This window comes from Flavobacterium sp. GW821-FHT12A05 (assembly GCF_058807735.1).
Genome location: NZ_JBXAQY010000005.1, coordinates 114066 through 171736 on the forward strand (window position 1 = coordinate 114066; position 57671 = coordinate 171736).

Sequence of the window (57671 nt, forward strand, 5' to 3'; positions counted from 1 at the left end):
TATTACAGGAACTTTATCTTTTAACGGTCAGCGTTGTACAGCTTTAAAAGTATTATATGTTCACGAATCTATTGCTGAGGAATTCAACAAAAGATTCTCTGAAAAAGTAGATGCTTTACAATTTGGAAATCCGTGGGAAAAAGGAGTTTCTTTAACACCGCTTCCGGAAACAGAAAAACCAAGTTACATTCAGGGATTAATTGACGATGCAACCAGTAAAGGCGCAAAAATCCTGAATGAAAAAGGAGGAAAACATACAGATAATTATATTTTTCCGGCAGTTTTATATCCGGTAAACAGCAAAATGCGTGTGTATCACGAAGAACAATTTGGACCAGTAGTGCCAATTATTTCGTTTAAAGATATTCAGGAACCATTAGAAGATATGGCCGAATCTAATTACGGACAGCAGGTTAGTTTATTTGGTAAAGACATTAAAACCCTTGCTCCGCTTATCGATGCTTTGGTTAACTTAGTTTGTCGTGTAAACTTAAACAGTTCTTGCCAGAGAGGTCCGGATGCTTTCCCGTTTACAGGCCGTAAAGATTCTGCAGTAGGAACGCTGAGTATTCCAGACGCTTTGCGCTCTTTCTCCATTCGTACATTTGTCGCTTCAAAAGATATCGCTTATAACAATGAAATTCTGCAGGAATTGCTAAACAGCAAAGAATCAAATTTTATAAATACCGATTATATTTTGTAGTATCAAGGTTATATATTAATTGTAGGTGCCGTCCTTTTCTTTTTGAAATGGACGGTTTTTTCTTTTTAAGATCCTTTTTAATTGTAATTTTATAAAGTTTTGTAACATTATTTTAAAAAACGGGTCATATATAAATCAGTTAAAATTATCAAACCAAAAACCAGCTTATGAAAAAAAGAGTATTTCATTTTGCATTTATTGCTTTTTTGTTTCTGACGCAGACAGGCTTTGCGCAAGAACTTTATATGCCTAGAAATATAAAAGAGGCTTACCAAAAAGGAACTCGTTCTATGGACGGAAAACCGGGAAAAAACTATTGGCAGAATCACGGAAAATATACAATGGATATTACCGTAGATGCCAAAACAAAAATAGTAAGCGGAACTGAAACTATTGTTTACGAAAACAACAGTAACAATTCATTAGATAATCTTGTTATTCGATTTGTAAATAATCTGCATAAACCTTCCTCGCCAAGAAGCGGAGAGGTAAGCGATGATTTTTTAAGCAGCGGATTAACCATTACAACACTAAAAGTTGATAATGAAGTTTATAAAGAAGATGCCAAAGGCTGGGGAACAGTAGGAACTGTAAAACTAAAAAAAGCAATTGCACCTCATTCTAAAGTAACGATTAACATCGATTGGAATTATCCATTATCTAAAGAAAGCGGCAGAGAAGGACAAATAGACGAAACTACTTTTTTCGTAGCCTACAGTTATCCTCGTGTTTCTGTTTTTGATGATTATAACGGATGGGATAAATTGCCTCACACAGATCGTCAGGAATTTTACAATGACTTTAACGACTATACTTATTCGGTAAAAGCACCAAAAAACTATGTAGTTTACGCAACGGGAGATTTCTTAAATCCAGATGAGGTTTTACAGCCGGAGTTTGCTGCACGTCTTAAAAAGTCATATATAACAGATGAAATTCTGCATATTGCAAACGAGCAGGAAATGAAAAGCGGTATTGTAACCAAACAAAATGATTGGAATATCTGGAAATTTGAAGCCAATAATATTTCTGATGTTTGTTTTGGTTTAAGCGATCATTATTTATGGGATGCAAGCAGTGTTTTAGTCGATAAAAAAACAAACCGTCGCGCGAGTATTCAGGCTGCTTATGATATTAAAGGAACTGATTTTGTAAACTCGGTTAAAAACAATCAGTTTGCTTTAGACTATTTCTCTAATAACTGGCCGGGAATTCCATATCCGTTTTCTAAAATGACAGCTTTTCAGGGTTTTGCAGATATGGAGTACCCAATGATGTGTAACGATTCGCAAATTGGAGATCCAGTATTGACACAATTAATTCAGGATCACGAAGTAGCACATACTTATTTTCCGTTTTTTATGGGAATCAACGAAACCCGTTATGCCTTTATGGATGAAGGCTGGGCCACTACTTTTGAATATTTAATTGGAATTGCCGAACACGGAAAAGAAGCCGCCGACAAATTTTATAAAAAATTTAGAGTAGAACATTACATCAACGATTTATCTACAGAAGAAGATCAGCCTATTATTTCGATGTCTACACAAGTTTCGGGTGCAGGTTACGGAAACAACTCTTACGGAAAAGCTTCTCTTTCTTATTTAGCTTTAAAAGATATGCTTGGAGATGATTTGTTCAAAAAATCGCTTCATCATTATATGGATACCTGGAACGGAAAACACCCAATTCCGTGGGATTATTTTAACTCGATGAATACAGGTTCAGGAAAAAACCTGAACTGGTTTTTTAATAACTGGTTCTTTACCAATAACTACATTGATATTTCGGTAAAAGAAGTTTCAAAAAACATTGTTTCTGTAGCAAATACGGGAGGTTTTGCGATTCCGTTTGATGTAAATGTGGTCTATGCAGATAACTCAACAGAAACGCTTCATCAAACTCCGGCAGTTTGGGAGAAAAACCAAAAAACAGCAAGAGTAGCAATTAATACCAAAAAACAAATTAAAAAAGTTACACTTGACGGCGGTATTTTTCTGGATGCAACGCCAAACAACAATACGTGGTCAACTAATTAAAGAAAGATAAAATGTCAGGAGAAAAAGATTTACAGATATTGCTCAAAAGCATGAAACCTCAACACAAATCTGGTGATTATGTTTTTTGCAAAGTAGAAAAATTAGAAAATCTGGATTTAGATAATATCGACATGATTTTTAGAGAAGAAGAGGCCGTAACGTTGATTCTTAAAAAAGAAATTGCCGAAAAATTAGATCTGGAATATACTATTGTAATGTCCTGGATAACACTTTCGGTACATTCTTCGCTCGAGGCAGTAGGATTAACGGCAGCTTTTTCAAAAGCACTTTCAGATCATGAAATAAGCTGTAATGTGGTAGCTGCGTTTTATCACGATCATATTTTTGTAAATAAAAATGATACCGAAAAAGCCCTGCAGATTCTAAATTCATTCTCAAGATAATAATGATTTTTCCGATAATGAATTGTTTTAAAAACCGCTTTTAATAGGCGGTTTCTTTTTTTAACTATGGGTGAAATAGCTTTTGTAAGAAAATTTTAATACGTTTGTAAAAATAAAAAAACACCCACAAATCGATGAAAAATTATTTAATTCTTATCATTTTGCTGTTTTCGCTGAATATTGCAGCACAAAATGATTCCAAGACCAAATTCCAAAAAAACAAATACGACTTGGCTGTTTCCTACTACAAGAAGTCAGATTTTGTAAACGCACTGGATCAATTTTCAATTGCTTCGAGAATTAAGCCAGATAATGAAATAGGACAGGAGTCTATGAAAAAGCTAGATACCCTGAAAGAAATTTTAAGAAAAGAAATTTTAGAAAAAGTAAACGGATCCTGGCTAATGACCGGCGATAAGCCAAGCTGGACACTTAATGCAAGTGAAAATTTTAAAAACAAAGATTTTGACGAAGTACTAGAAGTAAACGATAATAAAATTTTGTTTTATGAGCAGGATCGAAAAACCAAAGTAAAAAAATTGATAAAAACAGAAGATTTAGTTTACTACAATATAGACAAATCTGATGCATTGTATTCTGCTATTATTTTATCAGACGGTTCTGTATGGAACTGTACCATTGATGATAAATCTAAAGTTTTGCACTTAATTAATATTGCCAAACAAGGACAAAATGGAGTCGAAAAAATTACACAGGATAATCAGGAAGTTTATTATAAAAAAGAATTATAAACTTGCTTTTGAAATTAATGAAAAAGGAATCTAAAAAAATTAGATTCCTTTTTTATATCCGTTTTACAAGAATTTAAATCCGAGAGAAATATTGGTAACCCCGGTTTTTATTTCACCGCTGGAACTGTCAATATCAGTTAGCCCGGCAAGATATCTTACATCAAGAGTAAATCTCCAGACATCTACGCCAACGCCTCCCAGTATACTGTGATTATTTTTTTCTAATGCAATATAATTGAGATTATTACTGGTTTTAATATCCGAATAATTTTTCCAGTTATATCCCACAAACAATCGTACATTTCCAAGTTTGCCCAGCGGCAGTAATTTATATCCTGCAATTAAAGAAGCATCTGTTCCTGCCAGTTCAAATTCGGTTTCGCCAATTCCGTTTTGGTAAACACTAAAATTTGACTTTGCATAACCAAATTCACCCTGTGCATAAAAAAGTAAAAGATTAACACGTGCAAATCCTGCAAAACCAATTCCTGTATTGGTATGATCCGAGCTGAAATTTTTTGCATTGACAGAAGTAATATTAGAAGAAAATTGAGGGCCAATTTGAATTAATTGTGCAAATCCGTTCATACAAATGCACAAAAAAGAGGCAAGGAAGAGTTTTTTCATAATGCAGTTATTTGTTTTTAGATGATATAAAAATAGATATAAAAGCTTTAAAATGAAAGATTTATCTGTATTTATTTTTTGTAAATAAATACAAGTAAGTATTTTAGGTTTTTTAATTGAAAATGAAATGCATTACTTTTGAGGTAACTAGAAAGATAGTAAAAATGGAGATTAAAGAAATTAATGCCTCAGATACATGGAAGATAAGACACGAAGTAATGTGGCCGGACCAGCCTTTTGAATTTGTACAGTTAGAAGAAGACAATTCCGGATTTCATTTTGGTGTTTTCGAAAACGATACTTTAGTTTCGATAGTTTCCTGCTTTATTGAAGGAAAAGAAATGCAGTTTCGAAAACTGGCAACTTTAGAAAAGTTTCAGGGAAAAGGAATTGCTTCGCATCTTTTAAACCACATTTTACAATTTGCAAAAGAAAAACATTTAGAAAAAGTCTGGTGCAATGCACGAGCAAATAAGAAGTCTTTTTATGAAAAATTTGGAATGAAAGACACTTTTAAGACTTTTAACAAAGCTGGACAAGAATTTACGATCATGGAAATTATATTTTTGTAAATAAATTAACCTATTGGTTTTTAAGTGTATACATTTTCAAGCGTCGAAAAAAGTAAGTTTTTTAATAAAAAAAATGAATATTAAATGGATGAAAACGTTTTCGTTTTATATAACTGTTAAACCTTGTTAAAAATTCTTTTTTTGTTTTAATACTTTTACTACTTTCGCACCCAAATGAGAAAGTTAATAGTATTTCTAGTATTTATGAATTTGCTTCTGCTGGGCGGAGGCCAATATCTCAATGCGAATACTTTTTCTCATAATCATCATCTTGCACAGAAACACAGAGTTAAATTTACAAGTCAGGATCGCGGAAGCTCAATTATTGAAGATGCCGATGTTGATTTAGAAGAAGATCTTCTGGGCAGTGATGATAACGGTTTACTTACGAATAAGTTTTTTGCTGCTTCGTATAGTTTGGTAGACACTTTGTATCTGGCACTTTCAGATCAGTCTGCAGCGAATGATTCCAATCGTTTAAAAATTTCTACGCCTTTCTTTGGGCATTCAAATCCTATCTATATTACTCAGAGAGTATTAAGAATTTGATTTTATAATATACATCGGTTACCTGAGTTTTGATCTCTGCGTATCTTGCTGTTGTATATTTTTTCTACTTCTGCTTATATGAAAGTTAGGTCTGGGCAAAGGCTGACTGATGCATTTTAACATCCAAAAGGAATTTTAATTCCAAAAGCATTCAATCGCTTAATTTCCAAACTAAATCATGAAAAAAATCATTGTGTTCACAGGCTTAATGGCCTTGGTGTGCTTAACGAGCTGTACATCAAAAAAAGAAGAAAAAGAAGAAGTTGAAAAATTTACGGTTACGAATCCGATAAAAATCGATACTTCATTTACAAAAGAATACGTTTCACAAATAAAATCGGTTCGAAATATCGAATTGCGCGCCCAGGAAAAAGGGTTTTTACAAAATATATATGTTGACGAAGGACAATTTGTAAAAAAAGGACAGCTGTTATTCAAAATCATGCCTAATATGTATCAGTCTGAATTGCTTAAAGCACAGGCAGAGCAAAAATCAGTAGAAATTGAATTACAAAATTCAAAATTACTGGCTGATAAAAATATCGTTTCTAAAAACGAATTAAGTGTAGCTCAGGCAAAATTGCAATCTGCAAAAGCTGAGGTTGCACTGGCAAAACTTCATTTATCTTTTACCGAAATCAGAGCTCCGTTTGACGGAACAATCGACAGAATTCCTTTAAAATTAGGAAGTCTTATCGATGAAGGCGAATTATTGACAAGTCTTTCAGACAACAGTCAAATGTTTGCTTACTTCAATGTTTCTGAACCTGAATATATTAGTTATGAAACGCATATTAAAGACCGTGCAGATAACAAAGTGAATTTAGTTTTGGCTAACGGTGAGCTTTTTAAAGAAAAAGGAAATGTTGAGGTTATAGAAAGTGAATTTAACAATGAAACCGGAAATATTGCCTTTAGAGCAAGATTCCCAAATTCAGGGAAATTGCTTAGAAATGGTGAAACAGGGCAGGTTCAAATGATGGTGCCGCTTAAAAATGCTATTGTAATTCCACAGAAAGCGACTTACGAAATTCAGGATAAAAAATATGTTTTTATAGTTGATAAAAATGATAAAGTAAGCTCTAGAGAAATCACAATTACAGGAGAAATCCCTGATTTGTATGTAATCAAAAGCGGACTTAGTGAAGGTGATAAAATCTTACTTGAAGGTGTTCAGAAAGTAAAAGAAAACGACAAAATTAAATACGAATTTGAATCTCCTAAAAAGGTAATCAATAACCTGCGCTTAAAAGCAGAGTAAATTTTAGTGTTCAGTCGCTCCCGATAGCTATCGGGATTAGTATTCAGTTTATTTTGAAACTGTAAAATGTGCAAGAACATATTGATTTTCTTTTGGTTTAATCATTAAAAAAATATAAAAATGTTTAATAAATTTATACAAAGACCTGTATTGTCGATAGTAATATCGCTGATAATTGTCTTTTTAGGGGTTTTGTCGGTATTAAATTTACCAATTACTCAGTTCCCTACCATTTCACCTCCAATGGTGAATGTTACCGCAGATTATCCTGGATCTAACGGTGAGTTGATGATTAAGGCGGTTGTTATTCCTTTGGAAAGAGCCTTAAACGGAGTACCGGGAATGAAATATATGGCTTCTGATGCTGGTAACGATGGTGAGGCTACTATTAAAGTGGTGTTCAACTTAGGAACAGATCCAAATCAGGCAGCAATTAACGTTCAGAACCGTGTGGCTTCGGTTACTAATAAACTACCTCCTTTAGTAATTAGAGAGGGTATTAAAATTACCCGAGAAGTGCCGAGTATGTTGATGTACGTGAATCTTTACAGTACAGACAAAAATACCGACATGAAGTTCTTATATAACTATGCTGATATCAACGTACTTTCTGAATTGAAAAGGGTAAATGGTATTGGTTCTGGAGATATCTTAGGAACACGTGAATATGCAATGCGTATTTGGTTGAAACCAGATCGTATGTTAGCTTATAAAATTTCTGCTGATGAAATAATGGAAGCATTATCTAGTCAGAGTTTGGAGGCTTCTCCAGGTAAAACGGGAGAAAGTTCTGGTAAACGTTCACAAGCATTTGAATATGTATTGAAATATTCTGGACGTTTTACAACAAAAGAACAATACGAGAATATTGTAGTAAAAGCAAATCCAAACGGAGAACTTTTACGTTTGAAAGATGTTGCTAAAGTTGAATTTGGAAGCTCGATGTACGATATCTATTCTAATTTGAATGGAAGACCATCTGCCGCTATTGTATTAAAACAATCATTTGGTAGTAACGCGAATCAGGTTATTGAAGAGGTTAAAGCCAAACTTGAAAAAATCAAACAGAGATTTCCAAAAGGAATGGATTATGAAATTTCGTATGACGTTTCTAAATTCCTTGACGCTTCTATCGAAAAAGTAATTCATACGCTTGTTGAAGCCTTTATCTTAGTTGGTTTAGTAGTATTCCTTTTCTTAGGAGACTGGCGTTCTACAGTTATTCCGGCAATTGCGGTACCAGTATCGCTGGTAGGAACCTTTGTGTTCATGACATTCTTTGATATTTCATTGAACTTAATTACATTATTCGCTTTAGTATTAGCAATTGGGGTCGTCGTCGATGATGCGATTGTGGTTATCGAAGCCGTTCACGCCAAGATGGAAGAGGAACATCTCTCGCCATTTAAAGCGACTAAAAAAGCGATGCACGAAATTGCGGGGGCAATTATTGCAATTACTTTCTTGATGGCGGCGGTATTTATTCCGGTTGCATTTATGTCAGGTCCTGTGGGAGTTTTCTACAGACAGTTCTCTGTAACTATGGCAACTGCGATTATCCTTTCGGGTATTGTGGCTTTAACATTAACGCCGGCACTTTGTGCGATGATGTTAAAAAACAATCATAATCAGCCTAAAAAGAAAACACCTGCAAATAGATTTATAGATGCTTTCAACGAAAAGTTCAACTTAGCACAAGGTAAATATCAAAATCTATTAGGTAAAATTGTAAACAGAAGAGTCGTTACTATTGTGGCACTTTTAGGTTTCTGTGCCGGAACATGGTTAATAAGCAGTACTGTTCCTTCAGGATTTATCCCGAATGAGGATCAAGGAATGTTTTATGCAGTAATTCAAACACCTCCAGGTTCATCTTTAGAGAGAACTAACAATATTGCCGAGAGAGTTCAGAAAATTGCAGAAGATATCGACGGAGTAAAATCAGTTTCTTCATTAGCTGGTTACGAAATCCTTTCTGAAGGTACAGGAGCCAACTCGGGAACTTGTTTGGTTAACTTGAAAGACTGGAGTGACAGAAAAGAATCTGTTGTCGAGATTATGCATGATATGGAGGAAAAATGTAAAGATATTACGGGAGCGAATATCGAGTTTTTCCAACCGCCTGCTGTACCTGGATATGGTGCTGCCGGAGGATTTGAGCTTCGTTTGTTAGACAAAACCGGTTCTGTTGATTATAAGAGAATGGAACAGGTAAATAACGATTTTGTTGCTGAATTGAACAAACAACCGGAATTATCAAACGTATTTAGTTTCTATAGTTCTAGTTTCCCTCAGTACATGATGAAAGTCGACAATGACTTGGCACAGCAAAAAGGAGTTTCTATCGAAAATGCGATGAATACTTTGTCAACTCTTGTAGGAAGTAACTATGAGATCAGTTTTATCAAATTCGGTATCAACTATAAAGTAATCGTTCAGGCTTCGCCGGAATATCGTGCACAGCCGGATGATATCTTGAAATTGTATGTGAAAAACGATCGTGATGAAATGGTGCCTTTTTCTGCTTTTATGAAATTAGAAAAAGTATACGGACTTTCAGAAATTACGCGTCATAATATGTATACCTCAACTCAAATTAGTGGTTCACCGGCTGCGGGTTATAGTTCTGGTACAGCGATTAAAGTAATTCAGAAAATTGCTGCTGAAAAATTACCAAGAGGATATGACATTGACTGGGCAGGTATTTCTGCCGATGAGGTTGCTCAGGGTAATCAGGCTATTTGGGTATTCTTAATCTGTTTAGGATTCGTTTATCTGGTATTAGCAGCACAGTATGAAAGTTTTATTCTGCCATTATCAGTTATTCTTTCATTACCTGCAGGTATTTTTGGAGCATTCCTTTTATTAAAACTAACAGGATTAGAAAACAATATTTACGCTCAGGTTGCCATGGTAATGCTTATTGGTTTACTAGGTAAAAATGCCGTATTGATTGTAGAGTTTGCGATACAAAGACACGCAGCCGGTAAGTCAGTTTTAGATGCCGCAATGGAAGGTGCAAAAGCAAGGTTCCGTCCAATTTTGATGACTTCGTTTGCCTTTATCGCGGGATTATTGCCGCTTACATTTGCAACAGGTCCGGGTAAAATTGGAAACAGAACTATTGGTACAGCAGCTGCCGGAGGTATGCTTATAGGAACTATTTGCGGTGTATTTGTAATTCCTGGCTTGTATTTCATTTTTGCCAAAATTGCCGAAAAACACAAATTGGTAAAACATGAAGAAGAAAATCCATTAACAGAAGAAATTGATAACAATCATGTATAAAGTTAAAACATATCAATACAGTATTGCATTGGGCTTATGTCTTGCCGTGGCAGGATGTAAAGCTCCTGCAGCTGAAACAGCAAGTACAAGTGCTCCGGTTCCTGAAGCATTTGGAAGCGTAAAATCCCAGGACACAAACAATACTTCTGCTTTAAAATGGAAAGATTTCTTTAAAGATCAAAACCTGGTAGAACTTATAGATATTGCCCTGAAAAACAATCAGGAATTAAATATGACTTTGCAGGAAATTGAAATTGCAAAGAATGATATTAGAGTTCGTAAAGGAGCTTTACTGCCAACAGTTGGAGTTCGCGCTGGTGCGGGAATCGAAAAAGTAGGCCGTTACACCAGCCAAGGTGCGGGTGATGCGACGACAGAAATTAAACCGGGAGTTGAAACTCCGGATCCGTTACCGGATTACACGATTGCAGCTTATGCAAACTGGGAAGTCGATATCTGGAAAAAACTGCGTAATTCTAAAAAAGCCGCTGTAAACCGTTATTTAGCTACAGTAGAAGGTAAAAACTTTGTAATTACAAACCTTATTGCCGAAATCGCTGATAATTATTACGAGTTATTGGCTTTAGACAGTCAGCTGGATATTGTAAAACAAACTATTACATTACAATCTAATGCTTTAGAAATTGTAAAAATTCAAAAACAAGCAGCAAGAGCAACAGAACTTGGAGTTCAGAAATTCCAGGCTGAGGTTTTAACTTCTAAAAGCTTAGAGTTTGATATTTTACAGAAAATTAAAGAGAACGAAAACAAAATCAACTTTTTGTTAGGACGTTATCCGCAGGATATCAAAAGAGATAAAACCAATTTTACAGATTTGCTTCCTGCAGTTGTAAACTCTGGAATTCCATCTCAATTATTAACAAATCGTCCTGATGTTAAACAAGCAGAATTAGAATTAGTTGCTGCAAAATTAGATGTTAAGGTTGCTCGTGCAGAATTTTATCCTTCATTGGATATTTCGGCTGCTTTTGGAGTTCAGGCTTTTAAACCATCTTATTTGTTTACATTTCCTGAATCTCTTTTATATTCATTAGCCGGAGATCTTGCTGCACCTCTTATTAATAGAAATGCAATTAAAGCAGAATTTTCTAGTGCCAATGCAAGACAGCTTCAGGCATTGTACAATTATGATAAAACGATTTTAAATGCCTATTTAGAAGTTTCAACACAGCTTTCTAAAATAGATAACCTGCAAAAAGGGTACGATTTAAAATCGCAGCAAGTTGACGCCTTAAATAAATCAATTGACGTTTCGAATGACTTGTTTAAATCGGCTAGAGTAGACTATTTTGAAGTTTTAATGACACAACGTGATGCATTAGAAGCTAAATTGGAATTAATAGATACTAAAAAAGAACAATTAAATGCTGCAGTTCATGTCTATAGAGACCTGGGAGGCGGATGGAAATAATATTGCCTGTTAATTTGTAGCGAAAAAGCCTTTTGAGAGTAATCTTAAAAGGCTTTTTCAGTTTAGATTGAAAAGGTTTTACTTCAGTATATTTGTATTTCAAAAGTTATTTTATGAAGACCCTTATTAAACCAAAGGCATTAAAACGAGGTGATAAAGTTGCGGTAATATCACTTTCTTGGGGAGGCGCCGGAGAATTACCGCACCGATATGAATTTGGAAAAAAACAACTTCAGAAAGTGTTTGGACTAGAGGTTGCAGCAACTAAAAATGCTTTAAAATCCGCAGAATGGATTTATAACAATCCAAAAGCACGTGCAGAAGATTTAATGGGCGCCTTTTTAGATCAATCTATTAAAGCGATTATTACCAATATTGGAGGAGAAGACAGCGTTAGGATTCTGCCTTTTTTAGATTTAAATGTAATAGCACAAAACCCGAAAATATTTTTAGGTTTCTCCGATTCAACAATCACTCATTTTGCTTGTTTAAAAGCAGGACTGACTTCTTTTTATGGTACGTCGCTTTTGGTAGGATTTGCCGAAAATTGCGGCATGCACGATTATCAAATTCAGGATATTAAAAGAACATTGTTTTCTGCAGAACCTGTAAGAGAAATTATGCCGAATAAAGAAGGCTGGACAACAGAATATCTGGATTGGTTTGATACTTCATTATCCAATACAAAAAGAAAACTGACAGAATCTCACGGTTGGAATTTTTTGCAGGGAAAAGAAAAAGTAGAAGGAAGATTAATAGGAGGCTGTTTAGACGTTTTAGAATTTTTAAAAGGAACAGAATTTTGGCCTTCTGCAGAAGAATGGAATGATTGTATATTGTTTTTAGAGACTTCTGAAAATATGGTCGAACCAAGAGCGCTGCGATATTGGTTAAGAAATTACGCTGCACAAGGTATTTTACATCGTATAAAAGGCATTATTTTAGGTCGTCCGTACGATTTAAAATATGCCAAAGAATATAATGATGAGATTCTTAAAATTATGAAAGAAGAAAACCTCACTGATTTGGCTATTATTACCGAAATGGACTTTGGTCATACCTGTCCAACCTTTACCATCCCGTTTGGTGCATTAGCACAAATAGATTCTGTAAATAAAACGTTTAGTATTTTAGAAAACGGTGTGACAGAATAATATAACACGTTTATAAATATTAAAAAGCCTTTCAGGAGATTACAATTCTGAAAGGCTTTTTTTATTATTCTATTTAACAAAATTTATTTCAGTTTCTAAAATATTAACCTCATTTTTGTAAGAAATACTATAAAGCTAGCCATATGAGAAAAAAATTACTTATTGTTTTTTTATTTTTTTGTTTTGCAGTAACTGCTCAGACAAAAGTTACATTTAATTATGATAGTGCAGGAAATCAGATAAAAAGAGAGTTGTGCCTGAATTGCGCCAGTAAAAAAGTCGATGATTTGCCTAAAGAAATTGCCGCACTGACAGAAGATGATTTGTTGAAATTTTCAACAGAAGATGTTATTTCTTATTATCCAAATCCTGTAAAAGAAGAACTTTATCTGCAATGGCAGTTAACTAATGATAATTATGTATCGAGAGTTCACATATACTCAGTAACAGGTCAGGTTTTAAATACATATCAGGGAAATGAGAGAATTAATAATTTAAATATTCCTTTTCAAAATTACCCTTCTGGAGTCTATTTGGTTTTGCTTTCGTATAAAGACGGAGGAGAAAAATCTATTAAAATCATCAAACAATAAGCTATAGGTATGAAGAATCTTTACTTTGTATTATCTTTTTTCTTTTTTAATTTTTTTGTTAGCGCACAAACTTCTTCTGAGGTTGGTATTACCGAAGGTCAATTATCTGTTTCTTTATCTGGCGCTGCAACTTATACAATTCCAATTGCAGTTCCTCCCGGAATTAATGGGGTTGTGCCACAAATTAGTTTAGCCTATAATAGTCAGGGAGGAAATGGAATGGCAGGTTTTGGCTGGAATGTCTCAGGAATTTCTGCTATTACTCGTATTCCGGCTACTAAATATCATGATAACGTAATAGATCCGGTTGATTTTAATGCTCTAGATCGTTTTGCTTTAGATGGGCAGCGATTGATAGTGAAAAATGGCGCGGTATACGAAACAGAGAATTTTTCAAATGTTAAAATTACTTCTTATGGTGTTCATCCAAGCGGCTCAAATTATGGACCAGCTTATTTTATCGTAGAATATCCCGATGGATCTAAAGCCAATTATGGAAACTCTACAGACTCTCGTTCTATTACAGATTGGGCAATTACTTATTGGGAGAATCCGCAAGGAGTTAGGATTAATTATACTTACTCTTCATCCAATAATATTTTAGAAATAGCTTCGATAAAGTATGGAGGTACTGCAAGTATAGCATCAATAAATGAAATTAAGTTTAATTATGTTGCAAGAAAGAGAGTAGAACATTCTTTTATAGGAGGAGTAACTACGATTAGAAATAGAATACTGAAAGAGATTAATGTTATTGGCAGCGGAGTAGGCTTTAGAAATTATGTTTTAGAGCCTGAGGAAACCTCTTTAGGTTATCAGAGATTAAAAACCCTAACAGAAAAAAGTGGTGATAATACAAAGAGTTATACTCCCACTAAATTTAATTATGATACTACTATTAGTGATGTTCCATTAAAAGTTGGAGTACCTGCTCCGCTTGGAATTTCTGGAATTAATTATTCAAATACAGATTATATATCCGGGGATTTTAATGATGATGGAAAGACAGATATTATATTGTATTCAAAAATAGCGGGTTTAAAAAATAAATATACTTTATTTTCTAATATAAGATCAGGAACAAATAACTCTGGTGCAGTAGATAATGTTGGAACATTTGAGAGTATTTTCCCTGCTTCATTTTTAAGTTCAAATAGTAAACTTTTACCGCAAGGCTGGACAATCTTAAAGAGAACAGATACAAAATGTATATTATCAGTACATGGAGTTGGATCAACATCTGCTACTTTTAAACATTATGAGAAAGAGTATAACTTTAGTAAAACTGTAACAAAAGCTTCTAACTGGTCCTATTGTGATCCTAAGGATTATACTGGAGTAATAGTGGAAAATATTCCAATGGAGTATATCAGCGGAGATTTTAATGGTGATGGGTTAACAGATGTTATAGCAGTAGAAAAAAGTTTTTATTATGATATGAGGGTCTGTAATTTTGGAAATCATACTACCGAATATCAACGACCTCTTTATCAGGGAGGCAAAGCTTATTTGTTCAATTTAGACAGACGCATTACTTCAAATGAGCCTGAGAGTATAGGAAGCGTGGTAATTAATAACATAGCTAGTTCAAAATTATTCGTCGCTGATTTTGATGGAGATGGTAAATCTGATATTTATGTTTTCGAGCCTAATTATATAAAAGTTTATAAGTTAGATAAAGATAACAAACTGGTTTTATTATATCAAAATACATCTAGTGATGCAGGTATTGTTCTTGACAGACCTATCTTATTTGGAGATTATAATGGTGATGGAAAAATAGATTTTGTAATTCCTAATGGTGTCGGTCAGGACAGCTGGAATTTTTATCTGGCTACTGGTACTAATTTTAATAAAATAAACAGCGGAATTGGCTTAACATATGAGCTGGCAAATTTTGGTACTTATGCAGAATTAGACCCACAAGGAGTTACCAGATATCCTTATTGCTTAAATGAAAAGAACTATATTGCTAATGATTACAATGGTGATGGGAAAACAGATATATTGTTTACACAGAACCTTACAGTAGCTCAAAGCAGTAATTATAAAGCAGAAGGTGAGCCGGTATACTCAAGATTAACACTTTTTGAGAATAAATCAGTTACAAATACTGCTGTAACTTTCTCAATGCTTAATACGGCTATTCAAACTACAGGAATTAGAAGAGATCCAATTCCTGTATTTACTAATCATAACCAAATAAACAGGAATTTAGAGTTTAGTTTAATAAATGATAATGCTATACTTACTTTTAATAGTCCAAAAGACAATCGAATAGATGTCTTGGTAAAAGACATTACAAATGGTAATGAAGTAAAAGAGACAATTACATATAAAAATTTACAGCAAGATCCTTACGAACCTATCTACACACCAACGGCTTTAAACGAAACTTTTCCCAATATTGATATTATAGCCGTTCCTGGTTTTAAGATTGTATCGATGCTCGAAAAACAAAATAAAGATAAAAGTGTTTACAAAAAACAACTTTATTTTTATTCTGGAGCAGTTTCAAATACAGAAGGACTTGGATTTCTAGGATTTCGTTCTACTTCAAAAACAAATTGGCATGGCGATAATGGCTCAGATATAATTTCCACCTTATCAAAAAATGATATAAGTTTAAGAGGAGCCAATGTAGAAAATTATACTGTATTAGGACTGCATACTCCGCTACTGCCAAATCCTAATGCAGTAATTATTTCAAGTACAATTGTAAAAGATAACTACACTGTATCAGGTTCGGAGAATCTGGTGGCTACGCAGAGTATTACTCTAAAACCTGACAGCTGGATAAAATCGGGCAGCACATTCTCAGCTAAAATAAATGAAGATGCTAACACAGGTACATCTGTAAACACGCCTACAGATTTTATAACGAAATCATTGTTTTTTTATGATAGTGAATTATCATCTAATAAAGTTTTTAAGATTAAAAACAGCAAGACCAAACAATTCAATGGTCTGGATAATACAAGTTCAGAAACTTCTATAGAGTATGATGCTGATTATAATCCTTCAAAGTCTACAACGCTTTTAAAGGAATCAGGCGGTACGGTTCAAACTACAGTCTCAACTATTAGTTATAACCCGCCAACTGCATCTCCTTATGTAGCAGGCAGACCTTCGGGGAAAAACCAGAGCATTACGATTTCTGGAGATGTTATGACCTCTGAAGAATTGTATTTTTATCAAAATAATCTGCTGACTCAAGTCAAGAAAAAAGGAACAAATACAGATTTTATTGTTGAAGATAATGTATATGATGCTTTTGGGAATATTACTCAAAAAACAATTACAGCATCAGGACTTCCAGCCAGAGTTACCAGTTATGGATATGACTCTTCGGGACGTTTTTTAACAAGCAGTACAGATATTGAAAGTTTATCTACCACTTATGTTTATAATATAGATGGAACATTAAAATCCGAAACAAATCCTTACGGATTAACTACGTCTTATTTATACGATTCATGGTTCAAAAAAACAACAACAACAGACTATTTAGGAAAAAAGAATAGTTATGTATATACACGTTCCGGAACAAAAACAATTGTTACTTCTACCGCTGAAGACGGCAGTGTTAATGAAGAGACATTCGATGATTTAGGAAGAAAAATAAGAGTAGGAAGCAAAAACATAATGGGCACTTTTGCTTATGTAGATTATCAATATGATATTCAGGACAGAAACAATAAGGTAAGCGAACCTTATTTTGGGTCATCGGGAACGCAGTGGAATGAAACTAAGTATGATGTCTATGGCAGAGTTATTCAGAATACGTCCTTTACTGGAAAAATAACAGATATTACTTATTCAGGACTTACCACAACAGTAAGCGATGGCACAAAATCGAAAACTTCTGTCAAAAATGCAATAGGAAATGTAGTGTCTATGACAGATACACCAGGCGGGAATATTAAGTACACTTATTTTGCTAATGGAAATCTAAAAGAATCAGAGTATGGAGGTGTAAAAACAACGATATCACAAGACGGCTGGGGAAGAAAAACAAAATTGGTAGATGCTTCAGCGGGAACCTATACCTACACTTACAATGCATTTGGAGAGACAACAAGCGAAACTACGCCTAACGGAACGACAACGTATATTTTAGATCCTGCTTCTGGTAAAGTCAAGCAAAAAACAATCAATGGAACACTTACAAATTCCGTAACAACCTATACTTATGATTCTTCAAGCAAGTTATTGTCAGGCAGTAAGTTTGATGATTTAAGTAATGGTTCTAATACAATTTTGAATTCGTTTACCTATGATGATTCAAAAAGAATCAGTACTACAGTAGAAACAACACCATACGCAGTGTTTACAAAAGAATTTAAGTATGACGATTTCGGACGAATAAATACTGAAACTTCAACAGCCTCAGCAGGAGGAAAATCTAGTTCAAAAACCATAAAAAACACGTATAAAAACGGTTCTCATTGGCAGATATTAGACAATACGACTAATGCTGTTTTATGGCAGACCAATATTGTAAATGCAAGAGGTCAGCTTAAAGAGGCACTAAATGGTCCAATAACGATAACGAACTTATACGATACTTACGGTTTAGCGTCTCAGTTTAAATACGATAAAACTTCAGGTTCATCCAATATTTTAACTTTAAACACGGTTTTTGATGCTAAAAGAGGTAATCTGACCAGCAGAACAAACAGCCTTTTTAATAGAAACGAAAGCTTTAAGTATGATGCACAAGACCGCTTAACAGAGTTTACCAATGCACAAGGTGTACAGGAAAAACAATTATATGATGATCAGGGCAGGATTACACAAAACAATTTAGGAACATACAGTTATACTATAACAGGTAAACCTTATCAGAACAGTTCTATTACAGTTTCGCCCGAAGCACTATCTTATTATACAGCAAAGCCGCTGCAAAATATAACTTATAATGCATTTAAAAGTCCTGTACAAATTGAAGAAGCTGGAGTTGATAAAATAAGTTTTGATTACAACGATAATAATAGTCGTACGGCAATGTTTTATGGAGGACTTCAGGACGATAAAGTCCAGAGACCCTTACGTAAATACTATTCTGCTGATGGCAGTATGGAAATTAAGGAGAACAGAACAACTAATACTTTTGAGTTTATTACTTATATAGGCGGAGATGGATACTCTGCGCCTATAGTGCTAAAAAGCAACGGCAATGGTACAACACAGGATTATTTATATCTGCAAAGAGATTATCAGGGGTCAATAGTAGCTATTACCGATGCTAACGGAGCCATACTCGAAAAACGATTGTTTGATGCCTGGGGTGCAATTGTAAGTGTACAGGATGGCGCAGGAAATAACCTTGCAGGATTAACGATTTTAGATCGAGGGTACACGGGGCATGAACATTTGCAAAGTGTAGGGCTCATTAACATGAACGGGCGTATTTACGACCCTAAACTGCATCGTTTTTTACAGCCTGATAATTTTGTGCAAGATCCTTTTAATACTCAGAATTTTAATCGTTATGGGTATTGCTGGAATAATCCATTAGTTTATACTGACCAAAGTGGAGAGTTTGTGTGGTTTGTTCCGCTAATATATGCCGCAATAAATGTTGGTGTAGATTTAATTAAAAATAACGGAAAGATGAATATTAGTCAGATTTCAATGTCCGCAGGTATGGGAGCAATAAGTGGCCTTACTAGCGGTGCAACAACTGTGGGTGGAGCTTTTTTAGGTGCAGGAATTGGACAGCTTAATAAATTTATGCCTAGTATGCCTTTATATGAATCAAGTGGATTTAATTTAGGTATTTCTCCTATGATTGGTTTTGGAACTAGTGGTTTCAATGTAGGAGCGAGTTTAAATGCCGACGCGAAAATTGGCGATGTAGCATTAGGTGCAAGCATTGGTTTTGGGTATAATTCCGGGACTAGTAGTTTAGGAGAATCATCTGGTGGTAGTAAGTTTTATAATTATGGTGGGTATTTAGCTTACAATGATGGTCACGCCAATTATGGTATAGGATATTCGTATAATTCTTTTGGTGGAAAAACGGGACAAGGTGTAGCAGCAATCAGTATATTGGCAGGTGATTTTACATTGAGAGTGGATGAAGATTATTTGGGAGATCATGGAGATCGATACAGGACCGGAGGACTATTAGCTACTTATAAAGTCAATAGCGATTTAACACTTGCTTTTGGAGGTAGTATGATGACTGGAGATGCATTTGGTGAGGATGCTATTGGAGGAAATCCTTACGCATTAGATGGACGTGGTATGCATAAAAATGAAATTATGCCACAATTACGAGCTGGGACAATGTATGGTGGAGTTATTTATAAGGGGCAGGCTAGTTTTTATGGGCATAACAGTGAAAAAAGACTTCACAGCATACAAAATTGGATTCATAGACAAAAAGGGTTTATTACACCGTATTTTCCAGATAGAGGTTTATCATCTAAAGCATACAATTATTCAGGAAGCTTTAATTCTAATTACTTATTCTATTAGCATGAAAAATTTTATACTAATATCAAGTTTATTTTTGTTTTGTTGTTGTAATGTAAAATATTACATTACAACTGAGGGAGGGTATCGTTTATATGATTCTACAAAATTTAAATATAATAAATTGGAGTATAAAAAAATGAGTAAATCTGCTATTGATACAAATTGTATATACATAATGGATTCTACTTACAATAAATGGGATGACATAAAAATTAAAAAAGAAAATTACAGGTTTGTAAGATTTTTTTCAAAAGGGCAAGTTTTGTTTATATATAACAATGGAATGCCCAATTTAGAGATGATTAATAATAAGAACATAGGTATTCCAGGTTATTATTATATTGAAGGAAAAAAAATAAAAATCAATATGTTTAAAAATATAAATGGGGGTATTCTTATTGATTATTTTGGAGAGGTTAATTCAGATGGTAATATTATTTTTTATGAACAACCAACAGGAAGATTTTCTTTGGAGGAAACAAAAGATTATAATGGAAAGTCATTCTGGTCTAAGGTAAAAGTTGAAAAGATGGAACATTATAAGCCGGATTGGTAATAATATAAATATTAAAAAGCCTTTCAGAATTATAATTTTCCGAAAGGCTTTTTTGTTGTTTTTAAATAATTGGTTTTACAATTACTGCTAAAGGAATCTCAGAACATTTTCCATCCTTTAGAAGGTTCCATTGCACTAGATGAATGTTAACTCATTGTCTAGATAAAAGTTATAAAATTAAAGAATAGTCAAACCGGTATTTTTATAAACTTTCAGGATTTCATCGTCTGGAGAAACATTAGTAACCAATACATCAATATCTTTTATTGGGCAGACAAAATAAGACTCAGCAGTTTCAACTTTTTCGATAGAACTTAAGGCAATGACAAAATTGGAGTTCTGAATCATATTCTTTTTCAGCATAGAATCGTCGTATAAAATTCCCGTAATACCACGTTCGTGATGAATACTGCAGATTCCTAAAATGAAGACGTCTGCTCTAAAATTTCTAAAGAAATCAATCGTTTCAATACTCGAAGTTGCAAATGAAGTTTTGCACATTTTTCCGCCGGCAAAAATTAAATCAATATTAGGCAAATCTTCGATTAATAACGCCACCGGAAAACTGTTTGTAATAACGGTTATTTTTAAATCATAAGGGAAACTTGCTACTAAAGCCAGCGAAGTTGTTCCTCCGTCAATAAACACAACCTGACCGTCTTTTAAATAGGATATTGCTTTTTGGGCAATAATTTTTTTGCTTTCTATATCGTGTTTTTCTCTTTTTCTGTAATGCAGTGGAATTGGAGAAGGGGCAACCGCACCGCCGCGAACTGCTTTTAAAAGTCCCTGATCTGAAAGTTCTTTCAGATCCCTGCGGATAGTATCTTCAGAAACACTTAAATATTCACTCAATTCTATTGACGTAACACGGTGTTCCTTAGATAAATAATCTAAAATAGTTTTTTGACGTTCTTCCTTTTTCATTTTTACTTGCGGTTTTATATTGCAAAAATAAGTTAAAAATTGCAATATTATGCAATTTTTGCATAATTTTACCGCAAAATAAATGTAGCCATGAAAAAGAAAACCATTGCAGTTGATATGGATGGGGTGCTAGCCGATATAGAAACCCAATTGATTGAACAATTTAATAAAGAATACGGAATGAACCTTTCGAAAGAGGGAATTCAGGGATTAAGCGAAGAAGAAGCTTTTAAAGGAAGAGAGCTTTTGCACGGAATTTTAAATAAAGGCAACTTTTTTAGAAGTCTTCCTGTTATGCCGGATGCAGTTGAAAGTCTGCGGGAGCTTCAAAAGAATTTTGAAATTTTTATCGTTTCAGCCGCTACGGAATTTCCAATTTCGCTTGCCGAAAAAGTGGCTTGGCTTGGCGAACATTTTCCTTTTATTAAATGGGAAAACATTGTTTTATGCGGCAGCAAAAGAATTATCAACACCGATTATTTAATCGATGATCATTGTAAAAACCTGGATTACTGTATGGGGAAACCTATTATGTTTACAGCATTTCATAATATAAACCAGACCCACCATGTAAGGGTAAACAACTGGAAAGAGGCAGTTGCCATTTTAAACGAAACATTATAAGCTGTAGAGGTTATAATATTACTTGTTTTTTGAAGAAAAAAGCCTTTCGAGAATATCTTGAAAGGCTTTTGTATTATTGTTACTTAGGCATAGAAATCCTGGCTTTAAAACCTTTATCAGGTTCCGTGTCAAATACAATATTTCCTTTAATTGCCTGAATACGGCTTTCCATGTTTTGAAGACCGTTTTTTACCATTTCTGTTTTTTCGCAGCCTTTACCGTTATCCGTATAATTTATTAAGATTGATTTAGGATCACTGTCAAATTTTATTACCACAAGATTGGCCTGACTGTGTTTTTTCATATTCACCATTAATTCTTGTAAAATTCGGCTTATGGCGATCTTTTTTACTTCATCAACCGTTTCCCAGTGTATGTTTTCTAAATTGGTAACCATGATATTTCTTTCTCTGGTATTGTAAGTCGAAAGCATGTCTTTTATGCTTTTGGTAAAAGCTGCACCGGTTTCAATTTTATTATTTTCTTTAGAAATCCCTCTCACACGACTGTAAATGTCATCTAACTTTTGGAGTAAATTCTCTTTAGTACTTTCTTTAGATAAAGGTTGAGACTCAGCAAAAGCAATGACATTAAATACATCATTTGCTAATTCATCATGGATTTTTTTAGCAATACGGGTTTCAGTATTATAGGAAGTTTTAAATTCTATGGCCTTATTTTTATTCTTATAATAGCGTATTAAAATTGCTATTAATATCACTAGAAAAATAAAAAGAATAACAAATACAATTCGCGTATAGGTAGCCTTTTGAAGTGCTAAGAGATTTTCTGCTTTTTCTAAACGAAGTTTTGCGTTCTCATCTTTTTCTTTTTTAGCATCATATTTAATCTTAGCAAACTTGTTTTTAAAATTATTTCTGACTTTAATAATACTGTCGTTTAAAGTAAAATACCTTTGCACATATTTACTGTCTTGGGCGCTGTGATTGTTAGAAATTAGAATTTGAAGTGCCTCTAATCTTTCATCGACACTATTTAGTTTGGTAGCAATATTGTAAGCTACCAGAGCATTTTCGTCTGATTTTTGAACGTCTTTTTTTGAATAATAATCAGCAAGATGAAGATAACTTTCAATACTTCCATAAGTATCTTTAATTTCTTGTCTTCGTTGGAGTGCCTCATTCATTAAATGGAATCCTTTTTCGTCCATTCCATTTTTAAAATAAGCATAACCTAAGTTATCTCGAAATGAAGATTTGTGCATTTCTGAAGTTTTCCCATTTAATGTTTTATTGTTTAAAAGGGATTCTAAAATAATGATTGCCGCATTATATTTTTTTTGCTGAATATAAACTGCCGCAATATTGTTTAAAGGGCTTTGCTTCTCGATAGGATCTGCTAAGTCATTAGCAGCTTTTTTATAGTAATAAATAGCATCATCATAAAGGGCGAGTTCTTTATCAGCTATGCCTAATCGATTATTTATAGCAGCAATATAAATGATATTGTTTTTAACGTAAGGTAATGCTTCGGTCATGGTCTCCTTACTGCCATAGTAATCTCCATTGACTTGCTGAATACATGCTATTTGAATAAGTATATACCCAATATTAGCAGTGTCTTTTAAAGTTTCATAAAGTTGTTTAGATTTATTAAACTGGTAAAATGAGGAGTTGAAATTTTGTTTTTCGTAATTTTCAATTGCTTTAGTTCGCAAACTAAGTGCCTCTTCTCGTGTAGAATCACTATTAATATTAACGGTCTTTTTTTCCTGACAAGAAAAAAGAAAAAGAAGTATAATAAAATAAAAAAACGGGGACCGTAACATATAAATTTACTTTCCCCGAAAATAGTAATTAATTAGATACTAAAAATATATATTTATTATCGTTTTGGCGGCGGTGTACCTGTTCCACTATCACCAGGACCATCAGGTTTGTCAGAACCAGCGTGACCATCTATTTTTTCTATTTTCTGTTTTGGTTGAGTTTCGTACTCGTCTGGAGTACAAGAAAATAGTGTGAACAATAATGTGAATGCTATAAATAAGGTTATCTTTTTCATTTTGATTTAGTTTAAAAAATTAGACATGAGTATTGCTGTCCGGATTTGAACCAGAATTTTTCAATCGCAATACCAAATTGATTTTTGGGGAAGTAATCGTGTAGAATCCGCAAGACGTTATTTATACTTCCCGATTAAACTCGGTCTTACGAATTTTTACACTATTTATTTAAACTAGTTTTATGCTTTTGTTTTATGCTGCAGATAAAACGTCAACTAATTCTTTAGCAAAGGAAAGGCGCTTTGAGCCCTTTGTAGGAAAGGGATTCCCAGAATTCCCGCGTTTTCCCGGGATTCCCAAAAATTCCTTCAAACAAAATACAATGCATGGTAAATTTAGGTTAGCTGTAACGTGTTATTTGGATATAAAACCAATCTGAGCTTTATTATAATAGAGGCAAAAAATCGTAAAAAGGTTGTCTCAGATTATAAAAAAAGAGGAGAAATACAGAATTGTAAAAGCATAAAAATGGAGAGCGCCTAGAAGACCAAGGACGTTATGGAAGATGAGAAAATCATATAAATTGAGAATTTAGTCGGAAATGAAAATGAAGAGTCTAAAGAGCATCCCAAAAGGGGAAATCTTTTTTTAGTTTGAGTCTATATTTTCTAAAAGAATGGCTTAGAAAATATATCCGGAATAATAATTATGGATGCAGCAGGAAAGGTAGCTGTAGTTTTTTCTGCGTTTTTATATTTTTTGCAGAAAAGAATTTAGATAGAATATTTTCTAAATGAAGCTGGAAAGCATTTTGAAAAATAAAATGCGATAAGAGGTAAAAAAAATAATTTTTTAGAAGGTAAATAAGGCGTTGAAATAGTTTGTTTTTTGGCATATAATATCTGTTATTTATACTTTAAAGATAAGAAAAAATAACTTATAAACCTAGTAAAAATCAGGAAAATAACGATTTTTTTTTGCTTTTATAACGATTTTTTTTCGGGAATTGTCCTCTTTAACAATTAGTATTTTCTACACCATAAAACTTGCATTTTCTTGCATAGGAATTGAAATAAAATTATCTATATTTATAAAACATTATTATAGATTTTGATTTCTAAAATCAGTTTAAAAAACATCTTTTATGAAAAAGCTTCTACTACTTTTGATCGTTTTATGCACCTTTGGTTGTAAAAAATATGTTGCATCGTTTGAACAGCCGACAGATATGAAACTTGATAACTTAAAACTAGAGGTACTTCTGGATAAAAAGAAAGTTCAGGACATTAACTTAAAAGCAACAAATGCAATGCCGAGTTATGAAACAATAAAACTTCCCGTATCAGATGACGGAAAACACTTGTTTCAGGTTAAAGTAAAGGATACGATCTTTAGTTATGATATAAAATATCCGGAAGAAAAATATATTCTAGTAACGGCTCATTTAAAAGCCAACGGAAAGATTCATATTGGAATCTTAAAACAGCAATACAATTTTAGATTGCGATAGTTGCATTTATTTCAAATAAAAAAGCCTTTCGCTAAATTACGAAAGGCTTTTTTGTATTTCTAAGAATCTGTTTTAAGATAAAAAATCCTTAAACCACAATCCTGAATTTTTAATGGTTCGTTTTTGTGTTTCAAAATCTACGTGGATTAACCCAAAGCGGGCGTTGTAACCTTCGGCCCATTCAAAGTTATCGGTTAAACTCCAGACAAAATAGCCTTCAACATTTAAGCCGTCATTTTTGGCCTTTAAAATCTGTTCTAAATGATCCTGAATATAATGTGTTCGCTTTATATCAAATACTTTTCCGTTTGTAATAGTGTCTGGAAAAGCAGCTCCATTTTCGGTAATTATAATTTTTCGGATTCCTTTGTATTCGTTGAATTTTTTTAGAACGTGATAAAGTGCCGGAGGATAAACTTCCCAGCCCATTTCGGTAGAAATTACATTTCTTTTTTCGGCACTAATTAATTCGGCACCAATATAGGGGGTTAGAATAGAGGATTTTACCACTTCGCGCGTGTAACATTGCAGGCCTATAAAGTCAAAATCGAAAGCGAGATTGTTTAAATCATCTTCCAGAATATAATTATTCAGTTTTTTAAGTACAGGAAGATCTTTCTGCGGATATCCTAATCCTAAAATGGGTTCGATAAAAGTTCTGTTCAATAAAGTATCGACACGTTTTGCAGCTTCAATATCTTTGGCGCTTTCTGTTGCGGGTTCGATATGTGTACAGGAAAAAGTAGTTCCGATATTTGCTTCTGGAATTCTGTTTCGTAATATCTTGGCTCCGGCAGCAGTTGCCAAAGTTACATGATGCATGGCTTTGAGGTAATTGGTAATACCTTTTTTACCGGGTGCATGAATACCAAGGAAATAACCAGCTCCGGTAAATACAGATGGTTCATTGATAACCATCCAGTTTTTTACACGATCACCAAAATACTGCGCGCACACTTCAACATATTCTGAAAACCAGGAAACCGACTCGCGGTTTGTCCAGCCTCCTTTTACTTCGAGAGCGTGCGGTAAATCCCAGTGATAGAGCGTAATCCAGGGTTCGATTCCGGATGCAAGTAATGAATCGATGATTTTATTATAGTAATCAATTCCGGCTTGGTTTACAGGATGAATTCCTGTTGGCATAATTCGGGGCCAGCTGATAGAAAATCTGAAGTTAGGAATATTAAGTTCCCGCATCAAATCGATATCATTTTGGTACGAATTATAAAAATCACAAGCGGTTAGAGCATGATGTCCGTTTTTTATTTTCCCTTTTTGAGAAGTAAAAACATCCCAAATAGAAGAACCTTTTCCGTCTGAATCATGTGCTCCTTCAATTTGGAAAGCGGCGGTAGAAACACCCCACAAGAAATCTTCACCAAATTGGTTTTTGTTCAAAAATGAGTTTTCAACTTTATTCATTCAATAGTACTTTCCTTTATCTTTAAATGCTTTATTAATGTAGGAAAGAAGATTGCATAGCTCTTAAAAAAAGCCATTCTTTGAATGATACCAGGAATTTTAGGTTAAAGAATTTCATAACGATTAGTTTTATATCAAATTAATAAAACTAATGTGAATTTATTGTAAAGTGATTATTATCAAATAATTAAATAAAAAAATGGGAAGATAAATCAATCTTCCCATCCGCATAGTGTTAAACCATAGCCTTGAGCTTTTTTAAGCGATATTTTTACCGTTTCGCTCCTGCAGCTCGATAAACCGCGGCAGGTTTCTTTTAAATGATATTTTTTTGCACCTGTAGAACCGCAGATATATACACTGCTTTCTGATGGTCGAAATGAGGTTAAAAAAACAAAAAGCAAGAGTAAAGTATATTTCATTTTATTTGACAATTAAATTGTATTCGTTTCCTTTTTTGTCAGTCGCTTTTAATTTTCCGTATGAAATCCACTCGGTGTTAATTTCAATTTCTGCAACTGTATCGGTGGTTAAAATTCCAGCGCCGTATTTTCCCTGAACGTTAATATTACCGCAAACCGAATCGCCTAAAGCATTTATTCCTTTTACATCATAATTGTATTCGTAATTTCCCGGATTTCCGGTTCTGTACTCGTATTGATAAGTTCTGTTTATATGATACGTCTTCGCTTCTTCGGGCGTAATGGTTTTACGGTCATCTGCAGTAATTACAGATTTGTAAAATGAATTTATTTGCACCGGAGGCGGAGCAGAAGCTTTTTCGCAAGAATAAAACGTAAATAATAAAAGTAAGATGAGGTAGTTTTTCGGCATAGGCTTTTGTGGTATTTGGTTAGATTTGAATTCTTAATTTTTGTTGATAAATCTAATTAGAATTAGCGCCTTTAAAATGAGTAGTTATACGGGAATTTATTCCGTTTCGTAAAGAGCAACGGTTTCTAACAATTCTTTTTCATATTGATAGATATCATCAATAGATGAAATTGCGATTTTAGCTTCGTTTTTGTTGTCATTAAAAAGGCTTATGTATTTTTTACTTCCATTTAAATGAAGTCGAGAGAGTGGTTTTCTATTATTGTCATCTAATAGAATTCCGAAATAAGATTGTGTATCGCGATGAACAATTCTGCTTGTTGGCAGTTTTCGGCGTAAAATAGCAACCACAATGCGGTAAGCCTCAAGTTCTTCTTCGGTTGTATTAACTTTATTATCGTCTTCAACCGTTATGATTTCTTCGTCCTGCTGTTTAATCGTTTCTTTGGTTAAAGCAGCATTTAATCGATCGTTAATTTTATCATTGATAAACTGGCTGACTGATTTTTGAACTAAATCTTTAAATTCATCCACTACTTTTTCTGTTAATCTTCCGGTATATATTTTACTAGCAAATAATTTTGTAAAATCGTTAGAAGGACTTTCTAATTCAGCATTTATAAGCTTCTTAATTTCTTTAATGTATTTTAATGAACTAGCGTTGCTGACAATATTATTTACATCGAAATTTGCTTTATGAAACTTTGCGATTTCGTTTATTGTATTTTCTTTTAGATTGCAGATATCAAATTCTAGAAATGGTTTTTCATCCATTTTATTTTGATCATCTAAATCAGTAAAAAACTGATAATTAACTCCGTTGGTTAAAAGTGCAAAGCGGGTTTTTGTAACGTGGAAATAGCGAAACAACTGCGAATTATGTACTGTTAGCTTTTCTTTCCAGCTTTTACATTCAACGATAATAATTGGTTCTCCATCTTGAAAAATAGCATAATCTACTTTTTCTCCTTTTTTCAATCCAAGGTCGGCCGTAAATTCAGGAACCACTTCAAGCGGATTAAAAGCGTCATATCCCAAAATATGTATAAAAGGAAGTACAAAAGCATGTTTTGTAGATTCTTCTGTTTCAATTTTACTTTTCAGCTGATTTATTTTATCGGCTAATGATTTTAGTTGAATATTCATTTCCATTGGTTTGTAGTTTAAATTATTAATCCAAAAGTAAAACCAATAAAAATCAGTATATTATGGAAATCCGTAATGAAGCAAAATTTTAAAAAGAAGTTTTTTAAGGAAGGATTTAAACGGCAAAAAGAGGACAATGAAGTTCCTCTTTGAAAATACAGATATTCTGTTTTTATTCTTTTTCTAAAATAAAATCTTTGATGATTTTGTCCATGTTTGAAGGCAGGTCGGCATTTTTAATTTCAAAATGCTTAATATTCATTTCAGAAAGCCATTTACTCCAATATGCTTTTATAACTTTTTCTTCAAACGGATTGTTTTTGCTGGGATTTATTCCTAAAACTAAAACTTCAAGATTGGATAAATCAGTATCAATATTTATGAAACCAAAATTTTCTGTATCGAATTTTTTCTGCCAATTGTTGGTATTTAAACCATTTTGTTTAATTAGCTGAGGTGTTAAATAACTTGATAAATTTCCATTTTTTATTTGTGTTCCGTCATAAAATATATATCCATCAGTTAAAATAACCAGAATATTTCTGTACCCCTTATCAATACATTGATCTTGTACTTTGCTGTCAAAAAAGTTCCAAATATCAGAGCCAATATATTTGTCGTCTTTAATTGCCGATTCATAAATCGATGCTGTTTTTGAAGAATAAGTATCGTTTATAGAATTTAGTAATTTTTTAGAAGCGTTGTCTTTATCAACCTCAATTCTCAGATCTTTTGAGATAGAATTAATTTTTGAGTTTTCTGGTTCTGGATTAAAGAATAATTGCATTTTGTCATCTATCTGCCTCATTCTTTTTAATTTTAAATGCTGCGTAAAAGCTTCTGATACAGATTTAATATATCCTAAATCTCTTTGATAGATTTCCATTGTGGAATTTGGATTTTTTTTGAGACTTATTCGATCAGATAAATCAATTAGAATACTGATATTATAGTTTTCTGAAACGGAACTTTTTACTGTTGTTTCTTTTTCTTCATTTTTAGGATCTTCTTTGCAAGAAAAAAATAAAATCAATAATAAAGACATCCCTGCTTTTAGTATAGTTCTTTTCATAGTATTAGTTTTTAGAGTATACTAAATGCTGAAAATCAGGATCAATTAAGTTTAATTTACTTAAATGTTCTTCTGAATAAAGTTCACAGTTTTGTAAAAGTTCTTCTTTCTCCTTATATGGTAAAGCTAATTCAGTACCAATTGCCTGAAACCATCCTTCTTTATATTGATGATGATAATGAAGATATTCTTTTACAGGAAAAACAAAGCCGTCGATTTTAGACTGAAGTTCAGAGATTTTTCCGTTTATAGTGACAATCTGCTGTTTAAAATCATTTATTTTATTTAAATATTCTGATTTAAGTTTTTCAAGGTTTAGTAAGTTCTCTTTTTTGCCTCTAATGAATGCTCGTATTTTATCTATGTTTTCAAATTCTTTCATTACAAAATCAAATACAAGTCCCCAGATAATATAAACTACAAAACCCGCAAATATAATCATCCAGAATTCTGGTTCTCCAAGAGCAATGTTGAGATTATATGGTGAAGATTCTGTTGTTTTGTTGAATTCATATATCTTTTTCTCAATTATATAGGCCAAAAGCGAATCGAATAGAAATGTAATGGCAAAAAGTGAAATCAGCCTAAAGATATTTTTAAGTCCTTTTCCTTTTTGAACCATGTGAATAACATAACCTAATCCCATAAAAACGAATGGAATGGTGGTAACTAAAACACCTTCGAGCCAGCTCGCCTTAAAAGCGTTTGTAAAAGCATCGGCATCAAAAATGGCAGCAGTTAAACTATCATTTGAAAACTCTTTGAAAAAAGCAGAATAAGATGCCGAAATGTAAAAAACTAAAACATACAGCGTTATTGGCAGTAAAAGAACCAGACCAATATAAAATTGTGCTTTTAAGCCTTTCCCTTCTTCAATTCCGTATTTGTCAGGGTTGCGTTTTACTTCGATAATCTCGTTTTTAATTTGGTTGATATTATCATTAAGGTCCTGTTCCTTTTTTTCATAAATACCAATTGCGGCTTCAGATTTTTTAAGTTCGGTTCTGTTTTTCTCCTGTTCTTCGCGATAAGGCTGTTTTAATCTGTCTTGTTCCATTTTTTGTTTTCGGCATTGATCTTCAAAACTCATGTATAGATTTTGAAGGCAGGCTTTTAAAACAATTGGTTTTCCGGTTGCTTTTACAGATGCAGCAAATCCGCTTTGATAATATGTAATTCTAATTTGTTCTCTATCTTCTTCGTTTTCCTCAATGATTTTTAAAGAAGAATCATCAGATTTTTTTAAACTAAATAATTGTGTAAGTGGTTTCATAACTTAAGGGTTTAGTTGACTAATAATTTCTTCCTTTTGAATGTTTTTCTGAACGCAGTCAATGAGATAATCAGATAAATCATTGATGTTTTCTTCAATAAAATCAAACTTTCTACAGTACTTTCTAAGCATATTCAACTCATCATCTGTAACTTTTTCATCGGCCCAGATAATTCGGGTAAGATCATACAGATATTCGATTTTTGTAGTTAAATTATCAGGAACGATTAAATCTGTGTTTACAGGATTTAGAAAAAGTTTATCAAGTTCTTCTTTAGGGATTCCTCTTTCATCCGCAAAATGATACAACATTTGAAGTTCTAATACATCAAATCGATCATCGGATAATGCCATTTGATACAATCTTAAAAAATGGCTTTTTAATTCTAGTGTTATCATAGTTTTATAATTACTTATTTTATTCACATACTTTGCCATCACCATCGGCATCTAAGTTTTTATAACAAGCTTTATTACTGTCATAAGCCGCTTGTGCTTCTGCTCGACTTTTAAAATCACCACAAGTTTTAGTTGGACAATTTGAGCTTGATCCTGAGCTTGAATTTGATCCTGAGCTTGAATTCAAATCATTCTCAGCAGAATCGGTTGAATCTGAACAAGACATAGCAAATGCAATAATTGTTAGAAGTGAGAGTAGTAGTGTTGTGAATTTTTTGTGTTTCATGATTAGTATTATTTTAGATTATAAATTAAAAATGTAAGAAGTCCAGTAAATACAAATAGCACGAGGCATCCACTGTTTTGATACCTGACTCCTGGTAAACCGGTTTTTGTAGAATAACCGTTTTTGCTAAATGTTCCCATTTTGGTCCTTAAACTTGGAGAAATCCCAGATTTGCTGATATTCAATCCAAGTCCGCCTCCAAGCCTAATTCTTTTTTGAAATCGAAAGCCCATAATTTTTTGGTTTTAGTTAATTAAAGTTTTTTAGTTTAGAAACTTCTATTGACTTTTCCCTTTGTTATGTCAATCGAAGTCGAGGGATTTTATTTCCTTTTTTTGTAGTGATTCTTGGTAGTTGAATTTTTATATTTTCCTCCTTTATGAGAACTGCCTTTACCTCCTTTGTAATGACCACTTTGGGCTTCAATACTTCCCCCAAGAACCAGGAAGAATAAACTGCATAAAACGACTAATTTTTTCATGATTTTAATTTTTAAATGGTTTAATAATCCAAAAGTAGAACCAAACAAAGCGAGCATATTACGGAAAACCATAATCCCTGAATTTTTAATTTTAAGCAATAAAAAAAGCCCCCGAAGGAGCTTTAAAAAGTATATTGATCAGGAATTAAATAATCCCCATGTCTTTAGTAATAGAAACTAAATGTATCGTGTTGTTTGCTTTAAAAAAATCTTTGAGTTTAGACAATCTTTTTTCTACAGCACTTTTGCTGTTAGGTTTGATATCTGAAGTTTTAAAAATTTCGATTATTTCGTCTTGCGAAGTTCCGGCCGATAAATATTTAAGAATTTTAATGTCGACATCGTCAATTTCGTAATTGTTTTTTTCCTGTAATGCTGAAGCAACCTCAGGAGAAATAAATTTCTGATCTGATTTTGAAATAAGATGGATTGCTTTTTTTAATTCTTCGATACTGTTTCTGCTCTTTAAGACAAAAGCATCAATTTCAGCATTATCAAAAAGTGATTTGATACGAGGGTTTTTATCCTCGATAGAGTAGGCGATGATTTTAATATCGGGTTGTATTTCTCGAACTTTTTGAATTAACTCATCACCGTTACTAATTTTTATTTCACGATGATCTTTCTTAAATGAAAGATCACTAATTAATAAATCGTATGGTTCATTATCCTGAATTGCTTTTCGTATTTTTAGAAAAGCATCATCACAATATTTTGCGTGTTGAAAATCGACAATGTTGAGGTCTTTTAAAGTTTGTTCGACTGCTAAATTAAATTCTTCAAAATCCTCGGCAATAATTACTTTTTTAAACATAAACTCTTATTTAGGCATTGTTATTTTGACTTTAAAACCTTTATCGGGTTCAGTGTCAAAAGTAATAGTTCCTTTTATGGCCAGAATACGGTTTTCCATATTTTGTAAACCATTTTTTATAATTTTATTTTTTTCAGCACCTTTTCCGTTATCGGTATAATCGATAAATACTGTTTTTCCGCTGCTTTCAAATTTTACAACAACCAATGATGCCTCACTGTGTTTTTTCATATTTACCATTAATTCCTGCAAAACCCTGTGAATGGTAACTTTTTTAAACTCATCAATTAAATCCCAGTTTACTTTTTCGATACTATTAATAATAACATTGGTATTCTTACTATTATAGGTAGAAAGCATTTCTTTTAAATTGACTGCGAAATTTGCTTTGGTATCGATATCATTATTCTCTCTCGAAATACCACGTACGCGAGTATAAATATGATCCAGTTTTTGAATTAAAGTTTCTTTTGTGTTTTCAATTTCTAAAGGCTGAGTCTGGGTAAAAGTAAGAGTGTTAAAAACATCATTTGCGAGTTCGTCGTGAATATCTTTCGCAATTCTGGTTTCGGTGTCGTAGGCCGTTTTTATTTTTTCGATTCGGTTTCTGTTTTGGTAAAACTTTCTTAGATAAAGTAATAAAAAGAAAAGCGATGCGATCCCAATTATAAAAAATATCCTTTGGTATTTTGCTTCCTGAAGTGATAATAAATTCTCGGCTTTTTCTAAACGAAGTTTCTGGTTTTCGTCTTTTTCTTTTTTAGAATCGTATTTAATTTTGGCGAATTTATTTTTAAAGTTGTTTCGAACGCTGATAATACTGTCGTTAATCGAAATGTACTTTTGAGCATATTTTGTACCGGAACCATTAGATATTAAAAAAGACAATGCTTTTAAACGCTCATCAACACTATTTAATTGAGTTGCTGTTTCATAAGCTTTTTGCGCAAATTGATTTGATTTCTGGATATCGGTTTTAGCATAAAACTCAGCTAAATGCAAATAACTGCCAATACTTCCATAAGTGTCATTAGCTTCTATTCTTATTTTTAAACCTTCGTTAAGGAACTGATAACCTTTATCAGTTAACCCTTTTTTAAAATAAGCAAAGCCAAGATTATCGATAACTCTGGATTTGCTTTTTATAAATTCATCAAATGCTTTTGTTTTTAAAATAGATTCTAAAATTTCAATTGCTTTATCGTATTTTTTCTGTTTAATATAAATAACGGCAATATTATTTAAAGGAGATTGTTTAGATGCTTCGTCTTTAGCATCTTTTACAGCTTGGTTGTAGTAAAATATAGCATCATGATAAAGCGAAAGTTCTTTATCTGCAATACCAAAAAGATTGTTGACAGCAACGATATAATTATTATCATTTTTAATATAAGGAAATGCTTCGGTCAAGGTTTCTTTGCTGCCATAATAATCGCCATTTACTTGCTGTATGCTGGCCATTTGAATAGAGCTGAAAACTATATTCGAACTGTCTTTTAAAGCTTCAAATATTAATTTTGATTTATTAAAAAGATAAAAAGCGCTGTTATAATTACTTTTTTGAAGTTCATTCAATGCCTTTTCTTGCAGAAGTTTAGCCTCTTTTTTCGAATTATCAGGCTTTACAGATACAGTAGTTTCCTCTTTACAGGAAGTAAAGAAGAGCATAGTAAGTACAAATAAAAACGGGGATCGCAGCATAAATGTTACTTTCCCCGAAATTACTAATTATTAGTAATCAATTGAATATTATAATTCAATTATTATTTTTTTGGCGGTTTTACGTTAACCGGATCATCATCAGGTCCTGGTTCTGTGGTGGCCTGCCCATCATTTGTTGGAATTACTTTTTTTATTTCAGTTTTTTTCGCTTCTGTTTCTAATTCGTCTGCAGTGCAAGAAAATAAAGTAGTTGACAATAGGACACACGCTCCCAATAGATATAATGTTTTCATTTTTTTTAAATTTAAATGTTGAAGACTGGCGCCGCTTTCCGGAGGTTGTCCGGATCATCGTTTTTTAAAAGCATTACCAAATTTTGTTTGGGAAGTGAAGTGCGTAGAACTATAAAACTTTATTTATACTTCCCGGATAAAGTCCGCTTTACGGTTTTCCGCACTTTTAATTGAACTAGTTTTGTATTTTTGTTTTAATCGCGATATCGAATAAGAACTAATTCTGAAGCAAAGGAACAACGCTTATACCGCAGTGTTTATAAGGAATTCTGGGAATTCCTGCAATGTTGAAACATTCTTGAAGATTCCGAGAAATTCCTAAAAATTCCTGAAGCGTATGCCAAACTTTACTATTGAAGATTATAAAGAAGCTATCATAGCTAAATATGAAAAGGACATAAATAATCCAGTTTCTGATGGACCAATTTCACTTGGTCAAGCTTATCTAAGAGATTTTTGCTGGGAAAAATTTGAAGGAGGTTTGAGTCAGAATGATTTGAAGGTTTTTGCTTCCTTTTTTGGATTTGAATTTGATCCCGTTAGAAGAAATTTATTTAGAGATCATACAGATAGATTTAGGCCTATTGGAACTTTTTTAAGGAGACAGACAGATTTAACAAGCAGGGATGCAGTTAACCTTACTGCTATTTTGGTTGATTTTCAGCATAGACCTTTTAGAAAATTTCAAGAAAAAGGAATTATCAATTATTTACAACATCCGGAAGATGCTGTAATTACTGAAACGCTTGTTAAAAAAAATGAAGATGCTGATGAGGTTAAAGAAGAAGATAACGATAGACATGAAGAGATTAATTCTGTAGAAGAATCTCCTGCTGATAATTTAATAGAAGAAAATCAAATTAAAGGTTTTGCAGATATAAAACCAGATTTGAATAAAACACAAGAAAGTGAGAAATTGGAACAGGTAGAAGTTATGACTATTGTTTCAAGACCACCAGAGGGAAATCTACCTTCAAGTACCAAAAAGAAATTTGTAGAAATATTTTATAAAAGATTAAAACGAACTGTTATTGCAGCAATACTTATTTTTTGTTTAGTAGGTGCTGTCGTTTATTTCGCTTTTTTTCAAAAACATTGTATGCAATGGTCAGAAGATCATTATGAAGTTGTGGATTGTACTGCTAATGAAGATGAGGTAGTTTTAAATGAAATAATTCCGCTGGATAAAGACCTTTTAGGTTTTAAAAAATTAAAAGCCTGCGATACAACTATCTGTTTTATGAAAAGTGGTGACGCTTTTGTATGGTATGCAAAGACAGCAAACGGAATTGATTTTTTTAACGATAATGGCAATGGAAAACATCCGGAAACTAAAGGAGCGTTAAGACCTGTAAGCCATTACATTTTTAATAAATACCTAAAAGGGAAGCCATGTGAGTAAAATGCGATTTATGTAATATATTCCTTAAATCATGAAATATTTTGTAAGTATATCCTTTTAATTTAGCATTATTAAATTAAATCAATAAAAAACAAATCAACATGAAAAGTAGAAACATATTATTCGTATTAGCCTTAAGTCTGGGAATGTTTGCAACGTCTTGCAGCAGTGATGATAATGAAGGAGAAACAATTGTACCTATTCAAGGTAAATATAACCTTAGCCAAACAGGAACTATTATTGACGGAAAAGAAGTCTTAATTGATGCTCCGGAAAATGCAAGTGGATGCAGCAGAGATTATTTAGATCTAAGATTGAGTAACGCAGCGGTTATAGGTGATTATAGTGGTGATAATTGTGCCTTAGTAGAAACTACAGGTACTTACGTAAGATCTCATAATGATTTAACGCTTACTATTGGTGCTTTAAGTACAACAAGTGATATCATGAACTTGACTAATAAAGAGTTGAAAATCAAAAATAAGGTAACGGGTGTAATTACAGTTTATACAAGGTAATTAGATTGCATTATTAAATAAAAAACGGAAATAACTTTTAAAGTCATTTCCGTTTTTTTATGTTTTTTATTTTAAGACTATTCCAGCGGAATGTAAATATCAAAAGAAGCACCTTCGTTTTGTTCGCCTTTTGCCGTTATAAATCCGTTATGGTTTTCTACAATTTTTTTTACGATCGCAAGACCAATTCCGGTTCCGTTGTATTGATCTCTTCCATGTAAACGCTGGAAAACATCAAAAATCTTTTTGCTGTATTGCGGTTCAAAACCAATTCCGTTATCTAGAATATTAATATGACAATAAATCTTTTCTTTGGCTAAAGCCTTTTCGTGAAATTTAGAAGCTTTGCCAATTTCGCTTTTAATTTTTATTATGGCCGGAACATTAGGTTTCGAAAACTTAAGCGAATTGCTGATCAAATTATACAACAATTGTCTGAATTGAAACGGAATAATACTTACATCGTCTACTTCGTTACTTTCAATAACGCCATTTTTTTGTTCCAGTTCTTCTTTAAGATCTTCTTTTACTTCGTCGATAATTTTAGAAAGATTCGTTTTTTCGAATTTTCTTTCCTGAATATTGGTTCTCGAATACGAAAGCAAATCATTAATTAAAGTCTGCATTCGCTGTGCCGCTTTCTGCATTCTTTGAAATTTGTCTTTTCCGGAATCAGATAAATTTTCGAATTCCTTATCAATAATCTGCGAGGCAAAAGTTTGAATTTTACGCAGTGGTTCCTGCAAATCATGACTCGAAATGTAAGCAAAAGACTGAAGCTCCTTGTTCATGTGTTCCAGTTCAGCATTTTTTTGTTCGAGTTCTAAGGCATTCAATTTAATTTTATCGTCGGCTCTTTTTTTCTCAGTTAAATCGTGGGTTACTTTCGAAAACCCAATAACATCATTGTTTTTATTATGAACAGCCGTAATTACAACGCTTGCCCAAAATAAACTTCCGTTTTTGCGCACGCGCCATCCTTGTTGTACTGCGCGTCCTTTTTCTCTGGCTAATTGAAGCAGCCTGTTTGGAAGATTACTTTCCTGATCTTCCGGTCTATAAAAAACACCAAAATATTTCCCGGTTATTTCTTCTGCTTTATAACCTTTAATTTTTTCGGCTCCAATGTTCCAGTTTTCGATTATCCCGTCTCGGTTTAAATACAAAATGGCATAATCCTGAACTTCTTCGACCATTAAATGATAACGTTCTTCGCTTTTTTTAAGCGATTCGTACATCTGGCTCAATTCTCTGGTTCTTGCTGTAACTTGTTGTTCGAGCTCGTGCGTAAAAGCTTTCTCGGTATGAATATCCGTAAAAGCACCAACCCATTTTATGATTTTATTATCAGCATCAAAAACAGGTTCACCAATTACGGCATGCCATCTGTAACTGCCGTCTTTTCTTAAAACCCTGACATCAGATCTAAAAACATTTCCTGTTGTCAGACTATGAGCCCAGATTTTGGTATTTTCTTCAAAATCTTCAGGATGAATCATGGCTTTCCATTCGGCTTCGCCGGCAGGTTTAATTCCGGTATATTCGGCCCATTTTCCTGAGGCAAATAAAGCATTTCCTTTTTCGTCGGTTTCCCAGATTAACTGCGGAATACTTTCTGTGAGCGAACGAAAACGCTGTTCGCTTTCTTCAATTTTTTTTCTGGCTTCAACCTTTTCGGTTACATCAATTATAGTGGCTCTGATTCCAGAAATGGTATTATCTGTTTCGTAAATTGGAGCGTATTCAAAATCGATATAGAATAAATTGTCTCTGTTTTTATTTTTAATAAGGATAGGAGATTCTATTTCGGAATGTTCTTTTCCGGTGGTATAAACCTCTTTTAAAATTTCGCCATATTTTTGAGTAAGAAGTTCCGGGAAAATATCGAATAGTTTTTTGCCCTGAACTTCACTTTCTTTTCTTTTCCAGATATTTTTGAGCAAAGCAACGTTGGCAATTTCTATTACCATATCGCTTCCTTTTAAAATTACTTTTGGAACTGGAGACTGCATGATTAAATTGCGGAATCTTTTTTCGCTTTGTTCTAATTCTTGCTGATGATTTTTTTCGCTTGTAATATCGCGAATTGTTCCAATTAATTTCTCCGGATTGTGATTTTTATCATAGAAAACTTTTCCTTTTCCTTCAATCCAGTGGATGCTTTTGTCCGGCCATATTGTTCTGGCTTCATAATGAAGAAAACCGGTTCGAAGCGCATCTTTAAAAGCCTTGTTTCTAACCGTCATATCATCCGGATGCAAATGTTGCAGCAACTGTTCGTGCGACAGCATTATTTCATCTTTGTAGCCGCCTAAAATTTCAAGATATCGTTTTGAATAACGAGGTTCCCGGGTTTTTGCATTTAGTTCCCAGGTTCCCAGTTCGCTGGCTTCTACAATTATTTTTAGTCTTTCTTCGTTTTGTTCGATCTTTTTTCGAACTTCAACTTTTTCGCTTACTTCGGTTACGGTAACGATGATTCCTGTTATTTCTCCGTTTTCTTCTCTTAACGGATGATAAAGAAAATCGAAATACGATATTTCCTGTTTTCCGTATCTTTTTAATGGTACCGGAAGTTCATTTCCGTGATAGGGAATTCCGGTTTTTAAAACATTTTTTAATAACGAATCGACTGTTTCTCGAACTTCCGGAAGAGATTCAAATAAAGGTTTTCCAACAAAAGTACTTTCTTCTCTGTCTACTAATTTTAAATACGCTTCATTTGCCGATTCTACAATGTAATTCGGCCCTCGAAGAATGGTAATTCCAAGCGGCGCCTGCCTTACCGTATCTCTGAAGCGTTTGTTGGCAATTTCTATTTTTTTGGAAGCCAGATGTAAATCGGTTACTTCGGCTGCAGTGTTCATTACTGCATATACATGACCATTTCGGTCAAATAAAGGGGTAAAACTATAATTGAAATAAAAGGTTTCGAGTTTATTATTTATGGTAATATCAATTCGCGCATTTTTATTATGAAACGATTTTCCGGTTTTAAAAACACTCAAAACCTGATCAAAAACGGACTGACTATTAAGTTCCGGCAGAATTTCTTTGTATGATTTTCCAATTACATCATTTCCTTTTCCCCACACTTTTATAATAGATTCGTTAGCGAGTTCAATTCTCATTTCTTCGCCCACATAAACGCCAATAGGAAAAGGAGCATTATCGACCAGCTGTCTTATTTTTTGCTCGCTGTCTTTTAGTTTTTCCCTTGCTTCAACCTGATCTGTAACTTCAATGGCAATGGCAACAACGCCAGAAATGCTTCCGTTACATTCGGTTAAAGCTTCATATATAAAATTGACATAGGTATTCTCTGTTTTTCCATTCCGCGAAAGCTGCACTAAACGCTCATTGGCAATAAATTTTTTTCCGGTTGTATAAACATTTTGAATCAGTTCTTCCAACCCTTGATCTTTAATTTCGGGCAGGACATCAAAAATAGATTTGTTAAGTACTTTTTCTGTGCTTGTTCCCCAGAGCTGCATCATTTTTTCGTTGGCAATTTCTACAACATGGTCTTTTCCTCTAAAAACACACATTGCCAATGGTGCCTGCATAATGTTGTTTTTAAAACGTTCGCTATTTTCTCTTAAAATATCGGTTGCTTTTTTCTTTGCAGTAGTTTCGATTACCGTTACCAAAACGCCGCCAACTTCACCGTTTTCTATTTTTATGGGAGAATAAGAAAAATCAAAATAAGAGGTTTCTACAGTTCCATTTTTGTTTAAAGGAATTACGAAATCAGGAAAACTAATTGATTTTCCCTGCATAACCTCTTCAAACATGGGACTTGTAATATTCCAGATTTCTCCAAATGTTTCCTGCGGAGAGTTTCCTAAAGCATCAGGATGTTTATCCGGGCCAAGAATTTTTCGGAAAGCATCGTTGTATAATTGTGTAAAATCTTTTCCCCAGGCAATATACATTCCAAAAGGATTATGGAGAATTACCGAAGTTAAAGTACGTAAAGTTTGAGGCCAGTTTTCAGGATCACCAATAGGCGTTTTACTCCAATCTTTGGAACGTATTAATTCGCCCATTTCTCCGCCATCGGCTAGAAAATAATGTTCCTTATTTGCATGGCTCATTAAAGATAATTTAGGGTTGAATTATAAAATGCGGTCTCGCGGGCTGTTTAAAATTATTTTTGGATGCTGCAATAAGTGCATTTTCAATAACCGATTTTAGTTTAGAAAAATCACCGGGTTTGCGAATATAATTTGTTGCACCTTTCTCGTACATAACATCAACAATTTCACTGTCAAGAGAAGTCGAAAAAATAATGATTGGGAAATCTTTTAATTTCTCAATTTGTTTGATTTCTGTAAGGCATTCAGAGCCATTTTTTCTTGGCATATTTAAATCTAGAAAAAGTACGTCAGGCAGTTCATTTCCAGATTTATCGGCCAAAAATTCCATTAGCTGTACTCCGTCATTTACAGTTACAAGAGTAGTTGCAAGCGATAATTCATCTAAAGCTTCTTCAAAAAAAGAGCAGTCATCGTCGTCATCGTCAGCAAGTAAAATGTTGTAAATCTGTTTGTTCATTCAGTTTAAAGTATTTTGGATTTTTCTATTTTAGTTTAAAAAATTAATTGTTTTTTGCTAAGGTAAAATTATTTCTGCAGCGCAATTAATTAAATACCTATAAAATTAACTTATTTAATTGGAAATTTATAACGATTACTTACGAATAATTTTATTTGAAGGTTTTTTGTAAGTAAAAATTTTCAATTTTAAAACCAGATTCAAATAGTGTCAATTTGAGTAAAATGTGATACAATTTTCTAATACTTTTTTCGTTTTTATAGAATACTGCACCTCTTCGCAGGAACAAAAAATCCCTTGTTTTATTACTGTTTACACACCAAAAACTGTATAAACATTCTACAAAGTGTAAAATTATTACACACATCATTCGTATGCTGTTTTTCGTAAAGCGCTTAAAGTCAGTTTAAAACCTAAATGGCACAACGCTTGCAAATTGGGAACATGTCACTCTTTAAATTTTAGTGTTTACTTAAATAATTACACAAGAGAAGAACACAAAAAATAAAAGCCAATTAGTAGAATTAATATAGCAAACAAGACATGGAAAGCGAAACAATCATCTCGAAACAATTTTACGCAGGCAGCAATATCAGCAGCAGCGACGTAAAAGTAAGCCCGTCTATTTTTAACATAAACAATAACACATCAAAAAAACTTATCGAAAGACCAAAAAGTCTATTTGGTTTTACGGTTCTTGCAGGAACATTTTTATTACTGCTTGCAGGAGCATTTTTCGTTTTTCAATTTCAGCCTGATTTTGATCAGCTTCATTTAGAGCGATTAAACTCTACAGGCGGCATTATATTTCTTGCCATAACAGTAGCATTGTTTCTTTTTAAAGGAGGTATGTTTCTGTACAATTTATTCCTTTATTTCAAATACAAACCAATCGAATCAGTATCTGACGAATTACTGCCAACTTGTACCGTAATTGTACCAGCTTACAACGAAGGAAAATTAGTTTATGAAACTTTAATGAGTTTGGCCGAAAGTGATTTCCCGGCACATAAATTAGAGCTTTTAGCAATCGATGATGGTAGTAAAGATGATACTTGGTACTGGATTCAACAGGCAAAAATTAAATTAGGCGATAGAGTTTCCATTTTTCAACAGCCACAAAACAAAGGAAAACGTCACGCATTATACCGTGGATTTAACTTAGGTAAAGGAGAAATTTTTGTAACGGTTGACAGTGATTCAATTGTAAAAAAAGACACTTTAAGAAACTTAGTAAGTCCGTTTATTGTCGATGAAAAATGTGGTGCCGTTGCCGGAAATGTTCAGGTTTTGAACAACGAAAAAGCAATCTTGCCAAAAATGTTAAACGTAAGTTTTGTAATGAGTTTTGAATTCATGCGTTCTGCCGAAAGTTCATTAGGTTCTGTACTTTGTACGCCGGGAGCTTTAGCAGCTTACAGAAGAAACGCTGTTTTTGCCTGTCTGCCAGAATGGATCGACCAGACTTTTATGGGGCAGCCGTCTGATATTGGTGAAGACCGTGCCATGACAAATATGATTTTAAAACAAGGACACCACGTATTGTTTCAACGTAATGCTTATGTTTTAACAAACGTTCCCGAAGATTATAAAGGTTTATATAAAATGTTTATTAGATGGGGAAGAAGTAATGTTCGTGAAAACATTATGATGGCACAATATGTTTGGAAAGATTTTAGAAAAGAATCTAAAGTTGGAGCAAGATTATTGTTTACAGAGCAGTCTTTAAGAATCATCATGACGTATCCGTTCTTTATTTTTATGTTCTATTTTATAGCAACACACCCATTATTATTTATCAGCTCTGCGCTTTTAGGAATATTAATTGTATCAAGCTTTTCGGTTTTATTTTATGCGAAAAGATATTCATTTACAGAAGCTTTCTGGGCCTATTCTTATAGTGTTTTCTACACTTTCGGATTGTTTTGGATCGCGCCGTATTCTATCATTACAGCACATAAAAGAGGCTGGCTGACAAGAGGTTAAAATTCTGCAACTACTATTTATATTTAATCCTGAAAAACTCCTGTACCACTAAGCAGGAGTTTTTTTATGCATTGTTTAGAATGGAGATTAAATTTTCTCTAATTCCGGTTTTTAAATCAATAACTTCAAATCTTTTAGTCGAAGAAAAAGAACCTACATCACTATCGCTGTTAATTAAAATAGCACCCACAACAATAACATATTTGCAATTGTAACTTGTAGAAGCAATAAGATCCTGAATGCGTTTATCGATGGCTTCATAAATAACTTCTGTAGCTTCGTATAACGGAATTTCGGCACTTAAAATTTTCTCTTTTTGATTGTAAAGGATTTGTTCAATTATATTCATTTGATAATCCAGTTCCGTAATATTATTGGGCTGAATAACATTGTGGATTAATTTATTCAAAGCACCCATTGCAGCACCGCAGCAAAGCGAATTGTTATTTTGTCCATGACGATTTATTTCTCCAATTTTGCCTTCTTTAGAAATGCCAATATGAGGACCATAGTAAATAAAAACAGCGCCATCATCCGGAACATGACTGGCAAATGCTGCCATGCCGCTTAATCCCGTAAACGGAAAACCATCTAAGCCGCCCATTTTAAAAGGTCCTAAAAACTCAAGAGCTCTTGCCGGATATTGAATGCTGTTTACATCATCGCTGCAAATGCTGTCGGCCAGTATAATCTGCGAAGGTTCTAAGTCTAATTTATCTTCTACATAATCAATAATTTTATTGATATAGTCAATGGTAGTTAAAGCATTAGGATAGAGTTTTCGTATAAGCTCTAGTTTTTCTCTTTTTTTCATTTATTAAAATTTAAAAAACGTAAAAGGGGGTGTTTTAAAGTAAAATTAGTTTTTTTCATTATACCTCTTTTCTTAAATATGATTTTTTATAAAAACTTCATTTTGCAAAGATGATTAAAAATATAAACTATAATTTAAAAATACAGAAAAGGAGTACAGAAAGCGTGATTTGTGAAAACAAATAAATAGACTTCTTCTTTAATTTTGTTTCTGGTTTTAAAAGAGAAACCATCTAAAGAATGAAACGTTTAATATACATCGTAACTTGTTTCTTAACATTGGTACTTTTTGCAAATGCAGAAAGCAAGTCTGCGATTTCTATTAAAAGCGTACAGCATCAGTTTCTAAATCAAAATGTATCAGGATCTAAAAATTACATTGCAGCAGATTTTGTTGATTTAAGTGATGACTTATTTTCTGAAGATATAGACGAAAGCGATCATGGTAAAAATGGTGTAGACTATTTTGCCGTTCTAAACTTTATCGATACCGCTTCATTTCTTTTTAATAACCCATCTTATAAAGCTGCAACATGTGCAAATGGTTCTCGTCATACAGCACATACGCAGGATATTCCTCTTTACATCTTATTTCATTCCATGATTATTCCTTCGTGAATTAAATCTGGAATTTACCTATTTACTTCTTAAGGAATTTTTCAATTCAGACGAGATAGCTGTCTTGTTATTGAATCCCTTTAAATCTTATAGTCCATTATTTTTTCAGCATACAATACATGTTGAGGGTGGATTTCTATTCTAAAAATTGTTGAACATTTTAAACTTAAACACTATGCATCTTACACCAAGAGAAAGTGAAAAATTGCTATTGCATCTCGCAGGAGAATTAGCAGCCAAAAGAAAAGCACGCGGACTAAAACTTAATTATCCTGAAACTATTGCTTACATAAGCAGCCATTTGCTGGAAGCAGCACGTGACGGAAAATCAGTAGCAGAACTAATGAATTATGGCGCATCGCTGCTTACCAGAGAAGACGTTATGGAAGGAATTGCAGAGATGATACACGATGTTCAAATTGAAGCAACATTTCCTGACGGTACTAAATTAGTTACGGTTCACAGTCCAATTCGTTAAACCTAAAAGTATTAATTATGATTCCCGGAGAATATTTTATCAGTAAAGGAGACATTGAATGTAATGTTGACCGTAAAACAGTAAAAGTAAAAGTAACCAATACGGCAGACCGACCAGTACAAGTGGGATCTCACTGCCATTTTTTTGAAATCAACCGCATGATGAGTTTCGATCGCACCAAAGCTTTCGGGATGAGGCTTAACATTGCTGCAGGAACAGCGGTTCGTTTTGAACCGGGCGAAGAAAAAGAGGTAGAGCTGGTTGCGTTTAGCGGCGCAAGACGTGCCTTTGGTATCAATAATTTAGTAAATGGAGATACTACGCTCGAAATTAACAAACAACACAGTTTGGCAAAACTGAAATCAGAAAACTTTAAAAACAAATAATCATGAGCCTGAAAATAAATAAGCTGAAATATGCCAGCATGTATGGCCCTACAACAGGAGATAAAGTTAGACTAGCCGATACAGATGTAATTATTGAGATAGAAAAAGATTTTACCGTTTATGGTGATGAAAATAAATTTGGGGGCGGTAAAACCATTCGTGATGGTATGGCGCAATCGAGCACTGCTACCAGAGATCAAGGTGTTTTAGATTTGGTTATTACCAATGTTACCATTATTGATCACTGGGGAATTGTAAAAGCTGATATTGGGATAAAAGACGGAAAAATCGTTGGTATTGGTAAAGCAGGAAATCCTGATACAATGGATGGAGTAGATCCAAACATGATTATTGGAGCAAGTACCGAAGCTCACGGAGGCGAAAACCTGATTGCAACTGCCGGAGGAATCGATACACATATTCACTTTATCAGTCCGCAGCAAATTGAAACGGCTTTGTACAGTGGTGTAACTACCATGATTGGTGGTGGAACAGGTCCTGCCGATGGTACAAACGCAACGACAATTACTCCCGGAAAATGGTATATGGAAAAAATGCTGCAAGCCGCAGAAGCATTTCCTATGAACCTTGGATTTTTTGGTAAAGGAAACTGTTCTACAGAAGCTCCTTTAGACGAGCAGATCGAAGCAGGAGCTTTAGGATTAAAAATCCACGAAGACTGGGGAGCGTCTCCGGCTGTAATTGATGCTGCTTTAAAAGTAGCTGATAAATATGATGTTCAGGTAGCAATTCACACCGATACACTTAACGAAGCAGGTTTCCTTGAAGATACGATGAATGCGATTAACGGTCGTGTAATTCATACTTTCCATACAGAAGGAGCAGGTGGAGGTCACGCTCCGGATATTATCAAAGCGGCAATGTATCCAAACGTATTGCCGGCATCTACAAATCCTACTCGTCCTTACACGGTTAATACAATCGATGAGCATTTAGATATGTTGATGGTTTGTCATCACTTGAGTAAAAATATTCCTGAAGACGTTTCATTTGCAGATTCTCGTATTCGTCCGGAAACAATTGCTGCCGAAGATATTCTGCATGATATGGGTGTATTCAGCATCATGAGTTCAGATTCTCAGGCAATGGGACGTGTGGGCGAAGTAATTACCCGTACTTGGCAGACTGCCGATAAAATGAGAAAACAACGCGGCGATTTAGCAGAAGATGAAGGAAGTGGAAATGATAATTTCCGTGCAAAACGTTATGTGGCTAAATATACCATCAATCCAGCAATTGCACATGGTATTTCTCAATATGTAGGATCTATTGAACCTGGAAAAATGGCCGATCTTGTTTTATGGAAACCAATGCTTTTTGGTACAAAACCAGAAATCATTATTAAAGGCGGAATGATAATCGCTGCCCGTATGGGAGATCCAAATGCTTCAATACCTACACCACAGCCGGTTCTTTATCGCAATATGTTTGGTGCTTTTGGTAAAGCATTATCTAAAACATGTGCAACGTTTGTTTCTCAGGCTTCTTTAAAAAACAATATTGTAGAAGAATATGGTTTAGAGAAAATGATTCTGCCTGTCGTAGGATGTAGAAACATTTCGAAAAAACATCTGATTCATAATGATAAAACACCAGAGATTACAGTAAATCCGGAAAATTATGAAGTACGTGTAGATGGTGTAAAAATCATTTGTGAACCGGCAACAGAACTGCCAATGGCACAACGTTATTTTTTATTCTAAAAGAGAAAGAAGTTCTTAAACTATAAATCAATAGAAACCGCTGCAGGTTTTTCCTGCAGCAGTTTCTTAAGTAAAAAAGATATGATTATAAATGAGACAGCGGGAAGTATTAAACAGTTTGATACGGCAAACCGCACCATCGACTTTCTTGAAATAGAATGGTATGAAGCAACAAAACGCATTCAGCGAAAAAAAACGAAAAGCGGACAAGAGATTGCCATTAAGTTTTTAAAAGAAGGACAGCGCTTAAAACAAGACGATGTTTTATATGCAGATGATCATAAACTAATTGTAGTAGATATTATCCCTTGTGATGCAATTGTGGTAAAACCAAATTCACTGCTGGAAATGGGAAGTGTATGTTATGAAATAGGAAACAAACATCTGCCTATGTTTATCCAGGATGATGAGGTATTGCTGCCTTTTGAAGAACCAATTTTTAAATGGCTTTCGGCAAGCGGTTACAGTACGGAGAAAATCTTTACTCGTTTAACCAATATCGTAAACTCAACAGTGCAGCCGCACGGACATTCAGAAAGCAGCTCGCTTTTCTTTAAAATTATGAATATCGCCAAGTAATGTTGAGATACTTAAAACACAAAGTAAGATGAAAAATTTTATAGGCAGTCTGCTCCATCTCAGTGATCCTACTTTGCCAATTGGCGGTTACAGCCACTCAAACGGATTAGAAACGTATGTACAGCAAAAGCTGGTAAAAGATCCCGAAACAACAGCCTTGTTTGTGCGAAATATGCTGAAAAATAATCTGCAGTACAACGATGCCGCTTTTGTGAGACTGGCATACGAAGCAGCGCTGAATAATAATATTGATTTGTTGCGAAAGCTGGATGACGAATGCGGTGCCTTAAAAACAGCTCGTGAAATCAGACAAGCCAGTCAAAAATTAGGTCTTAGACTCATCAAGATATTTAAACGCCAAATCGCAACAGACCTTATTAATGAATACGAAAAAGCAATTGTAGAAAAAAGATCCGAAGGACATTATTGTATTGTGTACGGCGTATATGCGGCATTATTGGATATTCCGCTTGAAGAAGCACTTTATGCCTTCTTGTACAACGCAGCAGTCGGGATGGTTACAAATGCTGTAAAACTCGTTCCGCTTGGACAGCTCGACGGACAGGACGTTTTGCACGATATGCAAAAAGTAATTAATACCGTTACCGAAAATGTAATGCAGCTCGACCGAAATCTTGTAGGCTTATGCAACATTGGGCTGGATGTAAAATGCATGCAGCACGAACAATTGTACTCACGCTTGTACATGTCTTAAAAAGAAAAATTAAAAATAATCAGCGATACAGTTATTGTATCCTATAAAAATAAAACAAAATGAAAGAAAGAAAATATATTAAAATAGGAATTGCCGGTCCGGTAGGATCAGGAAAAACTGCATTAATCGAGCGTTTGTCTCGCAGACTAATGAACGAATACAGCATTGGCGTAATTACCAATGATATTTATACAAAAGAAGATGCCGAATTCCTGACTAAAAACAGTATGCTTCCTAAAGAACGCATTATTGGTGTTGAAACTGGCGGATGCCCTCATACTGCCATTCGTGAAGATGCGAGTATGAATTTGGAAGCGGTAGAAGAAATGGCTTCTCGTTTTCCTGATATTGAATTGATTTTAATTGAAAGCGGCGGAGACAACTTGTCGGCTACTTTCAGCCCTGACTTAGCAGACGTTAGCATTTTTGTTATTGATGTTGCCGAAGGAGATAAAATTCCTCGTAAAGGCGGCCCTGGTATTACCAGATCTGATTTGCTTGTTATTAATAAAATAGATCTTGCTCCTTATGTAAATGCAGATCTTGGAGTTATGGAACGTGATGCGCGAAAAATGCGTAACGGACAACCTTTTGTATTCACCAATTTGATGAGCCTTCAGGGACTTGATATTGTGATTGGCTGGATTAAAAAATATGCTTTACTCGAAAATACCGAAGAACCGCAATTGGTTCGATAAATGGTGGTATTAACACTCAACTATTTCAAATGATCAATAGATTAAATATTGTCAGTGGATTTAAAGACGAACGTTCTTATTTAAAAGATGCCTTCTTTACAAGACCTTTCCGAATAGCTAATATTAGCGAAGATAGGTCAGATCCGTCACTTTATCTTATGGTAATGAGTTCCTCTCCCGGAATACTCGATAACGACCATTATGATATCAACATCGTATTGGAACCAAAAAGCCGTTTGCTGCTCGAATCGCAATCCTATCAGCGTTTGTTTAATATGCAGGATGGTGCGCAGCAACAAATGAAGGTTACGTTGCAGGAGAATAGTACATTCAGTTATGTACAGCACCCGATAGTACCGCATGAAAGGTCAATTTTTAAAGCGCATAACGTAGTTAATCTAGAAGGGAATTGTAATCTTACATTGGGAGAAATCATTACCTGCGGCAGAAAACACTCGGGAGAAGTATTTCTTTTTTCAAAGTTTCAAAACCTGACGGAAGTATTTCATAACGGAAAATTGATCTTAAAAGATAACATACTGTTAGAACCTTTATTGGCAGATGTTGAAACCTTGGGACAAATGGAAGGTTATACGCATCAAGGAGCATTAATTCATATCAATACCGGAAACTGTGATTTAGAATCTCTTATTACCGCAACTTACTCAGATTTAGAAATCGAAGAAAATGTAATTTTTGGAGTATCGCAGCCTTTTGTAAATGCCATGATAGTACGTATTCTGGGGAATGGCGGCGAACAATTGTATAACGCCTTTAGGAAGATACAAAGTAGAATCTGGCAGATGGAAAATCAAACAAATATTGAAAATCAGGAAATAGAGCCTGCTGAAAATTACATCTAATGGATACAACATTAACTACGCTGGTATTATCAGCAATTACAATAAGCTGTCTGCATACCGCTTCTGGACCAGATCATTATTTACCGTTTATTGTATTATCAAGATCAAGAAAATGGTCTACTGCAAAAACAGTCTGGTTGACTATAGTTTGCGGTCTGGGACATATTTTAAGTTCAGTTATACTCGGATTAATTGGCGTTTTAGTCGGCTGGCAGTTGTCTAAATTGTCGATGTTTCAGGATGTAAGAGGAAATGTTTCAGGCTGGTGTCTGCTTGTATTTGGACTTCTCTATTTTATATGGGGAGTACGAAGTGCTTATTTAAATAAACCTCACAAGCATTTTGAAGTTTACAACGACGAAGATATTTATGTTTATGAGCATCGCCACGGACAAGCAGTTGCCCCAAAAGACCGAATCAAAATTACACCCTGGATTTTGTTTGTCATTTTTGTAATGGGACCAAGTGAACCTTTGGTACCGCTGTTATTTTATTCCGGCATACGACGATCATCCTTAGAAGTAATCATTTTAATTACGGTTTTTGCAGTCTTTACAGTCCTTACCATGCTTGTCATGGTTCTGATTGGCTGCTATGGTTATTCATTTTTTAAAACAGACAAACTAGAACGCTATGTACATGCCATTGGAGGCGGAGTAGTTATGATATGCGGTATTGGCATGGTGTTTCTAGGTTGGTAAAATTCAATTTTTATGGAATCAAAAATTAGTCTTCATATTAAAACAATTTTGACCAGCATTGGTCAAATTATGCTGCAAGAAAATCCATGGACAGGATTGTTATTTCTGGCAGGTATATTTTATGGTTCGTTTACAATGGGTATAGCAGTAATCTTATCGGCATCGATTGGGTTAGGTACCGCAATACTATTAAAATTTGATAAAAAAGAAACGACTCAGGGACTTTATGGATTTAGTGCTTCGCTGGTGGGAGTTGCCTTAACTTTCTTTTTTAAACCAGAATTGGTAATATGGATTGCTGTTATCATAGGATCTGTAATCGCCACTATTTTGCAGCACATTTTTATAAGCCGAAAAATACCGGCATTTACGCTGCCATTTATTCTCGTTACCTGGATCTGCCTATATGTTTTTCATAACCTGTACGTAGTAGGAGGTCCGGTAATGGGAGCAGAACCAGATACCGATTTAAATGAACTTGCAACGGTTGCACATGGTTTTGGAGAAGTTATTTTTCAAGGCAGCATTCTTACCGGAGTTATCTTTATTCTGGCCGTTTTTATCAACAATCCTGTTGCTGCTTTGTACGCAATAGCTTCTGGAGTATTAAGTGCTTATATATCGCTTCAGTTTTCGGAACCTCAAGCAGATATACACATGGGCTTGTTCAGTTTTAACGCCGTACTTTGTGCTATAACTTTTTCTGGGACTCGTGTTAAAGATGGTGTCTATGTACTTTTTTCAATTATTGTCTCAACCATTATAGACATTTTTATGGTAAAAATGGGCTGGCCACCGCTTACTTTTCCTTTTGTTGCTTCCAGCTGGATTACTATCCTTGTTAAAAAGACTGTTCCAAAACAGTTTCAATAAAAATATCCGCCTTATTAAATAATTAAATTAAGATGAAAAAATACGCACTATTAAGCGCATTACTTTTTGTAGTGTGCAGCTCGACCTATGCCCAGATTTCTTTTGAATCTAAAGCACAAACATCAGATAAACCGCTTTATGAAATGGAATTTTCGCCTCGCCTTAAATTAAATGGCTACGTTAATTTGGGAGGAAATGATGTTAAGTCATCACAATCGTTTAACCTAAATTCTGCAGATCCTTACAACAAACTAACAGATAAAAATGCAGATGCCAATATGTACCAAACCCAGCTGGCATGGAAAACTACTTATAACGGTTTCGAAAACGGACCATTAGTTACTTATGTAGAAGCCCAATGGTGGGGAGGCCCGGGAGCAGGAGGAAACCTGCAATTGAGAGTTGCTTATCTGGATTACAACCATTGGCATGTGGGGCAGGACTGGAGTTTCTTTGGAGCCGGAGTTTCAAGCTGGTACAATACTTTAGACTGGGAAGGACCAAACTCAGGTTCATGGGCAAGACATGTACAGGTTAAGTATTACAATAATTTCGGGAAAGATAAATTATGGAAGTTTGAAGCTGGAGCAGAAACTACAGCTCAGTACCTGAAGATAGCCGGAGGAAGTACGCCGGGACAATTCTCTGTAGATCCTATAGCGGCATTTACCAAATATTCGCAAGATGGAAGTTTTGTTCGCCTGGCATTTATGGGACGTCCTATTCGTTATGCTAAAGAAGATAATTCGAATGCACTTGAAATGGGCTGGGGAATTAATGCAAACCTAAAAAGAAAGCTGAATGATAAAAGTTACTTCCTGGCGCAAGGACTTGCAGGTTCTGGTATTGCAGGTTCTTACACTTTATCAGGAGCTTTATTTGGCGGTGGCGGCGCAGCTAATATGTATGATGGAATTTATGATCAAAACGGTAATTTTAAAACCGTTCCTGTTTATGGAGGTTCTGCCGGAATTGAATACTTTTTTGGAGTCAAAAAGAACCTGCACTCTAATCTAGTATTAGGATATACGAATATGAGTTACAATGCATCACCATTTTCATTAGTACAAAGCAAAGTGATTAATGACAATACAGCAGGAGATTTTGTAACAAAAAGCAATGACAAAAACACTCATACCGCTTTAACTTATGGATCTGTTAATATGATGTACGATGTTACCAAAATTGTAACAATGGGAGTGGAGTATAATTTGGGAGCTAAGCAAATTATAAATTCAACTACAGAAAGTTCTATGGTAAATCGTGTTGCTTTAGGATTAAAAGTAGGATTCTAAAAGAATGATTTAAATAAGTAATTGTTAAAAAAAACAATTACTTATTTAATATCTCCAAACGAAAAGCAGACGGCGATTTGTTTGTCACTTTTTTAAAGACTCTCGAAAAATGAGAAATCGAATGAAAATTAAGTTCGTAGGCAACATCGGCAATTTCGCGTCCCAGATCGCGAAGTAATATCTGACTGTGCTGCACGCAAATTTCATTGATCCATTGTTTAGGAGGTTTTCCTGTTGCTTTCTTGATACATTTGTTGAGGTACGTTTCGGATATATTTAATTCCTGCGCATAAAAGAAAACATTTTTATGCTCTTTATGTTCCTGCTGTAATTTTTCTCTAAATCGATACGTAATATCCAGTTCGCGTACCATAGGCGAAGGTTTGTGAGTTGTGTGTTTAATTATTTTCAGCATTATGGCACGGAAAAAAGTAATGCAGATATCATCTTGAATTTGTTCTGTCTGTAATTCTTCTTCCAGTAACTCAAATGTTTTGATTAAAAAAGTATAGGCACTTTCGTGAAGCAAGATAACAGGATCTGAAGCAAAAAATATACTGTCTTGTCTGCTTAAAGCAATAGATGGGATAATATCATTTTCGTAAATCAGATAAAAGCCTTTTACATCTTCAGATAATTCAAGGGTCCTCGTAATACTGCCTTGTTTGATATTTAGAATCTGTCCGGAAGTTATCAGGTAATTTTCGGTTTCCAATTGCTGTTTGAGATAACCATCCGTAACAAATAACATAAAATTAAAAGAGGTTCTGTAAGGCGCTACAGGAATTACGATTTCTTTTAAATAATGTTCTATGCGGTACAATTGCAATTGCGATTTATTGTGCAATATATGCTGGTCTACATCTGGTAAAAACTGCGATTTGTACTCGTAAGTACTAAGAATTTGAATAGGTTTTTCCATCGATTGGAGGCTGTAATCTTTATATTTATATTACAAAAGCGACGGTAAAGTTACTTCAAAAAACAAATCGTAAAACACGCTCCTGCAACACTATAAAGTATAATCCTTAATTTTAAAGGATTTACGCCGTAAGATTAAACTTAGCCTGATATAAAAAAAACTTTTGGTGGATAATTTGCCCTTAATTAGAATCAAATTTGGCATTTTTAGGCTGTTCAATTTCTTAAAATAGGGGGAAAGTTATCGGAAATCTTTCCCCTCAATTTAAGAAGGATGAACATATAAATTAATGTTTATTAAACAGGAATGTTTTGATTGCTTTGCTTTCGCCAAAGAAAAACAGAAAAAGCATTTACAAAAGCCAGAATCCATAAAACAGGGCTGGAAAAAAAGCTTTCATAACTTCTTCCGTTTGGAATTTCTACAAAAGGAACAGTAATAAAAACATCCAGAAACAAAGCCGTAAGCGACATTATGATGCCCAGCTGCAGACCGCTCATTTTATACTTTTTCCAATAATAAAACTTCGCAGCACCAATGGCGAAAAACACTATCCAAATGGTGACCATAAAAGATTGCCAGAAAAAGGAATCTTTTACAAATAGAATTTGTTCCAATAAATAAAAAGACAAATTCACGGCAATCCAGACCAAAATACCCGAAAAGACGGCTCTTAGATATTTCATGATCTTAGCTTTCGGGATTCCAAATTCCGGTTTTGGCCGTTTCTTCCGCGTAAGCGCTAAAATCTTTTGGCTTTCTTCCCAGTACTTTTTCAATGTCTGAAGTTAAGGTTGAATTTCTTCCGTCTAAAACCTGTTCAAAAAGATAATTAACCAGCCAGATATGATCGTCAGGAACCTGATATTCTTTGAGCATCTGAGTATATTCTTCTAAACTCAAACCCTGAAAAGCAATGTTTTTACCGCTGGCATTGGCAATTTCATTTACAGCATCTTTAAAAGTAAGCAATCTTGGTCCGGTCAGTTCGTATGTTTTTCCATTATGATTTTCGTCAAGAAGTGCAGCTGTTACAACATCGGCAATATCATCGGCATCTGTAAAAGGTTCAAGCGCTTCGGCTCTTGGCAGTGCCACAACCCCATAAAGAATTGGATCTAAGAAAAAGCTTTCGCTGAAATTTTGATTGAACCAGCTCGCGCGGATAATCGTCCAGTTTTTGGCATTTTTCTTTACAATTTCTTCGCATACCTGAGCTTCTTTTTCGCCTCTTCCGGAAAGCAAAACTATTTTTTGCACGCCGGATTCTGTGGCAAGTTTCGTGAAATTTTCTATTGCTTCTGCAGCAAAAGGAACGGCCAAATCAGGTTGAAAAGTAATATAAACGGTATGAATATCTTTTACAACATTTTGCCAGGTTTCAGGATTTTCCCAATCAAAGGGAATTTTTTCGTTTCTGGAACCCAAACGAATTTCTACTTCAGGATTATTTTCTAATCTTGCGGCAACTCTGCGTCCTGTTTTTCCATTGGAACCCAGAACTAAAATTTTCTTTTTCATATCAATAGTTTTTTAGTTGATTACTGATACAAAGTTGCTTCGATTAAAAGGAAATCATTTGTTGTAAAAGAATTATGATTTGTTTGAAAAGAATTGTTGTTTTACATCATTCGGGCGCATTCCGAATTTTTTGTTGAATGCATTCGAAAACGAACTCAAACTTTCATAACCCACTTCCCAAGCCGATTCCTGTACTGTTTTTTCGCTTTCGCGGAGTAACTCATACGCTTTGTTTAATCGTTCTTCCTGAACATATTTAAAAACCGGAATCCCGAAAAGCTCTTTAAAATTCTTCTTTAATTTATTGCTGTTCAGTCCCACCATTTGCGATAATTGCGTTATCGATGGCGGTGTAGAATAGTGGGTAGTAACAATTTCTTTGGCCTGAAAAAGTTTGTTTTTGTCAATTTCTGACATATCCGATTTTTTTTCAGAAGCTAAAAGTGCATAGAAATGAGCCAAAAGTTCATTGACCTGACTTTTTAAAAATAACAAACGCGTATTTCCGGTATACGATGTATTAAATATTTTCTGAACCGCCAGTTGCATTTCGAGCGTCATATAAAATGACGGACCTTTTACAAAATGCTCTTTAGGGTTTAATAACTGCGGTAAATGATTTTCGAAAATCTCTTTTTCGGCATCCGGAAGCGAATTCAGATTTTTTAATTTGGTGAAAATACTAATGGACTGCAGCGGTTTATCGGGTTCTATTTTATGCGAGAATTCGACTTTTTGGTTTCCAAAAAAACAAATCGCCAAACCCGTTGTATTTACTAAATATTTAGTCTGCTTATTGTGCTTAATTTCTAACTCGACATTACCAGAACCATAAAAAGCAAAACCCAGCGCATCACCGTCGATTTCGCATTTTTGAACTATTGTTTTTGTGGTATTCGAGTGCTCGATTAAAACAATACAATCGTGTAATTCCAGAATATCTGTTGTCATAACTGTGGATTGAGGTTAAAACAAAAAGCCTGAAAAGTTACTATTTATTTTTTAATCCGTAAAAATGAAAACAAATCTTATTAAATATAAGGACTGAAAATCAGAGTTTTTGGGCGTTTAAAGAAATTAGCTACACAAAAAGGGAGTTTAAAAAATAAAGTTGAAATTTTTAGCGTAAATCAACAATTACGGCCTTTTTGAAAATCGGTTATTATCACTGTAAAGAATTAAAAATTATTGAATTTAGGAACTTTATTTTTACGTTAATTTTAAATAGCTGCAAAATTAGTAGAGTTTAGCTTACAATTTTAAAAATGGAGCAAAAGTTCTTGGTTCAGACCAAATTAAATATTTTGAAATATTTTATTATGTTTGCGAAATATACCTATTTCAAAACCCGCGACAATTGTCAAATCCAGACTTCAATTACGATCAAGTTTTAATCGAGCGCCTTCGTGGCGGCGATGAATCGGCGTTGACAGAATTGTACAATAAGTTTTGGCAGTCTTTATTTATGTCTTCTTATAATGTTTTGAAAGATAAAGAATTATGTGAAGATATTATTCAGGATATTTTCATGAATATCTGGAACAACCGCGAAAAACTCGAAATCCATATTTCGCTAAAAGGCTATATGTATGCCTGCGCGAGATATCAGGTTTTTAATCAGTTTAAAAAAAATAAAGACAAAATTCATGTCGAATTTTTTGATGATTTAGACAAGCGTTTTCAGCATTCTACCCCAGAAACCCAATTGATGCACGACGAACTGGTGCAGCAAATAAACTCCATTGTAGAAAGTCTTCCTTTAAAATGCCAGCTGGTTTATAAATTAAGCCGCGAAGAACAATTGAGTCATAAAGAAATTGCAGAACGTTTGGACATTTCTACCAAAACAGTCGAAAACCACATTACAAAAGCACTTCAGGTTATTCGTTTATCG

General features: G+C 34.0%; 54 protein-coding genes (2 of these 54 cut by a window edge). 30 read left to right on the forward strand and 24 right to left on the reverse strand.

What is annotated here, in order from left to right; translation table 11 throughout:
* From AC1RRQ_RS12905 to AC1RRQ_RS12920, 4 genes are all read left to right on the forward strand, one after another.
* Positions 1–703 carry the final stretch of an NADP-dependent glyceraldehyde-3-phosphate dehydrogenase gene (locus AC1RRQ_RS12905; RefSeq protein ID WP_493023441.1) on the forward strand. It extends 878 nt beyond the left edge of the window, so the window shows 703 of its 1581 coding nt (coding positions 879–1581); the start codon falls outside the window, past its left edge; its stop codon occupies positions 701–703.
* Between the two features lie 167 nt (positions 704–870).
* The gene (locus AC1RRQ_RS12910) at positions 871–2742 is read left to right on the forward strand and encodes a M1 family metallopeptidase (RefSeq protein WP_493023442.1); all 1872 of its coding nucleotides are present in this window, start codon (positions 871–873) and stop codon (positions 2740–2742) included.
* Between the two features lie 11 nt (positions 2743–2753).
* Complete coding sequence (locus AC1RRQ_RS12915; protein ID WP_493023443.1) at positions 2754–3146, forward strand: ACT domain-containing protein; 393 nt, start codon at positions 2754–2756, stop codon at positions 3144–3146.
* A 134-nt stretch (positions 3147–3280) separates the two neighbouring features.
* Positions 3281–3898: a hypothetical protein gene (locus tag AC1RRQ_RS12920; RefSeq protein ID WP_493023444.1), complete on the forward strand. Its 618-nt coding sequence runs from the start codon at positions 3281–3283 to the stop codon at positions 3896–3898.
* 63 nt (positions 3899–3961) lie between these two features.
* Here AC1RRQ_RS12920 and AC1RRQ_RS12925 read toward each other — a convergent pair whose 3' ends face one another.
* On the reverse strand, positions 3962–4525 hold the full coding sequence (locus AC1RRQ_RS12925; protein WP_493023445.1) for a putative outer membrane beta-barrel protein: 564 nt from the start codon (positions 4523–4525) through the stop codon (positions 3962–3964).
* 164 nt (positions 4526–4689) lie between these two features.
* Here AC1RRQ_RS12925 and AC1RRQ_RS12930 point away from each other — a divergent pair, with 164 nt between their 5' ends.
* The 9 genes from AC1RRQ_RS12930 to AC1RRQ_RS12970 all read left to right on the forward strand — a co-directional run bounded on the left by AC1RRQ_RS12930 (position 4690) and on the right by AC1RRQ_RS12970 (position 20416).
* Positions 4690–5097, forward strand: coding sequence for a GNAT family N-acetyltransferase (locus AC1RRQ_RS12930; protein ID WP_493023446.1), 408 nt, complete (start codon positions 4690–4692; stop codon positions 5095–5097).
* Positions 5098–5271: 174 nt separating this feature from the next.
* Positions 5272–5646, forward strand: a complete 375-nt coding sequence (locus AC1RRQ_RS12935) for a hypothetical protein (RefSeq protein WP_493023447.1) — start codon at positions 5272–5274, stop codon at positions 5644–5646.
* Between the two features lie 178 nt (positions 5647–5824).
* On the forward strand, positions 5825–6907 hold the full coding sequence (locus tag AC1RRQ_RS12940; protein WP_493023448.1) for an efflux RND transporter periplasmic adaptor subunit: 1083 nt from the start codon (positions 5825–5827) through the stop codon (positions 6905–6907).
* Positions 6908–7027: 120 nt separating this feature from the next.
* On the forward strand, positions 7028–10195 hold the full coding sequence (locus AC1RRQ_RS12945; protein ID WP_493023450.1) for an efflux RND transporter permease subunit: 3168 nt from the start codon (positions 7028–7030) through the stop codon (positions 10193–10195).
* Positions 10188–11627, forward strand: a complete 1440-nt coding sequence (locus tag AC1RRQ_RS12950) for a TolC family protein (protein WP_493023451.1) — start codon at positions 10188–10190, stop codon at positions 11625–11627. The genes AC1RRQ_RS12945 and AC1RRQ_RS12950 overlap by 8 nt, the downstream gene beginning before the upstream one ends.
* A 113-nt stretch (positions 11628–11740) precedes the next feature.
* Positions 11741–12781 (forward strand): S66 family peptidase, encoded by a 1041-nt coding sequence (locus tag AC1RRQ_RS12955; protein ID WP_493023452.1) that lies wholly within the window; start codon positions 11741–11743, stop codon positions 12779–12781.
* A 143-nt stretch (positions 12782–12924) separates the two neighbouring features.
* A complete protein-coding gene (locus tag AC1RRQ_RS12960; protein WP_493023453.1) occupies positions 12925–13374 on the forward strand; it encodes a T9SS type A sorting domain-containing protein in 450 nt (149 codons plus the stop codon).
* A gap of 9 nt (positions 13375–13383) precedes the next feature.
* On the forward strand, positions 13384–19860 hold the full coding sequence (locus AC1RRQ_RS12965) for an RHS repeat-associated core domain-containing protein (protein ID WP_493023454.1): 6477 nt from the start codon (positions 13384–13386) through the stop codon (positions 19858–19860).
* Between the two features lies 1 nt (position 19861).
* The gene (locus tag AC1RRQ_RS12970; protein WP_493023455.1) at positions 19862–20416 is read left to right on the forward strand and encodes a hypothetical protein; all 555 of its coding nucleotides are present in this window, start codon (positions 19862–19864) and stop codon (positions 20414–20416) included.
* A 177-nt stretch (positions 20417–20593) separates the two neighbouring features.
* Here the strand turns inward: AC1RRQ_RS12970 and AC1RRQ_RS12975 are convergent, their stop codons facing one another.
* On the reverse strand, positions 20594–21343 hold the full coding sequence (locus tag AC1RRQ_RS12975) for a DeoR/GlpR family DNA-binding transcription regulator (RefSeq protein ID WP_493023456.1): 750 nt from the start codon (positions 21341–21343) through the stop codon (positions 20594–20596).
* 90 nt (positions 21344–21433) lie between these two features.
* On the opposite strand from AC1RRQ_RS12975, the gene AC1RRQ_RS12980 reads away from it, so the two are divergent.
* Positions 21434–21967 (forward strand): 5' nucleotidase, NT5C type, encoded by a 534-nt coding sequence (locus AC1RRQ_RS12980; protein ID WP_493023457.1) that lies wholly within the window; start codon positions 21434–21436, stop codon positions 21965–21967.
* A gap of 79 nt (positions 21968–22046) precedes the next feature.
* Here the strand turns inward: AC1RRQ_RS12980 and AC1RRQ_RS12985 are convergent, their stop codons facing one another.
* Entirely contained in the window at positions 22047–23645 is a 1599-nt protein-coding gene (locus tag AC1RRQ_RS12985) for a tetratricopeptide repeat-containing sensor histidine kinase (RefSeq protein WP_493023458.1), read from the reverse strand.
* Positions 23646–23812: 167 nt separating this feature from the next.
* Positions 23813–23992, reverse strand: a complete 180-nt coding sequence (locus AC1RRQ_RS12990; protein WP_493023459.1) for a hypothetical protein — start codon at positions 23990–23992, stop codon at positions 23813–23815.
* A gap of 1085 nt (positions 23993–25077) precedes the next feature.
* Between AC1RRQ_RS12990 and AC1RRQ_RS12995 the strand changes: the two genes are divergently transcribed.
* Positions 25078–25443, forward strand: a complete 366-nt coding sequence (locus tag AC1RRQ_RS12995) for a hypothetical protein (protein ID WP_493023460.1) — start codon at positions 25078–25080, stop codon at positions 25441–25443.
* A 72-nt stretch (positions 25444–25515) separates the two neighbouring features.
* Here the strand turns inward: AC1RRQ_RS12995 and AC1RRQ_RS13000 are convergent, their stop codons facing one another.
* The 13 genes from AC1RRQ_RS13000 to AC1RRQ_RS13060 form a co-directional block, all read right to left on the reverse strand.
* Complete coding sequence (locus AC1RRQ_RS13000) at positions 25516–26868, reverse strand: GH1 family beta-glucosidase (protein ID WP_493023461.1); 1353 nt, start codon at positions 26866–26868, stop codon at positions 25516–25518.
* A 212-nt stretch (positions 26869–27080) separates the two neighbouring features.
* On the reverse strand, positions 27081–27290 hold the full coding sequence (locus tag AC1RRQ_RS13005; protein WP_493023462.1) for a hypothetical protein: 210 nt from the start codon (positions 27288–27290) through the stop codon (positions 27081–27083).
* 1 nt (position 27291) lies between these two features.
* On the reverse strand, positions 27292–27702 hold the full coding sequence (locus tag AC1RRQ_RS13010) for a hypothetical protein (protein WP_493023463.1): 411 nt from the start codon (positions 27700–27702) through the stop codon (positions 27292–27294).
* Between the two features lie 96 nt (positions 27703–27798).
* The gene (locus AC1RRQ_RS13015) at positions 27799–28854 is read right to left on the reverse strand and encodes a type I restriction endonuclease (protein ID WP_493023464.1); all 1056 of its coding nucleotides are present in this window, start codon (positions 28852–28854) and stop codon (positions 27799–27801) included.
* A gap of 166 nt (positions 28855–29020) precedes the next feature.
* Positions 29021–29920 (reverse strand): hypothetical protein, encoded by a 900-nt coding sequence (locus AC1RRQ_RS13020; protein WP_493023465.1) that lies wholly within the window; start codon positions 29918–29920, stop codon positions 29021–29023.
* Positions 29921–29924: 4 nt separating this feature from the next.
* Positions 29925–31193 (reverse strand): ABC transporter permease, encoded by a 1269-nt coding sequence (locus AC1RRQ_RS13025; protein ID WP_493023466.1) that lies wholly within the window; start codon positions 31191–31193, stop codon positions 29925–29927.
* A gap of 3 nt (positions 31194–31196) precedes the next feature.
* Positions 31197–31592: a tellurite resistance TerB family protein gene (locus AC1RRQ_RS13030; protein ID WP_493023467.1), complete on the reverse strand. Its 396-nt coding sequence runs from the start codon at positions 31590–31592 to the stop codon at positions 31197–31199.
* Between the two features lie 19 nt (positions 31593–31611).
* Positions 31612–31878, reverse strand: a complete 267-nt coding sequence (locus tag AC1RRQ_RS13035; RefSeq protein ID WP_493023468.1) for an excalibur calcium-binding domain-containing protein — start codon at positions 31876–31878, stop codon at positions 31612–31614.
* Between the two features lie 8 nt (positions 31879–31886).
* On the reverse strand, positions 31887–32111 hold the full coding sequence (locus tag AC1RRQ_RS13040; RefSeq protein ID WP_493023469.1) for a DUF4236 domain-containing protein: 225 nt from the start codon (positions 32109–32111) through the stop codon (positions 31887–31889).
* 89 nt (positions 32112–32200) lie between these two features.
* Entirely contained in the window at positions 32201–32359 is a 159-nt protein-coding gene (locus AC1RRQ_RS13045; protein ID WP_493023470.1) for a hypothetical protein, read from the reverse strand.
* Positions 32360–32504: 145 nt separating this feature from the next.
* Positions 32505–33173 carry a response regulator gene (locus AC1RRQ_RS13050; RefSeq protein ID WP_493023471.1) on the reverse strand — a complete coding sequence of 223 codons (669 nt, stop codon included), beginning with the start codon at positions 33171–33173 and terminating at the stop codon, positions 32505–32507.
* Between the two features lie 6 nt (positions 33174–33179).
* The gene (locus AC1RRQ_RS13055; RefSeq protein WP_493023472.1) at positions 33180–34841 is read right to left on the reverse strand and encodes a tetratricopeptide repeat-containing sensor histidine kinase; all 1662 of its coding nucleotides are present in this window, start codon (positions 34839–34841) and stop codon (positions 33180–33182) included.
* A gap of 95 nt (positions 34842–34936) precedes the next feature.
* Positions 34937–35128 (reverse strand): hypothetical protein, encoded by a 192-nt coding sequence (locus AC1RRQ_RS13060; RefSeq protein WP_493023473.1) that lies wholly within the window; start codon positions 35126–35128, stop codon positions 34937–34939.
* Positions 35129–35465: 337 nt separating this feature from the next.
* Here AC1RRQ_RS13060 and AC1RRQ_RS13065 point away from each other — a divergent pair, with 337 nt between their 5' ends.
* Both AC1RRQ_RS13065 and AC1RRQ_RS13070 read left to right on the forward strand, forming a co-directional pair.
* Complete coding sequence (locus AC1RRQ_RS13065) at positions 35466–36530, forward strand: hypothetical protein (protein ID WP_493023474.1); 1065 nt, start codon at positions 35466–35468, stop codon at positions 36528–36530.
* Between the two features lie 101 nt (positions 36531–36631).
* Positions 36632–37048: a lipocalin family protein gene (locus AC1RRQ_RS13070; RefSeq protein ID WP_493023475.1), complete on the forward strand. Its 417-nt coding sequence runs from the start codon at positions 36632–36634 to the stop codon at positions 37046–37048.
* A 77-nt stretch (positions 37049–37125) separates the two neighbouring features.
* Here the strand turns inward: AC1RRQ_RS13070 and AC1RRQ_RS13075 are convergent, their stop codons facing one another.
* Both AC1RRQ_RS13075 and AC1RRQ_RS13080 read right to left on the reverse strand, forming a co-directional pair.
* Positions 37126–41145 carry a PAS domain-containing sensor histidine kinase gene (locus AC1RRQ_RS13075; RefSeq protein WP_493023476.1) on the reverse strand — a complete coding sequence of 1340 codons (4020 nt, stop codon included), beginning with the start codon at positions 41143–41145 and terminating at the stop codon, positions 37126–37128.
* 10 nt (positions 41146–41155) lie between these two features.
* Positions 41156–41605, reverse strand: coding sequence for a response regulator (locus AC1RRQ_RS13080; protein ID WP_493023477.1), 450 nt, complete (start codon positions 41603–41605; stop codon positions 41156–41158).
* A 543-nt stretch (positions 41606–42148) separates the two neighbouring features.
* On the opposite strand from AC1RRQ_RS13080, the gene AC1RRQ_RS13085 reads away from it, so the two are divergent.
* The gene (locus AC1RRQ_RS13085) at positions 42149–43591 is read left to right on the forward strand and encodes a glycosyltransferase family 2 protein (RefSeq protein WP_493023478.1); all 1443 of its coding nucleotides are present in this window, start codon (positions 42149–42151) and stop codon (positions 43589–43591) included.
* Positions 43592–43655: 64 nt separating this feature from the next.
* Here AC1RRQ_RS13085 and AC1RRQ_RS13090 read toward each other — a convergent pair whose 3' ends face one another.
* Positions 43656–44405: a hypothetical protein gene (locus tag AC1RRQ_RS13090; protein ID WP_493023479.1), complete on the reverse strand. Its 750-nt coding sequence runs from the start codon at positions 44403–44405 to the stop codon at positions 43656–43658.
* A 239-nt stretch (positions 44406–44644) separates the two neighbouring features.
* Between AC1RRQ_RS13090 and AC1RRQ_RS13095 the strand changes: the two genes are divergently transcribed.
* From AC1RRQ_RS13095 to AC1RRQ_RS13145, 11 genes are all read left to right on the forward strand, one after another.
* A complete protein-coding gene (locus AC1RRQ_RS13095) occupies positions 44645–45022 on the forward strand; it encodes a hypothetical protein (protein WP_493023480.1) in 378 nt (125 codons plus the stop codon).
* 175 nt (positions 45023–45197) lie between these two features.
* Entirely contained in the window at positions 45198–45500 is a 303-nt protein-coding gene (ureA, locus tag AC1RRQ_RS13100; protein ID WP_493023481.1) for an urease subunit gamma, read from the forward strand.
* Between the two features lie 17 nt (positions 45501–45517).
* On the forward strand, positions 45518–45886 hold the full coding sequence (gene ureB, locus AC1RRQ_RS13105) for an urease subunit beta (RefSeq protein WP_493023482.1): 369 nt from the start codon (positions 45518–45520) through the stop codon (positions 45884–45886).
* Positions 45887–45888: 2 nt separating this feature from the next.
* Positions 45889–47610, forward strand: a complete 1722-nt coding sequence (gene ureC, locus AC1RRQ_RS13110; RefSeq protein WP_493023483.1) for an urease subunit alpha — start codon at positions 45889–45891, stop codon at positions 47608–47610.
* Between the two features lie 81 nt (positions 47611–47691).
* Entirely contained in the window at positions 47692–48189 is a 498-nt protein-coding gene (ureE, locus tag AC1RRQ_RS13115) for an urease accessory protein UreE (RefSeq protein WP_493023484.1), read from the forward strand.
* 28 nt (positions 48190–48217) lie between these two features.
* A complete protein-coding gene (locus AC1RRQ_RS13120) occupies positions 48218–48904 on the forward strand; it encodes an urease accessory protein UreF (RefSeq protein ID WP_493023485.1) in 687 nt (228 codons plus the stop codon).
* A 59-nt stretch (positions 48905–48963) separates the two neighbouring features.
* The gene (gene ureG / locus AC1RRQ_RS13125; protein ID WP_493023486.1) at positions 48964–49602 is read left to right on the forward strand and encodes an urease accessory protein UreG; all 639 of its coding nucleotides are present in this window, start codon (positions 48964–48966) and stop codon (positions 49600–49602) included.
* A gap of 29 nt (positions 49603–49631) precedes the next feature.
* Positions 49632–50465, forward strand: coding sequence for an urease accessory protein UreD (locus tag AC1RRQ_RS13130; RefSeq protein WP_493023488.1), 834 nt, complete (start codon positions 49632–49634; stop codon positions 50463–50465).
* Entirely contained in the window at positions 50465–51166 is a 702-nt protein-coding gene (locus AC1RRQ_RS13135; protein ID WP_493023489.1) for a hypothetical protein, read from the forward strand. Before AC1RRQ_RS13130 ends, AC1RRQ_RS13135 begins: the two co-directional genes overlap by 1 nt.
* Before the next feature lie 12 nt (positions 51167–51178).
* On the forward strand, positions 51179–52039 hold the full coding sequence (locus AC1RRQ_RS13140; RefSeq protein ID WP_493023490.1) for an urea transporter: 861 nt from the start codon (positions 51179–51181) through the stop codon (positions 52037–52039).
* A 32-nt stretch (positions 52040–52071) separates the two neighbouring features.
* Positions 52072–53334: a hypothetical protein gene (locus tag AC1RRQ_RS13145; protein ID WP_493023491.1), complete on the forward strand. Its 1263-nt coding sequence runs from the start codon at positions 52072–52074 to the stop codon at positions 53332–53334.
* Positions 53335–53371: 37 nt separating this feature from the next.
* Here the strand turns inward: AC1RRQ_RS13145 and AC1RRQ_RS13150 are convergent, their stop codons facing one another.
* From AC1RRQ_RS13150 to AC1RRQ_RS13165, 4 genes are all read right to left on the reverse strand, one after another.
* Positions 53372–54256 carry a helix-turn-helix domain-containing protein gene (locus tag AC1RRQ_RS13150; RefSeq protein WP_493023492.1) on the reverse strand — a complete coding sequence of 295 codons (885 nt, stop codon included), beginning with the start codon at positions 54254–54256 and terminating at the stop codon, positions 53372–53374.
* A 296-nt stretch (positions 54257–54552) separates the two neighbouring features.
* Positions 54553–54942 carry a DUF5367 family protein gene (locus tag AC1RRQ_RS13155; RefSeq protein WP_493023493.1) on the reverse strand — a complete coding sequence of 130 codons (390 nt, stop codon included), beginning with the start codon at positions 54940–54942 and terminating at the stop codon, positions 54553–54555.
* Between the two features lie 4 nt (positions 54943–54946).
* On the reverse strand, positions 54947–55777 hold the full coding sequence (locus tag AC1RRQ_RS13160) for a Rossmann-fold NAD(P)-binding domain-containing protein (protein ID WP_493023494.1): 831 nt from the start codon (positions 55775–55777) through the stop codon (positions 54947–54949).
* Between the two features lie 72 nt (positions 55778–55849).
* Positions 55850–56728: a helix-turn-helix domain-containing protein gene (locus AC1RRQ_RS13165; RefSeq protein WP_493023495.1), complete on the reverse strand. Its 879-nt coding sequence runs from the start codon at positions 56726–56728 to the stop codon at positions 55850–55852.
* Between the two features lie 406 nt (positions 56729–57134).
* Here AC1RRQ_RS13165 and AC1RRQ_RS13170 point away from each other — a divergent pair, with 406 nt between their 5' ends.
* A protein-coding gene (locus tag AC1RRQ_RS13170; protein ID WP_493023496.1) for an RNA polymerase sigma factor crosses the window boundary here: on the forward strand, positions 57135–57671 show its 5' portion. It continues 60 nt past the right edge of the window; only the first 537 of its 597 coding nucleotides appear in the window; it begins with the start codon at positions 57135–57137; the stop codon falls past the right edge of the window.

Coding starts and splice junctions, on each gene's coding strand:
- AC1RRQ_RS12910 (WP_493023442.1), top strand. CDS start 871: ATGAAAAAAAGAGTATTTCATTTTGCATTTATTGCTTTTTTGTTTCTG.
- AC1RRQ_RS12915 (WP_493023443.1), top strand. CDS start 2,754: ATGTCAGGAGAAAAAGATTTACAGATATTGCTCAAAAGCATGAAACCT.
- AC1RRQ_RS12920 (WP_493023444.1), top strand. CDS start 3,281: ATGAAAAATTATTTAATTCTTATCATTTTGCTGTTTTCGCTGAATATT.
- AC1RRQ_RS12925 (WP_493023445.1), bottom strand. CDS start 4,525: ATGAAAAAACTCTTCCTTGCCTCTTTTTTGTGCATTTGTATGAACGGA.
- AC1RRQ_RS12930 (WP_493023446.1), top strand. CDS start 4,690: ATGGAGATTAAAGAAATTAATGCCTCAGATACATGGAAGATAAGACAC.
- AC1RRQ_RS12935 (WP_493023447.1), top strand. CDS start 5,272: ATGAGAAAGTTAATAGTATTTCTAGTATTTATGAATTTGCTTCTGCTG.
- AC1RRQ_RS12940 (WP_493023448.1), top strand. CDS start 5,825: ATGAAAAAAATCATTGTGTTCACAGGCTTAATGGCCTTGGTGTGCTTA.
- AC1RRQ_RS12945 (WP_493023450.1), top strand. CDS start 7,028: ATGTTTAATAAATTTATACAAAGACCTGTATTGTCGATAGTAATATCG.
- AC1RRQ_RS12950 (WP_493023451.1), top strand. CDS start 10,188: ATGTATAAAGTTAAAACATATCAATACAGTATTGCATTGGGCTTATGT.
- AC1RRQ_RS12955 (WP_493023452.1), top strand. CDS start 11,741: ATGAAGACCCTTATTAAACCAAAGGCATTAAAACGAGGTGATAAAGTT.
- AC1RRQ_RS12960 (WP_493023453.1), top strand. CDS start 12,925: ATGAGAAAAAAATTACTTATTGTTTTTTTATTTTTTTGTTTTGCAGTA.
- AC1RRQ_RS12965 (WP_493023454.1), top strand. CDS start 13,384: ATGAAGAATCTTTACTTTGTATTATCTTTTTTCTTTTTTAATTTTTTT.
- AC1RRQ_RS12970 (WP_493023455.1), top strand. CDS start 19,862: ATGAAAAATTTTATACTAATATCAAGTTTATTTTTGTTTTGTTGTTGT.
- AC1RRQ_RS12975 (WP_493023456.1), bottom strand. CDS start 21,343: ATGAAAAAGGAAGAACGTCAAAAAACTATTTTAGATTATTTATCTAAG.
- AC1RRQ_RS12980 (WP_493023457.1), top strand. CDS start 21,434: ATGAAAAAGAAAACCATTGCAGTTGATATGGATGGGGTGCTAGCCGAT.
- AC1RRQ_RS12990 (WP_493023459.1), bottom strand. CDS start 23,992: ATGAAAAAGATAACCTTATTTATAGCATTCACATTATTGTTCACACTA.
- AC1RRQ_RS12995 (WP_493023460.1), top strand. CDS start 25,078: ATGAAAAAGCTTCTACTACTTTTGATCGTTTTATGCACCTTTGGTTGT.
- AC1RRQ_RS13000 (WP_493023461.1), bottom strand. CDS start 26,868: ATGAATAAAGTTGAAAACTCATTTTTGAACAAAAACCAATTTGGTGAA.
- AC1RRQ_RS13005 (WP_493023462.1), bottom strand. CDS start 27,290: ATGAAATATACTTTACTCTTGCTTTTTGTTTTTTTAACCTCATTTCGA.
- AC1RRQ_RS13010 (WP_493023463.1), bottom strand. CDS start 27,702: ATGCCGAAAAACTACCTCATCTTACTTTTATTATTTACGTTTTATTCT.
- AC1RRQ_RS13015 (WP_493023464.1), bottom strand. CDS start 28,854: ATGGAAATGAATATTCAACTAAAATCATTAGCCGATAAAATAAATCAG.
- AC1RRQ_RS13020 (WP_493023465.1), bottom strand. CDS start 29,920: ATGAAAAGAACTATACTAAAAGCAGGGATGTCTTTATTATTGATTTTA.
- AC1RRQ_RS13025 (WP_493023466.1), bottom strand. CDS start 31,193: ATGAAACCACTTACACAATTATTTAGTTTAAAAAAATCTGATGATTCT.
- AC1RRQ_RS13030 (WP_493023467.1), bottom strand. CDS start 31,592: ATGATAACACTAGAATTAAAAAGCCATTTTTTAAGATTGTATCAAATG.
- AC1RRQ_RS13035 (WP_493023468.1), bottom strand. CDS start 31,878: ATGAAACACAAAAAATTCACAACACTACTACTCTCACTTCTAACAATT.
- AC1RRQ_RS13040 (WP_493023469.1), bottom strand. CDS start 32,111: ATGGGCTTTCGATTTCAAAAAAGAATTAGGCTTGGAGGCGGACTTGGA.
- AC1RRQ_RS13045 (WP_493023470.1), bottom strand. CDS start 32,359: ATGAAAAAATTAGTCGTTTTATGCAGTTTATTCTTCCTGGTTCTTGGG.
- AC1RRQ_RS13050 (WP_493023471.1), bottom strand. CDS start 33,173: ATGTTTAAAAAAGTAATTATTGCCGAGGATTTTGAAGAATTTAATTTA.
- AC1RRQ_RS13055 (WP_493023472.1), bottom strand. CDS start 34,841: ATGCTCTTCTTTACTTCCTGTAAAGAGGAAACTACTGTATCTGTAAAG.
- AC1RRQ_RS13060 (WP_493023473.1), bottom strand. CDS start 35,128: ATGAAAACATTATATCTATTGGGAGCGTGTGTCCTATTGTCAACTACT.
- AC1RRQ_RS13065 (WP_493023474.1), top strand. CDS start 35,466: ATGCCAAACTTTACTATTGAAGATTATAAAGAAGCTATCATAGCTAAA.
- AC1RRQ_RS13070 (WP_493023475.1), top strand. CDS start 36,632: ATGAAAAGTAGAAACATATTATTCGTATTAGCCTTAAGTCTGGGAATG.
- AC1RRQ_RS13075 (WP_493023476.1), bottom strand. CDS start 41,145: ATGAGCCATGCAAATAAGGAACATTATTTTCTAGCCGATGGCGGAGAA.
- AC1RRQ_RS13080 (WP_493023477.1), bottom strand. CDS start 41,605: ATGAACAAACAGATTTACAACATTTTACTTGCTGACGATGACGACGAT.
- AC1RRQ_RS13085 (WP_493023478.1), top strand. CDS start 42,149: ATGGAAAGCGAAACAATCATCTCGAAACAATTTTACGCAGGCAGCAAT.
- AC1RRQ_RS13090 (WP_493023479.1), bottom strand. CDS start 44,405: ATGAAAAAAAGAGAAAAACTAGAGCTTATACGAAAACTCTATCCTAAT.
- AC1RRQ_RS13095 (WP_493023480.1), top strand. CDS start 44,645: ATGAAACGTTTAATATACATCGTAACTTGTTTCTTAACATTGGTACTT.
- ureA (WP_493023481.1), top strand. CDS start 45,198: ATGCATCTTACACCAAGAGAAAGTGAAAAATTGCTATTGCATCTCGCA.
- ureB (WP_493023482.1), top strand. CDS start 45,518: ATGATTCCCGGAGAATATTTTATCAGTAAAGGAGACATTGAATGTAAT.
- ureC (WP_493023483.1), top strand. CDS start 45,889: ATGAGCCTGAAAATAAATAAGCTGAAATATGCCAGCATGTATGGCCCT.
- ureE (WP_493023484.1), top strand. CDS start 47,692: ATGATTATAAATGAGACAGCGGGAAGTATTAAACAGTTTGATACGGCA.
- AC1RRQ_RS13120 (WP_493023485.1), top strand. CDS start 48,218: ATGAAAAATTTTATAGGCAGTCTGCTCCATCTCAGTGATCCTACTTTG.
- ureG (WP_493023486.1), top strand. CDS start 48,964: ATGAAAGAAAGAAAATATATTAAAATAGGAATTGCCGGTCCGGTAGGA.
- AC1RRQ_RS13130 (WP_493023488.1), top strand. CDS start 49,632: ATGATCAATAGATTAAATATTGTCAGTGGATTTAAAGACGAACGTTCT.
- AC1RRQ_RS13135 (WP_493023489.1), top strand. CDS start 50,465: ATGGATACAACATTAACTACGCTGGTATTATCAGCAATTACAATAAGC.
- AC1RRQ_RS13140 (WP_493023490.1), top strand. CDS start 51,179: ATGGAATCAAAAATTAGTCTTCATATTAAAACAATTTTGACCAGCATT.
- AC1RRQ_RS13145 (WP_493023491.1), top strand. CDS start 52,072: ATGAAAAAATACGCACTATTAAGCGCATTACTTTTTGTAGTGTGCAGC.
- AC1RRQ_RS13150 (WP_493023492.1), bottom strand. CDS start 54,256: ATGGAAAAACCTATTCAAATTCTTAGTACTTACGAGTACAAATCGCAG.
- AC1RRQ_RS13155 (WP_493023493.1), bottom strand. CDS start 54,942: ATGAAATATCTAAGAGCCGTCTTTTCGGGTATTTTGGTCTGGATTGCC.
- AC1RRQ_RS13160 (WP_493023494.1), bottom strand. CDS start 55,777: ATGAAAAAGAAAATTTTAGTTCTGGGTTCCAATGGAAAAACAGGACGC.
- AC1RRQ_RS13165 (WP_493023495.1), bottom strand. CDS start 56,728: ATGACAACAGATATTCTGGAATTACACGATTGTATTGTTTTAATCGAG.